The sequence below is a fragment of the Mesorhizobium sp. M0664 genome (genome assembly GCF_040320565.1).
Classification (GTDB): domain Bacteria; phylum Pseudomonadota; class Alphaproteobacteria; order Rhizobiales; family Rhizobiaceae; genus Mesorhizobium.
In genome coordinates this window covers 111226-164474 of the sequence record NZ_JAMYPW010000004.1, presented here as the reverse complement: position 1 = coordinate 164474, position 53249 = coordinate 111226, and the positions used below count along the sequence as shown (strand labels likewise).

Annotated in this window: 67 protein-coding genes, 1 tRNA gene and 1 pseudogene (2 of these 69 only partly in view); 39 read left to right on the top strand and 30 right to left on the bottom strand. The window is 62.8% G+C overall.

The genetic code is table 11. The features are described 5' to 3' along the window. The 4 genes from NKI39_RS08565 to NKI39_RS08550 all read left to right on the top strand — a co-directional run. Positions 1-524, top strand: partial view of a head maturation protease, ClpP-related gene (locus NKI39_RS08565; protein ID WP_352831402.1) — the 3' portion only. It extends 325 nt beyond the left edge of the window; the window shows 524 of its 849 coding nt (coding positions 326-849); its start codon lies beyond the left edge, outside the window; the stop codon is at positions 522-524. Between the two features lie 13 nt (positions 525-537). Beyond that, entirely contained in the window at positions 538-1602 is a 1065-nt protein-coding gene (locus tag NKI39_RS08560) for a phage major capsid protein (protein ID WP_352532452.1), read from the top strand. A gap of 18 nt (positions 1603-1620) precedes the next feature. Next, on the top strand, positions 1621-1932 hold the full coding sequence (locus NKI39_RS08555) for a DUF2190 family protein (protein ID WP_352532454.1): 312 nt from the start codon (positions 1621-1623) through the stop codon (positions 1930-1932). A 68-nt stretch (positions 1933-2000) separates the two neighbouring features. Beyond that, positions 2001-2333, top strand: coding sequence for a hypothetical protein (locus NKI39_RS08550; protein WP_352831400.1), 333 nt, complete (start codon positions 2001-2003; stop codon positions 2331-2333). A 263-nt stretch (positions 2334-2596) separates the two neighbouring features. On the opposite strand, the gene NKI39_RS08545 is transcribed toward NKI39_RS08550, so the two are convergent. Continuing rightward, positions 2597-2731 carry a hypothetical protein gene (locus tag NKI39_RS08545; protein WP_352831399.1) on the bottom strand — a complete coding sequence of 45 codons (135 nt, stop codon included), beginning with the start codon at positions 2729-2731 and terminating at the stop codon, positions 2597-2599. Positions 2732-2767: 36 nt separating this feature from the next. On the opposite strand from NKI39_RS08545, the gene NKI39_RS08540 reads away from it, so the two are divergent. After that, on the top strand, positions 2768-3436 hold the full coding sequence (locus NKI39_RS08540; protein WP_352831397.1) for a tyrosine-type recombinase/integrase: 669 nt from the start codon (positions 2768-2770) through the stop codon (positions 3434-3436). A 7-nt stretch (positions 3437-3443) separates the two neighbouring features. On the opposite strand, the gene NKI39_RS08535 is transcribed toward NKI39_RS08540, so the two are convergent. The 3 genes from NKI39_RS08535 to NKI39_RS08525 form a co-directional block, all read right to left on the bottom strand. After that, positions 3444-3518 (bottom strand) — tRNA-Glu (locus NKI39_RS08535). A gap of 90 nt (positions 3519-3608) precedes the next feature. Continuing rightward, on the bottom strand, positions 3609-4016 hold the full coding sequence (locus NKI39_RS08530) for a VOC family protein (protein ID WP_352817759.1): 408 nt from the start codon (positions 4014-4016) through the stop codon (positions 3609-3611). Beyond that, on the bottom strand, positions 4013-4396 hold the full coding sequence (locus NKI39_RS08525) for a fimbrial protein (RefSeq protein ID WP_352540246.1): 384 nt from the start codon (positions 4394-4396) through the stop codon (positions 4013-4015). The genes NKI39_RS08530 and NKI39_RS08525 overlap by 4 nt, the downstream gene beginning before the upstream one ends. Positions 4397-4422: 26 nt before the next feature. On the opposite strand from NKI39_RS08525, the gene NKI39_RS08520 reads away from it, so the two are divergent. The 3 genes from NKI39_RS08520 to NKI39_RS08510 all read left to right on the top strand — a co-directional run bounded on the left by NKI39_RS08520 (position 4423) and on the right by NKI39_RS08510 (position 7509). Next, positions 4423-5463 carry an RluA family pseudouridine synthase gene (locus tag NKI39_RS08520; protein ID WP_352540247.1) on the top strand — a complete coding sequence of 347 codons (1041 nt, stop codon included), beginning with the start codon at positions 4423-4425 and terminating at the stop codon, positions 5461-5463. A 187-nt stretch (positions 5464-5650) separates the two neighbouring features. Continuing rightward, the gene (gene rpoH, locus NKI39_RS08515; RefSeq protein ID WP_023678514.1) at positions 5651-6562 is read left to right on the top strand and encodes an RNA polymerase sigma factor RpoH; all 912 of its coding nucleotides are present in this window, start codon (positions 5651-5653) and stop codon (positions 6560-6562) included. A gap of 413 nt (positions 6563-6975) precedes the next feature. Further along, positions 6976-7509: a hypothetical protein gene (locus NKI39_RS08510; protein WP_352831394.1), complete on the top strand. Its 534-nt coding sequence runs from the start codon at positions 6976-6978 to the stop codon at positions 7507-7509. A 182-nt stretch (positions 7510-7691) separates the two neighbouring features. Here the strand turns inward: NKI39_RS08510 and NKI39_RS08505 are convergent, their stop codons facing one another. From NKI39_RS08505 to NKI39_RS08490, 4 genes are all read right to left on the bottom strand, one after another. After that, the gene (locus tag NKI39_RS08505) at positions 7692-8564 is read right to left on the bottom strand and encodes an MBL fold metallo-hydrolase (RefSeq protein ID WP_352831393.1); all 873 of its coding nucleotides are present in this window, start codon (positions 8562-8564) and stop codon (positions 7692-7694) included. A 150-nt stretch (positions 8565-8714) separates the two neighbouring features. Then, positions 8715-9374, bottom strand: coding sequence for a peroxiredoxin (locus NKI39_RS08500; protein WP_023678511.1), 660 nt, complete (start codon positions 9372-9374; stop codon positions 8715-8717). Positions 9375-9549: 175 nt separating this feature from the next. Next, positions 9550-9915 carry a cell division protein ZapA gene (locus NKI39_RS08495; protein WP_254816554.1) on the bottom strand — a complete coding sequence of 122 codons (366 nt, stop codon included), beginning with the start codon at positions 9913-9915 and terminating at the stop codon, positions 9550-9552. A gap of 4 nt (positions 9916-9919) precedes the next feature. Then, positions 9920-10192, bottom strand: a complete 273-nt coding sequence (locus NKI39_RS08490; RefSeq protein ID WP_006200774.1) for a DUF4164 domain-containing protein — start codon at positions 10190-10192, stop codon at positions 9920-9922. A gap of 260 nt (positions 10193-10452) precedes the next feature. Between NKI39_RS08490 and tkt the strand changes: the two genes are divergently transcribed. The 3 genes from tkt to NKI39_RS08475 all read left to right on the top strand — a co-directional run bounded on the left by tkt (position 10453) and on the right by NKI39_RS08475 (position 15722). After that, positions 10453-12444, top strand: a complete 1992-nt coding sequence (gene tkt / locus NKI39_RS08485) for a transketolase (protein WP_352613495.1) — start codon at positions 10453-10455, stop codon at positions 12442-12444. 158 nt (positions 12445-12602) lie between these two features. Further along, positions 12603-13613: a type I glyceraldehyde-3-phosphate dehydrogenase gene (gap, locus tag NKI39_RS08480; protein ID WP_352831391.1), complete on the top strand. Its 1011-nt coding sequence runs from the start codon at positions 12603-12605 to the stop codon at positions 13611-13613. 219 nt (positions 13614-13832) lie between these two features. Then, positions 13833-15722 carry a potassium/proton antiporter gene (locus tag NKI39_RS08475; protein ID WP_352831389.1) on the top strand — a complete coding sequence of 630 codons (1890 nt, stop codon included), beginning with the start codon at positions 13833-13835 and terminating at the stop codon, positions 15720-15722. A gap of 169 nt (positions 15723-15891) precedes the next feature. Here NKI39_RS08475 and NKI39_RS08470 read toward each other — a convergent pair whose 3' ends face one another. Continuing rightward, the gene (locus NKI39_RS08470; protein ID WP_352457948.1) at positions 15892-16809 is read right to left on the bottom strand and encodes a polyprenyl synthetase family protein; all 918 of its coding nucleotides are present in this window, start codon (positions 16807-16809) and stop codon (positions 15892-15894) included. Between the two features lie 79 nt (positions 16810-16888). Between NKI39_RS08470 and NKI39_RS08465 the strand changes: the two genes are divergently transcribed. The 3 genes from NKI39_RS08465 (at position 16889) to NKI39_RS08455 (ending at position 18572) form a co-directional block, all read left to right on the top strand. Then, complete coding sequence (locus NKI39_RS08465; protein WP_352817821.1) at positions 16889-17647, top strand: biosynthetic peptidoglycan transglycosylase; 759 nt, start codon at positions 16889-16891, stop codon at positions 17645-17647. Between the two features lie 140 nt (positions 17648-17787). Continuing rightward, complete coding sequence (gene rpmF / locus NKI39_RS08460) at positions 17788-17970, top strand: 50S ribosomal protein L32 (protein ID WP_006203806.1); 183 nt, start codon at positions 17788-17790, stop codon at positions 17968-17970. Between the two features lie 200 nt (positions 17971-18170). Further along, positions 18171-18572: a hypothetical protein gene (locus NKI39_RS08455; protein ID WP_352500775.1), complete on the top strand. Its 402-nt coding sequence runs from the start codon at positions 18171-18173 to the stop codon at positions 18570-18572. A gap of 10 nt (positions 18573-18582) precedes the next feature. On the opposite strand, the pseudogene NKI39_RS08450 reads toward NKI39_RS08455, so the two are convergent. The 3 genes and pseudogenes from NKI39_RS08450 to NKI39_RS08440 form a co-directional block, all read right to left on the bottom strand. Then, a pseudogene (locus NKI39_RS08450) lies at positions 18583-18996 on the bottom strand (GlcG/HbpS family heme-binding protein). Between the two features lie 97 nt (positions 18997-19093). After that, positions 19094-19324 (bottom strand): hypothetical protein, encoded by a 231-nt coding sequence (locus tag NKI39_RS08445; protein WP_023678501.1) that lies wholly within the window; start codon positions 19322-19324, stop codon positions 19094-19096. 75 nt (positions 19325-19399) lie between these two features. Then, the gene (locus NKI39_RS08440; protein WP_352451127.1) at positions 19400-19924 is read right to left on the bottom strand and encodes a winged helix-turn-helix transcriptional regulator; all 525 of its coding nucleotides are present in this window, start codon (positions 19922-19924) and stop codon (positions 19400-19402) included. Positions 19925-20021: 97 nt separating this feature from the next. Here NKI39_RS08440 and NKI39_RS08435 point away from each other — a divergent pair, with 97 nt between their 5' ends. Next, positions 20022-20873: an alpha/beta fold hydrolase gene (locus NKI39_RS08435; RefSeq protein WP_352613489.1), complete on the top strand. Its 852-nt coding sequence runs from the start codon at positions 20022-20024 to the stop codon at positions 20871-20873. 61 nt (positions 20874-20934) lie between these two features. Then, positions 20935-21591 (top strand): glutathione S-transferase family protein, encoded by a 657-nt coding sequence (locus NKI39_RS08430; RefSeq protein WP_352613487.1) that lies wholly within the window; start codon positions 20935-20937, stop codon positions 21589-21591. 127 nt (positions 21592-21718) lie between these two features. Here NKI39_RS08430 and NKI39_RS08425 read toward each other — a convergent pair whose 3' ends face one another. The 3 genes from NKI39_RS08425 to NKI39_RS08415 all read right to left on the bottom strand — a co-directional run bounded on the left by NKI39_RS08425 (position 21719) and on the right by NKI39_RS08415 (position 23576). Continuing rightward, positions 21719-22006: an ArsR/SmtB family transcription factor gene (locus NKI39_RS08425; RefSeq protein WP_023678497.1), complete on the bottom strand. Its 288-nt coding sequence runs from the start codon at positions 22004-22006 to the stop codon at positions 21719-21721. Between the two features lie 31 nt (positions 22007-22037). Further along, positions 22038-23285 (bottom strand): MFS transporter, encoded by a 1248-nt coding sequence (locus tag NKI39_RS08420; protein WP_352683429.1) that lies wholly within the window; start codon positions 23283-23285, stop codon positions 22038-22040. Between the two features lie 96 nt (positions 23286-23381). Further along, the gene (locus tag NKI39_RS08415; protein ID WP_023678495.1) at positions 23382-23576 is read right to left on the bottom strand and encodes a DUF1192 domain-containing protein; all 195 of its coding nucleotides are present in this window, start codon (positions 23574-23576) and stop codon (positions 23382-23384) included. 124 nt (positions 23577-23700) lie between these two features. Between NKI39_RS08415 and NKI39_RS08410 the strand changes: the two genes are divergently transcribed. The 3 genes from NKI39_RS08410 to NKI39_RS08400 all read left to right on the top strand — a co-directional run bounded on the left by NKI39_RS08410 (position 23701) and on the right by NKI39_RS08400 (position 26034). Beyond that, positions 23701-24711, top strand: coding sequence for an NAD(P)H-quinone oxidoreductase (locus NKI39_RS08410; protein ID WP_352454845.1), 1011 nt, complete (start codon positions 23701-23703; stop codon positions 24709-24711). Between the two features lie 132 nt (positions 24712-24843). Beyond that, positions 24844-24984, top strand: a complete 141-nt coding sequence (locus NKI39_RS08405; protein ID WP_023678493.1) for a DUF1127 domain-containing protein — start codon at positions 24844-24846, stop codon at positions 24982-24984. 354 nt (positions 24985-25338) lie between these two features. Further along, positions 25339-26034, top strand: coding sequence for a DUF1013 domain-containing protein (locus NKI39_RS08400; protein ID WP_023678492.1), 696 nt, complete (start codon positions 25339-25341; stop codon positions 26032-26034). Between the two features lie 59 nt (positions 26035-26093). Here the strand turns inward: NKI39_RS08400 and NKI39_RS08395 are convergent, their stop codons facing one another. The 3 genes from NKI39_RS08395 to NKI39_RS08385 form a co-directional block, all read right to left on the bottom strand. Next, positions 26094-26813: a helix-turn-helix transcriptional regulator gene (locus NKI39_RS08395; RefSeq protein ID WP_023678491.1), complete on the bottom strand. Its 720-nt coding sequence runs from the start codon at positions 26811-26813 to the stop codon at positions 26094-26096. Between the two features lie 18 nt (positions 26814-26831). Further along, the gene (locus tag NKI39_RS08390) at positions 26832-27239 is read right to left on the bottom strand and encodes a hypothetical protein (protein ID WP_352831387.1); all 408 of its coding nucleotides are present in this window, start codon (positions 27237-27239) and stop codon (positions 26832-26834) included. A 141-nt stretch (positions 27240-27380) separates the two neighbouring features. Next, on the bottom strand, positions 27381-27548 hold the full coding sequence (locus tag NKI39_RS08385) for a hypothetical protein (RefSeq protein ID WP_023678489.1): 168 nt from the start codon (positions 27546-27548) through the stop codon (positions 27381-27383). A 202-nt stretch (positions 27549-27750) separates the two neighbouring features. Between NKI39_RS08385 and NKI39_RS08380 the strand changes: the two genes are divergently transcribed. Next, on the top strand, positions 27751-27912 hold the full coding sequence (locus NKI39_RS08380; protein WP_352540257.1) for a hypothetical protein: 162 nt from the start codon (positions 27751-27753) through the stop codon (positions 27910-27912). A gap of 117 nt (positions 27913-28029) precedes the next feature. Here NKI39_RS08380 and NKI39_RS08375 read toward each other — a convergent pair whose 3' ends face one another. From NKI39_RS08375 to NKI39_RS08345, 7 genes are all read right to left on the bottom strand, one after another. Further along, on the bottom strand, positions 28030-28761 hold the full coding sequence (locus tag NKI39_RS08375; protein WP_352767667.1) for an SGNH/GDSL hydrolase family protein: 732 nt from the start codon (positions 28759-28761) through the stop codon (positions 28030-28032). A gap of 82 nt (positions 28762-28843) precedes the next feature. Beyond that, positions 28844-29584 (bottom strand): DUF899 domain-containing protein, encoded by a 741-nt coding sequence (locus NKI39_RS08370; protein ID WP_352831385.1) that lies wholly within the window; start codon positions 29582-29584, stop codon positions 28844-28846. 150 nt (positions 29585-29734) lie between these two features. Beyond that, positions 29735-30760 carry a class I fructose-bisphosphate aldolase gene (locus tag NKI39_RS08365; RefSeq protein ID WP_352831383.1) on the bottom strand — a complete coding sequence of 342 codons (1026 nt, stop codon included), beginning with the start codon at positions 30758-30760 and terminating at the stop codon, positions 29735-29737. A 140-nt stretch (positions 30761-30900) separates the two neighbouring features. Then, positions 30901-32097 carry a phosphoglycerate kinase gene (locus tag NKI39_RS08360; RefSeq protein ID WP_352540261.1) on the bottom strand — a complete coding sequence of 399 codons (1197 nt, stop codon included), beginning with the start codon at positions 32095-32097 and terminating at the stop codon, positions 30901-30903. 162 nt (positions 32098-32259) lie between these two features. Then, positions 32260-33114: a transglycosylase SLT domain-containing protein gene (locus tag NKI39_RS08355; RefSeq protein ID WP_352831381.1), complete on the bottom strand. Its 855-nt coding sequence runs from the start codon at positions 33112-33114 to the stop codon at positions 32260-32262. A 4-nt stretch (positions 33115-33118) separates the two neighbouring features. Next, entirely contained in the window at positions 33119-34372 is a 1254-nt protein-coding gene (gene ispG, locus NKI39_RS08350; RefSeq protein WP_352831380.1) for a flavodoxin-dependent (E)-4-hydroxy-3-methylbut-2-enyl-diphosphate synthase, read from the bottom strand. Between the two features lie 200 nt (positions 34373-34572). Then, positions 34573-34752: a YdcH family protein gene (locus NKI39_RS08345; protein WP_023678481.1), complete on the bottom strand. Its 180-nt coding sequence runs from the start codon at positions 34750-34752 to the stop codon at positions 34573-34575. Between the two features lie 240 nt (positions 34753-34992). Here NKI39_RS08345 and NKI39_RS08340 point away from each other — a divergent pair, with 240 nt between their 5' ends. Beyond that, positions 34993-35196, top strand: a complete 204-nt coding sequence (locus NKI39_RS08340) for a YdcH family protein (RefSeq protein WP_023678480.1) — start codon at positions 34993-34995, stop codon at positions 35194-35196. A 51-nt stretch (positions 35197-35247) separates the two neighbouring features. On the opposite strand, the gene NKI39_RS08335 is transcribed toward NKI39_RS08340, so the two are convergent. Then, positions 35248-36051, bottom strand: coding sequence for an IclR family transcriptional regulator (locus tag NKI39_RS08335; RefSeq protein WP_352831378.1), 804 nt, complete (start codon positions 36049-36051; stop codon positions 35248-35250). Positions 36052-36179: 128 nt separating this feature from the next. Here NKI39_RS08335 and NKI39_RS08330 point away from each other — a divergent pair, with 128 nt between their 5' ends. The 12 genes from NKI39_RS08330 (at position 36180) to NKI39_RS08275 (ending at position 45552) form a co-directional block, all read left to right on the top strand. Next, a complete protein-coding gene (locus tag NKI39_RS08330) occupies positions 36180-37061 on the top strand; it encodes a transporter substrate-binding protein (RefSeq protein WP_031212143.1) in 882 nt (293 codons plus the stop codon). Between the two features lie 66 nt (positions 37062-37127). Continuing rightward, positions 37128-37793, top strand: coding sequence for an amino acid ABC transporter permease (locus tag NKI39_RS08325; protein ID WP_023678477.1), 666 nt, complete (start codon positions 37128-37130; stop codon positions 37791-37793). A 1-nt stretch (position 37794) separates the two neighbouring features. Further along, positions 37795-38445, top strand: coding sequence for an amino acid ABC transporter permease (locus NKI39_RS08320; protein ID WP_352831376.1), 651 nt, complete (start codon positions 37795-37797; stop codon positions 38443-38445). A 4-nt stretch (positions 38446-38449) separates the two neighbouring features. Continuing rightward, positions 38450-39244: an amino acid ABC transporter ATP-binding protein gene (locus NKI39_RS08315; RefSeq protein WP_352831375.1), complete on the top strand. Its 795-nt coding sequence runs from the start codon at positions 38450-38452 to the stop codon at positions 39242-39244. Between the two features lie 34 nt (positions 39245-39278). After that, positions 39279-39740: a RidA family protein gene (locus NKI39_RS08310; RefSeq protein ID WP_352817731.1), complete on the top strand. Its 462-nt coding sequence runs from the start codon at positions 39279-39281 to the stop codon at positions 39738-39740. 23 nt (positions 39741-39763) lie between these two features. Then, complete coding sequence (locus tag NKI39_RS08305; protein WP_352831373.1) at positions 39764-40969, top strand: aminotransferase class V-fold PLP-dependent enzyme; 1206 nt, start codon at positions 39764-39766, stop codon at positions 40967-40969. Positions 40970-41137: 168 nt separating this feature from the next. Next, positions 41138-42082 carry a metallophosphoesterase family protein gene (locus NKI39_RS08300; RefSeq protein ID WP_352452518.1) on the top strand — a complete coding sequence of 315 codons (945 nt, stop codon included), beginning with the start codon at positions 41138-41140 and terminating at the stop codon, positions 42080-42082. Positions 42083-42093: 11 nt separating this feature from the next. Continuing rightward, the gene (locus NKI39_RS08295) at positions 42094-42441 is read left to right on the top strand and encodes a cupredoxin domain-containing protein (protein ID WP_352540268.1); all 348 of its coding nucleotides are present in this window, start codon (positions 42094-42096) and stop codon (positions 42439-42441) included. A gap of 25 nt (positions 42442-42466) precedes the next feature. Next, the gene (locus NKI39_RS08290) at positions 42467-43027 is read left to right on the top strand and encodes a sigma-70 family RNA polymerase sigma factor (RefSeq protein ID WP_352817726.1); all 561 of its coding nucleotides are present in this window, start codon (positions 42467-42469) and stop codon (positions 43025-43027) included. After that, positions 43024-43857 carry an anti-sigma factor family protein gene (locus NKI39_RS08285; RefSeq protein ID WP_352831371.1) on the top strand — a complete coding sequence of 278 codons (834 nt, stop codon included), beginning with the start codon at positions 43024-43026 and terminating at the stop codon, positions 43855-43857. Before NKI39_RS08290 ends, NKI39_RS08285 begins: the two co-directional genes overlap by 4 nt. A 124-nt stretch (positions 43858-43981) precedes the next feature. Next, positions 43982-44479 carry a 5-(carboxyamino)imidazole ribonucleotide mutase gene (gene purE, locus NKI39_RS08280; protein WP_023678468.1) on the top strand — a complete coding sequence of 166 codons (498 nt, stop codon included), beginning with the start codon at positions 43982-43984 and terminating at the stop codon, positions 44477-44479. After that, complete coding sequence (locus NKI39_RS08275; RefSeq protein WP_352831369.1) at positions 44476-45552, top strand: 5-(carboxyamino)imidazole ribonucleotide synthase; 1077 nt, start codon at positions 44476-44478, stop codon at positions 45550-45552. The genes purE and NKI39_RS08275 overlap by 4 nt, the downstream gene beginning before the upstream one ends. A gap of 92 nt (positions 45553-45644) precedes the next feature. Here the strand turns inward: NKI39_RS08275 and NKI39_RS08270 are convergent, their stop codons facing one another. Beyond that, positions 45645-46067: a lysozyme inhibitor LprI family protein gene (locus tag NKI39_RS08270; RefSeq protein WP_352817722.1), complete on the bottom strand. Its 423-nt coding sequence runs from the start codon at positions 46065-46067 to the stop codon at positions 45645-45647. A gap of 225 nt (positions 46068-46292) precedes the next feature. Here NKI39_RS08270 and ykgO point away from each other — a divergent pair, with 225 nt between their 5' ends. After that, positions 46293-46418, top strand: a complete 126-nt coding sequence (gene ykgO / locus NKI39_RS08265) for a type B 50S ribosomal protein L36 (protein ID WP_006327841.1) — start codon at positions 46293-46295, stop codon at positions 46416-46418. A gap of 94 nt (positions 46419-46512) precedes the next feature. Continuing rightward, positions 46513-47112 carry a tetratricopeptide repeat protein gene (locus NKI39_RS08260; RefSeq protein WP_352489294.1) on the top strand — a complete coding sequence of 200 codons (600 nt, stop codon included), beginning with the start codon at positions 46513-46515 and terminating at the stop codon, positions 47110-47112. A gap of 79 nt (positions 47113-47191) precedes the next feature. On the opposite strand, the gene NKI39_RS08255 is transcribed toward NKI39_RS08260, so the two are convergent. From NKI39_RS08255 to NKI39_RS08245, 3 genes are all read right to left on the bottom strand, one after another. After that, entirely contained in the window at positions 47192-48274 is a 1083-nt protein-coding gene (locus NKI39_RS08255; RefSeq protein WP_352471169.1) for an NAD(P)H-dependent flavin oxidoreductase, read from the bottom strand. Positions 48275-48487: 213 nt separating this feature from the next. Further along, positions 48488-49918 (bottom strand): pyruvate kinase, encoded by a 1431-nt coding sequence (gene pyk, locus NKI39_RS08250; RefSeq protein WP_352454861.1) that lies wholly within the window; start codon positions 49916-49918, stop codon positions 48488-48490. Beyond that, positions 49915-50361 carry a DUF1036 domain-containing protein gene (locus tag NKI39_RS08245; protein ID WP_352489443.1) on the bottom strand — a complete coding sequence of 149 codons (447 nt, stop codon included), beginning with the start codon at positions 50359-50361 and terminating at the stop codon, positions 49915-49917. Before NKI39_RS08245 ends, pyk begins: the two co-directional genes overlap by 4 nt. Before the next feature lie 286 nt (positions 50362-50647). Here NKI39_RS08245 and NKI39_RS08240 point away from each other — a divergent pair, with 286 nt between their 5' ends. The 4 genes from NKI39_RS08240 to NKI39_RS08225 form a co-directional block, all read left to right on the top strand. Then, positions 50648-51445, top strand: coding sequence for an N-formylglutamate amidohydrolase (locus NKI39_RS08240; RefSeq protein ID WP_352831367.1), 798 nt, complete (start codon positions 50648-50650; stop codon positions 51443-51445). Between the two features lie 26 nt (positions 51446-51471). Then, positions 51472-51780, top strand: a complete 309-nt coding sequence (locus NKI39_RS08235; RefSeq protein WP_292663476.1) for a DUF1244 domain-containing protein — start codon at positions 51472-51474, stop codon at positions 51778-51780. A 10-nt stretch (positions 51781-51790) separates the two neighbouring features. Continuing rightward, positions 51791-52252: a cupin domain-containing protein gene (locus NKI39_RS08230; RefSeq protein WP_352831365.1), complete on the top strand. Its 462-nt coding sequence runs from the start codon at positions 51791-51793 to the stop codon at positions 52250-52252. A 146-nt stretch (positions 52253-52398) separates the two neighbouring features. Continuing rightward, on the top strand, positions 52399-53249 hold the 5' portion of the coding sequence (locus NKI39_RS08225) for an MFS transporter (RefSeq protein ID WP_352831363.1). Its footprint extends 331 nt past the window's final position; only the first 851 of its 1182 coding nucleotides appear in the window; its start codon is at positions 52399-52401; the stop codon falls past the right edge of the window.

Below are 53249 nucleotides of genomic sequence, written 5' to 3'. Positions count from 1 at the left end.
TTCTGACGGCGGGCGATGTGCGAGAGCACGCCAAGTCCATCGAGATCCTCGGGCAGGTGGGTGACGCATACGCTTCTTGGTATGCCAGGAAGTCCGGAAAGCCCGCCGCCGACATGCTCGCGGTTATGGATGCGGAGACGTGGCTCAATGGCGAACAAGCCGTCGAGCAAGGATTTGCCAACAAGGTCGAGGCCGCATCAGCCAGGGCTTTTGCTTCCTTCGATTTCACCCGATACCGGAACGCACCGCCAGAATTGAAGGCGCTTGCGCAGGCGAACGGTTGGACAAGGGCGGCGGAAACAGCCTCGGCCTCGGCCGAGAAGGACCGCGCCGACAGGCTGCAGGCCGAGCTCGATGCGCTGAAGGCCACCGGCCAGACCGAGAAGGACCGGCAGGCGCAGGCGGCCGCCTACGAAGCTAGCCGCCTGGCTGCCGCACGTCTGCCGATGTCCGGACTGGCGCAGCCTGGCAATCGCGGCAGCCGCAGCGGGCCCACGACCTGGAATGACTTCCTCCCAAAGTAAGGACCTAAAACCGATGAGCGCAGCTCCCAAGCCCAATCCCGCCGATCTCTTTGACCCGATGGCGATCGCCATGTTGAACCGGCACTCGCCGGGTATCGTCCGCGCTGCCTTTGGCGACGCCGTATCGCGTGCACATCCTGGCATGGGTCTCCGCGATGCGGCGGCTGCGGTTGCCTCGAAGACCGGAGGGCGCACCGAAATCCGCGCCATGATGACGACGGATGATTTTCTGAAAATCCTGTCTGACACGGTCTCTGTCTCTGCGCTGGCCGCGCAGATCATCAACTACCCCGAGATCCTGCGCATCTCTCACGAGACGACCTATGAAGATTTTCGCGAGAAGGAGAGCGTCCAAGGCGGTCTCTTCCCCGAACTGCTCCCGCCTGGTGAGGGCGGAGAGGTGCAGTACGGGACGATCGGCGAACGCAAGGAAAAGACCTTTGCCGTCATTCGCTCGCGGATGATCGAGATCACGACCGAAGCGCTGGTCAACGACAACCTCGGCTTGCTGGTGCAGCCGGCGCTTCGCATCGGCGAAACCGTGCTCGATGGCAAGGCGCGGGTGATCGTCAATCGGATCGAATCGAACCCGGTGCTGTCGGATGGCGTCGCGGTGTTCCACGCCAGTCACGGCAACCTGGCTGGCGCCGGTGCGGCGCTCGACGTGACGACGCTTTCGGCGGGAAGGCTCGCCATGCGTCGACAAAAGGACATCGACGGGCTGCGCGATATCGGCGTCAACCCGTCCTTCTTGGTCATTCCGCCCGAGCTCGAGACTGCCGCCGAGCAGCTGCTCGCTGCGATCACGGCCACCTCGGTCGACGAGGTCAACCCGTTCTCGGGCAAGCTGACGCCGGTCGTAGAACATCGGCTCGCCGACCCGAAGGCCTGGTACCTATTCGCCCGGCCGGAGCGTCAGATGAGCCTCGAGCATGGCACCGTCAATGGCATGGACGATCCGGAAGTGCGTACGGAGGCGCCAATCAACAGGCACGCCGTCATCACGCGCGTTTCCACCGCCTTCGGCGCCGGCTGGATCGACTATCGCGGCGCCTACAAAAACGCCGGTCCGGCGTAAAATCAGGAGAGACCGACAATGAGAAACCTTGTCCAGGATGGCCATACGGTGCCGTTGACGGCGCCCGTCGACCGCGCGCCGGGAGATATCGTTTGTGTAGGCAGCATCGTCGGCATCGCCGTCGGCGCCGCCGCCAGCGGCCAAGTTGTGCAAACGCGCCTTCAAGGCGTGTTCAAGGACCTGCCGCTGAAGAGCGGTGATGTCTTCGCCGCCGGCACGCTCGCCTATTATGTGGTCGCCGACGACGAGCTGACGACGACTGCCGGCACAAACAAGAAGTTCGGCGTCTCGCTTGGCGGCGGTCAGTTCCGGCTCAACGGATCGTTCTAAGGAATCTGCCGGGACCTTCAGGGGCGCGCGGTTCGTCCTTTCACGCCAATTCCGCCCGGCAAATAGTCATGATCCGGGATTGGTTGAAATCGCATGAGAAGGCCTGTCGCGCTCGGATGTACAGCGCGGCAGCCGAAGCGGATGCAGTTGGGGGGATGGTTCGCTCCGGCTGCATCCGCGATTTCCTCACAGGGTCGGAAAATAGCACTATGGCCAACCGAGCTGCATTGATCACCCAGGCCGACGCGACGCGCCTTTTCAAGGCGGCCAAGCTCGCCGGCTATGATCGGGCCAAGTTTGTTTCCTACCCCGATGGCCGCGTGGAGGTGCAGGTTGAAACCACGCGCCGGGGCGTTCAGGCTGGCGATGACGCCAGCGAATGGGACGATGTCCTTTCATGAAACGCCGCGCGGCTAACCCATTCCCCGGCGTCTCGCCGGCCCCCGATCGCCACGGCAAAATGCGTTGGCGTTTCCGCAAAAAGGGCGTGCCGCAAACCTACCTTCCTGGCGAATACGGGTCGATCGAATTCCGCAAGGCCTACGAAGCCGCGCTTCAGGGATCTCGCGCAGCCGCCTCGCCCTCACGACACCAATACGGCACCTTCGACTGGCTGATCGAGCACTACAAGCGCTCGCCCAAGTGGAAGAAACTCCGGCCGATCTCACAGTACAATCTCGGCAAAGACTTCGACCGCTTCAGCCTGGTGTATGGAAAGCGGCGTGTCGCAACATTGCGGACTGAGCATGTCGAGGCGATCATTGGCAAGAAGGCCGACACCCCATCCGCCGCGAATCATTTGCTGAAGCTGCTTCGCAGGCTATGCCGTTTCGCGATGCGCAAGAAGCTGATTGCTGTCGACCCGACGCTTGATGTCGAACGCTATGCCGAAAACCCGGATGGCTTTCACACCTGGACAGAAGATGAGATCAGCCAGTTCGAGGCGCACCATGGCATCGCTTCCAAGGCGGCTCTCGCGCTGCGGCTGATCCTCAATTCCGGGGCCGCTCGGCAAGATGTCGTCAAGCTGGGGCGCCAGAGCGTCCGCCACGGGCGAATCGCCTATCGCCGCGGTAAGACCGGCGGCGACGTGGACTTGCCCATCCTCGAGGAGCTCGAGGAGGTTCTAGCGCTGGTTCCTGGCGATCGGATGTTGTTCCTGACACACACCGGCGACAGGCCCTACAAGCCGACCACATTCGGCAACTGGTTTCACGATCAGTGCATTGCCGCCGGCCTTCCTCACTGCTCTTCTCACGGCCTCCGCAAGGCCGGTGCGACGCGCCTTGGCAATGCCGGCGCGAGCGAATTGGAGATCATGGCTTTCCTCGGCCATCGCACGCCTGATGAGGCGCGGACCTACGTCAAGAAATTCAATCGGAAGCGCCTCAGCGATACCGGCATGGAGAAGGTGTCCAGGGCAAAAAGAGAACAGGATTTGTCCAACCCCGTAGAAAAGTTGGACATTCACCGCCGCAAGGCTCTGAAAGAAAAGGGAAATTAGATGAAGGTGGTACGCCCAAGGGGAATCGAACCCCTGTTCCCGCCGTGAGAGGGCGGTGTCCTGACCGCTAGACGATGGGCGCGTTCAAGAACCGGCGATATAGGCTGACGGCTGGCAAAAAGCAACTAGGCTTAAGGCTGCCGATCGCGCCGGTGAAGTATCCGCTGCAAGCCTAGCGTTTTGGCTCGATCAGGTCCCAGAGATTTCCATAGAGATCTGCGAAAACCGCCACAGTGCCATAGGTCTCGTGCCGGGGCGCCTCACGGAACTCAACGCCCTTTTCGAGCATCAGCGCATAGTCGCGGGCAAAATCGTCGGTTTCGAGGAACAGAAAGACCCGGCCGCCGGTCTGGTTGCCGATGGCGTGCCTTTGCGCATCGCCGGATGCCTCGGCGAGAAGCAGCCGCGCACCCTGTCCGTTGCACGGCGTGATCGTGACCCAGCGTTTGCCGCCGCCGAGATCGACATCTTCGGCGAGCACAAAACCCAGCCGGTCGACATACCACGAGATCGCCTCGTCATAATTTGCGACGACAAGCGCGACCGTGGCAATGCTGCGGTATTCGGCAAAACCGGTCATTTGTTCCTGATCGAAAAATGGCCAACGATGCGGCGCTCGGTGATGTCATAGACGAAGATGGCGCGGCTGCCGTCGGGCAGCTCTGCGTCGATCGACAGGTGATTGCCGGACAGCGATTGGCTGATCACCCTGGCGCCGACCGGCAGCACGATGTCGCCGTTGACCGTCTCGCCGATCGGCACCTGGATGTCGCTGCTTAGCGGAGGGGCGGCAGGCGGCGCGTTGCGCGCTTTGTAGACAAGTGCCGCGATCACCACCATAAGGGCGAGGAACAGCAGGCCGAGATTGATGGCGACGAAGCGGACGAGCTTCCTCCGCACCTTTTCGACCTCGGGGTCGAGCGGCTTTTCCTCGTCTTCGTCGGCAAGCGGCCGGGCCATGGCAGCAGATTCCGGAACTGTTTTCGATGAGCGCTCATAACGAAGTGGTCAGACAATTAATAGGGGCCGGACCGATCGTCCTGGAGGCGGGCGCTGATGCGGCCGGCCAGCGGCTCGACCAATGGCTGGCGGCCAGGCTCGGCCCCGACATGTCGCGCAGCCGGGTACAGATGCTGATAAAGCAGGGCGCCGTCAGGATCGGCGGCAAGCCAGCCAGCGAAACGAAGCGCAAGATGGCGCAAGGTGACAGCGTGTCGGTTGATATGCCGGAGCCGGAACCGGCGGCGCCGCAAGGCGAAGATATTGCGCTGGACGTCCTCTACGAGGACAGCGAGCTGATCGTCATCAACAAGCCGGCCGGGCTGGTCGTTCATCCCGGCGCCGGCAACTGGACCGGCACGCTGGTCAACGCGCTGATCCATCATTGCGGCGACAGCCTGTCTGGCATCGGCGGGGTGAGACGGCCGGGCATCGTCCATCGCCTCGACAAGGAGACCAGCGGCGTCATGGTCGTCGCCAAGACCGATCGCGCCCACAAGGCGTTGTCGGAGGCCTTTGCCGACCACGGCCTGACCGGCGATCTCGAGCGGGCCTATCTGGCGTTGGTCTGGGGCATACCGGCAAGGCCGACCGGGACCGTCGACGCGCCGCTCGGCCGCGCCGCCGACCGGGTACGCCGCGCCGTGGTGCCGCAAGGCCGCGACGATGCCCGCCACGCCGTCACGCATTTCACCGTCGTTGAGCGCTTTGGCGAGCAGCAGCAGGAATTCGCCATGGCGAGCCTGGTCGAATGCCGGCTGGAAACCGGTCGCACTCACCAGATACGCGTCCACATGGCCCATATCGGCCATCCGGTGATTGGCGACCCCGAATACGGTCAGGCTTTCCGCACCAAGGCCAATCGGTTGCCCGAGCCGCTAAGAAGCAAGGTAAAGGCGTTTCCGCGACAAGCTTTGCACGCCCGCCTCCTTGCATTTCGCCATCCCGATACCCATCTAACGATGAGGTTCGAAGCACCGATACCGTGGGACATGGAGGAACTCGTCGACGGCTTCCGCAAGCTCTGAACCAGCCACCTGAAAACCTGACCGGCGTTGTTCACTTCAACGTGACACACTGTTTCGTGTTGAACAAATGCCTGTCTTTCTGGTTTTGTTCCTATATATGTCGGTTGGCGCGAATGTGCCTTTGGCATTCGCGCCACATGCCCGCCGCGTTTCGGGGGCATCACTCCAATAGAGAGGGGGCGCTATCATGGCCCAGTCATTACCCAGTATCGTTTCCGGCGAAGGCGGTCTCAGCCGCTACCTGGAAGAAATCCGCCGCTTTCCGATGCTTCAGCCGCAGGAAGAGTACATGCTCGCCAAGCGCTACGCCGAGCATGAGGACACGACGGCTGCGCACAAGCTCGTCACCAGCCACCTTCGGCTCGTCGCCAAGATCGCCATGGGCTATCGCGGTTACGGCCTGCCGATCGGCGAGGTGATCTCGGAAGGCAATGTCGGCCTGATGCAGGCCGTCAAGAAATTCGAACCGGAGCGCGGCTTCCGTCTCGCCACCTATGCGATGTGGTGGATCAAGGCCTCGATCCAGGAATACATCCTGCGCTCGTGGAGCCTGGTCAAGATGGGCACCACCGCCAACCAGAAGCGCCTGTTCTTCAACCTGCGCAAGGTGAAGGGCAAGATCCAGGCGCTCGATGAAGGCGATTTGAAGCCGGACCAGATCACCGAGATTGCCACCCGGCTGAACGTCTCGGAAGCGGAAGTCGTGTCGATGAACCGCCGCCTGTCGGGCGACGCCTCGCTCAATGCGCCCATCCGGGCCAGTGAAGGCGAGTCCGGCGAATGGCAGGACTGGCTGGTCGACGACCACGAAAGCCAGGAAGAGATGCTGATCGAGCAGGACGAGCTGGAAAACCGGCGCGGCATGCTGTCGGGCGCTCTTGCCGTGCTCAACGACCGCGAACGCCGCATCTTCGAGGCGCGCCGCCTCGCCGATGAGCCGTTGACGCTTGAAGAGCTGTCGGCCGAGTTCGATATCAGCCGCGAGCGCGTGCGCCAGATCGAGGTGCGCGCCTTCGAGAAGGTGCAGGACGCGGTCAAGGCCGCAGCCAAGCGCCAGACGCAGGCGCTGCGCACCATCGAGGCGCAGCCGGCGGCGTAAGGCCTTCCGGTAGAAACAAATAACGGCGGCGTCAGGTAACTGGCGCCGCCGTTTTTTTCTAAAGCGCGTCGCGTTCGGGCCGGCCTTGTGCGGCGCGCTTTAGATTCTTGTTTTTATGCATGTCGTTATCGCAAAACCGCTGCACACTTTTGCGCGACATGCATTAGCGGGTTGCCGGTTCCGCGGCGCCTTCGCGGATGTCCGATCCGTCGCCCTAACTGCTCAGTAGCCTTGCCAGGCGTCCCCAGACGATCTCATTGATAGCGGCATTGTCGCAATTTTCCCCAAGCCCTGAAAACCGCAAGGCTGCAAGCTGTGGCGGCAATGTTGCGGCGCCGACCGCGGCATTCCACAACCCGGCGCTTGCGGCAGGCGGGCGCGACAACGGTCCGTCGGGCAGTTGAGTTCGTCTATTGGAAACGAAAGGCAGTGTGATGATGACGATTTCTCCGTTTCTGGCCGCCCTCGGATCCGACGGTCCGCCAGCCGATCGAGCGAAAGACATGGCCCTGTATGGATGGCTAATTGGAAGCTGGGAGATGGACTCGGTCCACTACCTCGACGACGGCACAATCCAGAAATGGGATGGCGAATGCCATTTTGGCTGGGTGCTCGAAGGCCGCGCGATTCAGGACGTTTGGATCAGGCCCAAGCGCCCTGCTCCGTCCGCGATGTATGGCACAACCTTGCGCATCTTCGACCCTGGGATCGATGGCTGGCATATCATATGGAACGACCCGCTCAACCGGGATCACTCGCGCCAGATCGGGCGGGCCGAGGGTAAGGACATTGTCCAGCTCGGCAATGACTCGCGCGGTCTGCAAACTCGATGGCGTTTCACCGAGATCACTGCCACCAGCTTCCATTGGATCGGCGAGGAAAGATCTTCCGAGAGCGATCCTTGGCAAATCATGTATGAACATTTAGCCCGCCGAACAAAACCCTGACGCTCGACTGGCTGGCGTCTGCGCTGCTCCTCATCCGGCTGCCGCCACCGTCGTCCCGCATAGACCTATCGGATTCAAACATCGCAAAAATCGAATCAGGATCAATAGCTTGGATGACCATCGCAGAACGATGAGGGCGGCGCCGAGTCTGAATGGCATTGTAGTGCCAGCGACCCATCCTCTCACAGGCAATCGAGCGGAAACTTCAGATAGCGCTGCCCGTTGGATTCCGGTTCCGGCAGGCGTCCGCCATTCATATTGACCTGCAGCGCGTGCAGGATCAGCCGCGGCATCGGCAACGTCCTGTCGCGGGCTTGGCGGAGCGCGACGAAGTCGGCTTCCGTCTTGCAGCCGGCAACATGGATGTTGCCGGCTTTCTGCTCCGCGACCGTGCTTTCCCACCGCGCTTCGCGACCGCCCGGCTGGTAGTCGTGACCGACGAACAGACGTGTCTCGTCCGGCAGCGCCAGGATGTCCTCGATCGAACGCCAGAGCCGCTCGGCACTGCCGCCCGGAAAGTCTGTCCTTGCGGTGCCGCTGTCCGGCATGAACAGCGTGTCGTGGATGAAGGCGGCGTCGCCAATGACGTAAGTGATCGAGGCCAGTGTGTGGCCCGGCGAGAACAGCACTCTTGCCGCAATGCCGCCGACCGAAAAAGTTGCGCCGTTGGCGAACAGCCTGTCCCATTGCGAACCGTCGGCGGGGAATTCCGGCCAGTTGTAGATCACCTTCCACAATTTCTGGACGTTGATGACCTTCTCGCCGATTGCCGTCGGCGCTCCGGTTCTCCCCCTCAGATAATGGGCGGCGGAGAAATGATCCGCATGCGGATGCGTGTCGAGGATCCACTCGACCTCCAGCCCGCTTTCCCTGACGAAGTCGAGCAGGGCGTCGGCGTTTTTCGTTGCCGTTGCACCGGACCTTTCGTCGAAGTCGAGCACCGGATCGATGATAGCGCATTTGCGGGTCGCCATGTCGGCGACCACATACTGGACGGACCCGCTCGGCTTGTCATAGAAGCCGGTGACCTGCGACCTGGCCGATAATGCGTCCAATCCAGCCTCCTTCGCCCCTCACCACGGCAGGAAGGATTTTCTCTGCCACGGCAAATTAAAGGCATGGTTGTCCGTCAACCAGGCATCGTCAAGCACCCCATGCTCACACGGCCAGGAAAACCGAAAACTCTCTGTGCCGCCTCTGCCTGCTCAGGCGGAAGGCTGCTTGGTTTTCCTGAGATATGGCAGGATCGTCTCATAGGCGCCGAAGCGCTTGATGGCATCCTCATTCGAGACGGCAGCGGTGATGATGACGTCCTCGCCCTGCTTCCAGTTCGCCGGCGTCGCCACCTGGTGCTTGGCGGTCAGCTGCATGGAATCGATGGCGCGCAGGATTTCGTCGAAGTTGCGGCCCGTCGTCATCGGGTAGGTGAGAACCAGCTTGATCTTCTTGTCGGGCCCGATGACGTAAACCGAACGCACCGTGGCATTGTCGGCGGGCGTGCGGCCTTCCGAGCTCTCGCCGGCACCCGCCGGCAGCATCTCGTAAAGCTTGGCGACCTTGAGATCCTTGTCGCCGATCAGCGGGTAGTTCACCGAATGACCGGTCGCGGTCTTGATGTCGTTCTGCCACTTTTCATGGCTTTGGACGGGATCGACCGAGATGCCGATGATCTTGACGTTGCGCTTCCTGAACTCGCCTTCGAGCCCGGCCATTGTGCCGAGTTCGGTCGTGCAAACCGGCGTAAAGTTCTTCGGATGGCTGAACAATACCGCCCAGCCGTCGCCGATCCATTCATGGAAGCTGATCGGTCCTTGCGTGGTCTCAGCGGTGAAGTCCGGTGCGATATCGTTGATGCGAAGGCTCATGACGTGTCCCTTACCCTGTGCGTGCAGATCGCAGCCGGCGTTGCCCGGCGCTGCTTTTGCCTTTCTATCACTCCGGCGTCATCCTTCAAACGCCTGTTGCGCCGGCATCAAGGCCGGCGGCGAAATATTTTCATTGCTTCTCGGCAAATGCAGCAGGAATTTTCGCTGCGCTGGTTCAGGCCTTGTTCACTGCCAGCGTCGTCGCCAGGTCTTCCATGCGCTGGGCCAGTGCGCCGAGCGCCCCGGTCAGCACGGAATCGTTCTTGTCGGCCTTGGTCAGTGCGTCGTCGCGCGTCTTGCGCAGCGTCAGCACTTCGCTTTCCATGCCCTTGACCCGCTTCTGCAGTTCCGAAAGCTCGTCCATGACCATGATGCCGGCCATCACGGTCAGCCGCTGGTCGCCGATCTCGCCAAAAGAATCCTTCAGATGCGAGACATAGCGGTCGAAGCGCTCGGCAAGATCGATCAGATGCTCTTCCTGGCCCTCGTCGCAGGCCATCCGATACTGCTTGCCGTCGATGGAAACCGTGACTTGTGCCATTGGCCTACCTGTCCAGTACCGCGCGGATGGTTTCCATAGCTGTCACCAGCCTTCGCGACACTTCCTTGTTGGCATCTTCCAGCCGTTCGGCGCGGGCCTCGGAATTGTCGAGCTCCTGCGCCAGCCGCGAGCGGTCGGCGTTCATCCGCTGCACTTCGGCCTCGGCTTCCGAATAGTCCCGCTCATGCTCAAGCTTGGCCGCGACGGCGTTTTCCAGCCCTTCGATGGCCTTACCCAGCCTGGCAATGACTTCCTTGAGGGTCGTTTCCCCGGTCATGGCTTTCGTCCTGCGCCCTGCCCATCACCGAATCATCCACGTTCAGAACGCGTTATCCCTGAAACATTACGCGTCGTGTGAACCGCACGTCAATAAAGCTGTCGCGACTGTCCCCTGCTAACGCTAATGTAAGTCGCGCACGGCCATCACAAGACCGGCAAAAGCACACCGATTTGTTGACTAAAAGGCCGCGCCTGCTATGTGTCGCGCACCCTTTTCAAGGGCTTTCCCAAGGCCCAAACCCCCATTTTGGAGGAAGCATGACCTCGCGCGAACAACATGACCGGATGGCCAATGCGATCCGTTTTCTCGCCATGGACGCCGTCGAGAAGGCAAATTCCGGCCACCCCGGACTGCCCATGGGCTGCGCCGACATCGCCACGGTGCTGTTCACCCGCTTTCTCAAATACGATCCGAAAAACCCGCATTGGCCGGACCGCGACCGCTTTATCCTGTCGGCCGGCCACGGATCGATGCTGCTTTACTCGCTGCTCTATCTGACCGGCTACGAAGACATCACCATCGACCAGATCAAGCAGTTCCGCCAATTGGGGTCGAGGACGGCGGGCCACCCGGAATACGGCCATGCCGCGGGCATTGAGACGACGACCGGCCCACTCGGCCAGGGCCTTGCCAATTCGGTCGGCTTCGCGCTCGGCGAGCGCATCATGAATGCCGCTTTCGGCAAAGATCTCGTCGACCACTACACCTATGTGCTGGCCGGCGACGGCTGCCTGATGGAAGGCGTATCCCAGGAAGCCATCGCGCTTGCCGGGCATCTGAAACTGAACAAGCTGATCGTCTTCTGGGACAACAACAACATCTCGATCGATGGCCCGGTGTCGCTCGCCGATAACACCGATCAGGTCGCCCGCTTCCAGGCGTCCGGCTGGAATGCCAGCCATATCGACGGCCAGGACCCGGAAGCGATCGCCTATGCCATCGAAGCGGCCCGCCACTCCGACAAGCCGACGATGATCGCCTGCAAGACGACCATCGGCTTCGGCGCGCCGACCAAGGCCGGCACCAACAAGGCGCATGGCTCGCCGCTCGGCGCCGAGGAAATCGCTGGCGCCAGAAAATTCTTCGGCTGGGATTATCCGCCCTTCGAGGTTCCGGCCGATATCCTCGACGCATGGCGTACCGCCGGGCGGACAGGCGTCAAGGCGCGCACTGACTGGGAAAGCCGCCTTGCCAAGGCTGATGCCAAATTGCGCAGCGAGTTCGAACGCCGCATCAGTGGCACGCTGCCGGCCAACTTCGACGCCGTCATTGGCGATTACAAGAAGAAGCTCGCCGCCGACAAGCCGAAGGTCGCCACCCGTAAGTCATCGGAAATGGCGCTGGAGGTCATCAACGGCGCCGTGCCCGAAACCATCGGCGGCTCGGCCGATTTGACCGGCTCCAACAACACCAAGACCAGCCAGACCAAGAACATCACCGCCGACGATTACGGCCAGCGCTACGTTCATTACGGCGTTCGCGAGCACGGCATGGCGGCCGCGCTCAACGGGCTGACATTGCATGGCGGCATTATCGCCTATGGCGGCACTTTCATGTGCTTTTCCGACTATGCCCGTCCGGCGATGCGGCTTGCTTCGCTGATGGGCATCCGCTCGATCTTCGTCATGACCCATGATTCCATCGGCCTTGGCGAAGACGGCCCGACCCATCAGCCGGTCGAGCATCTGGCAGCACTTCGCGCCATTCCGAACCACAATGTCTTCCGCCCCGCCGATGCGGTGGAAACCGCGGAATGCTGGCAGTTGGCCATTGAGTCGGAAAAGACGCCTTCGACATTGGCGCTGACCCGGCAGAACCTGCCGACGGTACGCAACGACTTCGTTGCGGAAAACCTCTCCAGCCGCGGCGCCTATGAACTTGCCGCCGCCAGTGGCGAGGCGGCGGTGACGATCTTCGCGTCGGGCTCCGAGGTCGAGATCGCGCTGGCCGCCCGCGAGGCCTTGGAAAAGCACGGCCACGCGACCCGCGTCGTCTCGGTGCCGTGTTTCGAATTGTTCGACAAGCAGAGCGCCGACTATCGCAGCAGGACGATCGGCAATGCGCCGCTCAAGATTGCCATCGAAGCCGGCATCCGTCAGGGCTGGGATCACTTCATCGGCACCGACGGCATCTTTGTCGGCATGACCGGCTTCGGCGCCTCCGGCACCATCGAACAGCTCTACCCGCATTTCGGCATCACAGCCGAGGCAACGGTGAAGGCGGCGGAAGCCCGTCTGCATGGCAAATGAAAGTGAGCCCCGCCCGGCAAAGGCTGGCATAGCGGTTTTGCCGGGCGGTGGAACACTAATCGATTTAAATCCACGCCTCGGCGGCTGGATTCTTTGCCCGTCCGCCGTTATGAAGCTGCGGACTTGATCTTCGGCCTCCAACTCCCAGGGAGAGAACAATGACCGTCAGAGTTGCCATCAACGGATTCGGCCGCATCGGCCGCAACATCCTGCGCGCCATCCATGAATCCGGCCGCAAGGACATCGACGTCGTCGCCGTCAACGACCTCGGTCCTGTCGAGACCAACGCGCATCTCTTGCGCTACGACAGCGTGCATGGCCGCTTCCCGCATGAAGTGACGGTCTCCGGCGACCAGATCACCGTCGGCAAGGAAAAATTCAAGGTCACCGCGATCAAGGATCCGACGCAGCTGCCGTGGAAGGAACTCGGCATCGACATCGCGCTCGAATGCACCGGCATCTTCACCGCGCGCGACAAGGCCGCCGCGCACCTGACTGCCGGCGCCAAGCGCGTCGTCGTCTCGGCGCCGGCCGAGGGCGCCGACCTCACTGTCGTCTATGGCATCAACCACGACAAGCTGACCAAGGACCACATCGTCATCTCCAACGCGTCCTGCACCACCAACTGCCTGGCGCCGCTGGCGGCCGTGCTGCACGACGCCGTCGGCATCGAAAAGGGCATGATGACTACGATCCACTCCTACACCGGCGACCAGCCGACGCTGGACACCATGCACAAGGATCTCTACCGCGCCCGTGCCGCGGCCCTGTCGCAGATCCCGACCTCGACCGGTGCGGCCAAGGCGATCGGGCTGGTGCTGCCCGACCTCAAGGGCAAGCTCGACGGCATCTCGATCCGCGTGCCGACCCCCAACGTGTCGGTCGTCGACTTCAAATTCATCGCCAAGCGTTCGACCACCGTGCAGGAAATCAACGAGGCGGTGATCGCCGCTTCCAACGGCAAGCTGAAGGGCATTCTCGGCGTCACTCACCATCCGAATGTCTCGATCGACTTCAACCACGATCCGCGTTCCTCGGTCATGGCGCTCGACCAAACCAAGGTCATGGATGGCAACTTCGTTTCGGTCCTGTCCTGGTACGACAATGAATGGGGCTTCTCCAACCGCATGGGCGACACAGCGGTCGCCTTCGGCAAGACCATCGCCTGATCTTCCCCATCGCGACCTGAAACGCCCGGCTTCGTCCGGGCGTTTTTGTTGGAGCAGGACCGCCCCACGCTTTGGTCGGCGCGATTGCGCTCCGGGCGTCAAAACCTGCGAAAATCAGCGGCATAGACCAAAAAGCCACCCTCCCGCCTTGCACTGGTCACGTCTTCGCCTCACTCTCCCGCAATTCGAGAGGGACACGAATGTGAGGGGCAAATTCGGATGGAGCATGCGATCTATCTCGTAACGCTGGTCGGCACCGCGCTCGTCGTTGCCGCCGCGTTTTCGAGCCTGATCGCCTTCCGCTTCGGCGCCCCTCTCCTGCTGCTGTTTTTGTGCATCGGCCTCGCCACCGGAACCGACGGCCTCGGCATCGAGTTCGACAATGCGCGGCTGGCTTATTTTGCCGGCTCATTGGCGCTGGCCGTCATCCTGTTCGATTCCGGTTTCGGCACGCCGCTCAACGCCTTGCGGCAGGCGGCAGCACCGGCGCTGTCGCTGGCAACCTTCGGCGTGTTGCTGACCACCGGCCTGTTCGGTGCCGCCGCCCACTATTTTCTCGATCTCACCTGGCTGGAATCCTTCCTGCTGGGTGCTGCCGTCGCCTCGACCGACGCGGCAGCGGTCTTCTTCCTGCTGCGCGCCGGCGAGATCAATCTGCGCGAGCGTGTGCGCTCCACGCTCGAAGTGGAGTCCGGCACCAATGATCCGATCGCCATCTTCCTGACCATCACCCTGGTCGAGATCATCGCGGCTCACGCCAACCCTGAAGCCAAGATGCTGGTTACCGACCTTTTCCTCGGCTTCCTCATCAGTATGGGGCTTGGCGCCGTTGTCGGCGTGCTCGGCGGCCTCGCCATCGTGCGCCTCGTCGACCGGCTCAATCTCGATCACGGCCTGCTGCCGATCTTCGTGCTGACCTTGTCGCTGATGGTGTTCGCCGCCGCCGGCGCCATTGGCGGCTCCGGCTTCCTGGCGGTCTATCTCGCCGGCCTGGTTGCCGGCAATTCCGACATCCGCGCCGTCACCATCCTCAAGCGCTTTCAGGACGGCATGTCGTGGCTGGCGCAGATCATCATGTTCCTGATCCTCGGCCTGTTCGCCACGCCGTCACAATTTCCGGCGCTCCTGGTGCCGGCGGTGCTGCTCGGCCTGTTCCTGATCTTCGTCGCGCGGCCGATCGCCGTCTGGCTCTGCCTGATCCCGTTTCGCCTGCCGCGCCCCGAGATCGCCTTCATCTCCTGGGTCGGCCTGCGCGGCGCCGTGTCGATCCTGCTCGCCATCACCCCGATGCTCGGCGGCCTGGAGAACGGCCGCTTCATCTTCAACATCGCCTTCATCGTCGTGCTGGTCTCGCTGGTCGTGCAGGGATGGACCGTCGGCCCGCTGGCGCGCCGCCTCGGCCTGATCGTGCCGGCCCGCCTCGGGCCGCTGGACAAGGTCGAACTCGAACTGCCGGGTTCCGCCCATCACGAGCTGCTTGCCTACCGCGTGGCGCCCGGCAGCCCGGTGGCGCGCGGCGAGCGCATTCCGCGCTGGGCGCGGCCCTCGCTGGTGCTGCGCGACGGACGCTCGATGCGCTTCCAGGACATGGGCAGGCTGACCGCCGGCGACCATGTCTACATCTTCGTGCCGGACCGCTATCCGCGCCTGCTCGACAAGCTGTTCGCTAGCCGTGCCGTGGTCGATCCCGAGGACGCTGATTTCTTCGGCGCCTTCGCCGTCGATCCGTCACGCCCCGCCGAGGAACTGGAGACCGCCTACGCGCCGGGCCTGACCGAAGCGGAACGCAAGCTCAGCATTGGCGACCTGGTCACTACCCGGCTCGGCGGCCACGCCGAATACGCCGACCGCGTGCTGCTCGGTCCGATCGAGCTGATCGTCCGCGACGTCGACGACAAGGGCAGGATCACCGGCCTTGGCCTGTCCTTTGAGCCGACCGCGCCGGTGGCGCGCGTTCCGGTGTTTCTCAGCGCCGGCGAAATCCGCGACCGCATCGCCGCCTTCATCCGCAACCGGCGCAAGCCGGCCGAGGCGCGGGCGGTCGAGGCGGCGGCCGAGATGGAACCGGTTCCGCAGCCCGTGGTGGAAAAGACAACTGGCGAAGGCTGACCGCTGTCCACCCGAGCCGCGGAACCCTGCCGCGAGGCTGAAGAATGGCTCGGCAACTGGTGTGGCGGGTCCATGTGGTCCGACATCGCCGGAAATGATCCCGATCGGCCGGTTGCGAGGACGTTCGGCCGATCAGTCGCCAATTCTCCGGCGCGCCATAGGGGCGCGCTTAATTGTTGCGGGCCGCTACGAACTGCGCCGCTTGTTTCAGAAGCGCAGCTTGCTCGCCAAAAGGTTCGAGCAACGCATGAGCCTGGTCAACGAGGCCATGGAGCTGGCCCCGCGCCCAGTCCGGTCCGTGCAGCGCGACCAGCGTCGCCTTGCCGGCCGCGGCATCCTTGCCGGTCGCCTTGCCCATCTGATGCGCGTCGGCGGTCAGGTCGAGCAGATCGTCGGCAAGCTGAAAGGCAAGCCCGATCGCCGAGCCGAACTCGGCCAGCCTTTCGCGGTCGCCCGACGGCGCGCCGGCAAGGATAGCGCCCGCTTCGCAGGCAAAGCGGATCAGCGCACCGGTTTTCATCGCCTGAAGCCGGATGATGCCGGCCTCGTCCGGCCGGCTTTGTTCGGCTTCGAGATCGAGCATCTGGCCGCCGACCATGCTTCCCGCCCCGGCGGCGCGGGCCAGTGCCAGCACCAGCGTTGCCCTGCGCTCGGCCGGCAGCATTGTCGCCTCGTCGGCAAGGATGTCGAAGGCAAGTGTCAGCAAGGCGTCGCCCGCAAGAATGGCGGTCGCCTCATCGAAAGCCCTGTGCACGGTCGGCTGGCCGCGGCGCAAATCGTCGTCGTCCATGGCCGGCAGATCGTCATGGATGAGCGAATAGCAGTGCACGCATTCGAGCGCCGCCGCGACGCGCAGCGCCGCCTCGCCGTCGGCTGAAAACAGTGCAGCACTTTCCATGACCAGGAAGGGACGCAGTCGTTTGCCGCCGTTCAGCACGCCATGTCGCATTGCCGCCATCAGGCGTTCGGGCCGCGCGACCTCGCCCGAAAGCGTCCGTCCGTCGAGCAACCGCCTCAGCAGCGCCTCGAGCGGAACTGCCCGGGCAATAAGTGCAGCTTCGAACGCCATTTGGTCGTCTTTCGTCATGGTCGGGAGCGGTAGCCGACACTCAGACATTGCGCAAGAAGCCAAGCGCCATTATGCCGGGGGCAGGGAGTAGCGCGGACTGGGTGGCTTGGCGGAACCGATCGTCGATCACGAAACCGAAGGGTTGGACATGGCGAGACCGAGACGCGGCAGCCGCATCGGTCTTCAACGCTGGGTCCGGCGCGGCATTGCCGTCGCCGTCGTGCTGGCGTTGGTGCCGGTGGTGCTGACCTTCCTGTATCTGCCGTCATTCGTGCATCCGGTGTCGACATTGATGCTGAAGGACCTGGCGACGTTTTCCGGCTACGATCGGCGCTGGGTTTCCATCGACGATGTCGCGCCGGTGCTGGCATATTCGATAATCATGTCGGAGGACGGGCAGTTCTGTTTCCATCGCGGCGTCGATCTGGGCGAGTTGCGCGGCGTCGTCGACGATGCGCTCGCCGGCGAGATGACACGTGGCGCCTCGACCATCACCATGCAGACGGTAAAGAATCTTTATCTATGGTCGCGGCCGTTGGGCTCGGTCCGTAAGGTCGTCGAACTGCCGCTGGCCGTCTATTTCGATGCGGTGCTGTCGAAACGGCGGATCATGGAGATCTACCTCAACATCGCCGAATGGGGACCGGGCATCTACGGCATCGAGGCCGCCGCCCAGCATCATTTCGGCGTCTCGGCTAAACAGCTGTCGCGCCGGCAGGCAGCGCTGCTTGCCGTCACCTTGCCGAATCCGATCGTGCGCAATCCGGCGAAGCCCGGGCCGGGACTGAGGCGGCTTGCCGCGTTGATCGAACGGCGCGCCGGCCGCGCCGGCGCCTATGTCGGTTGCCTGCGATAGTGTCAAAAAAAAACTACGGCGACGCTGGCCAAAACGCCGTCGGGCGTGTATAGGCACCCGACTTTCTCAGATTCCGGCCCCTGATGTGGCCCTTTCACGAGGGCCGCCGGGGCGTTTTGACCATGTAGTGGAGCATATCCATGGCCGTTCCGAAACGAAAAACCTCTCCGTCGAAGCGCGGCATGCGCCGTTCTGCCGACGCACTGAAGGCCCCGACCTATGTCGAGGACAAGAACTCCGGCGAGATGCGCCGTCCGCACCATATCGACCTGAAGACCGGCATGTATCGCGGTCGCCAGGTTCTGGAGCCGAAGGAAAGCTGATAGAGCTTTCGACGGTTTATTGGGTTGCGAAGCGACCGGCCATTGGCCGGTCTTTTTGCGTTTGCGACAACTGATCGTATCAGCCGGGCCTGACATTGTTGTTTCACGCCGTCTTTGTCCGTGTTTATCGGCCGCACGAAAATTCTTGACGGCGAACGCCGGGCGCACTCTACAAAGATCAGTCCAACCGGAGCCGCCACATGTTCGGTGCCATCCCGCTGCTGATCGTGCCTTTCATCCTCTACAATCTTGGGCTTCTGGGAATATTCGGCAGCGGCGACGATCCGTGGGCCACCGAAATGTTTTCGGTCCGGATGATGTCGGGTGGCGTGTTCTCGATGACCCTCGGCGACCTCATCGTGCTGATCGCACTGATCTTCTTGTTCGTCGAAGTGGTGAAGTCGACGCGCACGACAAGTGCCTCGATCATGGACCATCTTTTGTCGACCTTCGTCTTTGTGGCCTATCTGGTCGAGTTCCTGCTGGTGAAGGGCGCCGCCCATTCCGTCTTCTTCACACTGATGGTCATAGCGCTGATCGACGTGCTGGCCGGCTTTTCGGTGTCGATGCGGTCGGCCACCCGCGACATCAATATGAATTAAGGATCCCGGCTCAGCCCGGGTCAGCGGTGAAGCCAGCCGCCTCGAGCCGGCGATGGCTGCCGTTTCATCATTGTCGAACGTGTCGCCGGAAATACCGATGGCGCCGATGATCGTGCCGGCGTTGTCGCGGATCAGCACGCCGCGCGCGCGCCCGACACGTCGGAGATGTCGGCGATCAGATGCGGGCGCTCCTTGGCGAAAGCTTCCACCCGGCGCGGGCCCATGCCGATAGCGAGCGCGCCATAGGCCTTGCCGGCCGACATTTGCGGACGCAGGAACGAGGCGCCGTCCTGACGCTGGAACGCGACCAGATGGGCGCCGGCGTCGAGCACCGAGACGCCAAGCGCCTGAGCTTGAGCTAGGCACCCTTGGCAAAGGCGGCGGCGTTGATTTCAAGGGCTTTGTCGAGCGTCAGTGCGGTCATGGCCGTCTCCTGAACGCGCCAGTTATCAGCCGTCAGAACAGACTCCGAGTGAACTGTTTCGCGTGCGGAAGGAAGCATGGATTCTGGGAGCGCCGGCCTATTTCTTCTTGGCGCGAGGCTTCTTCACCGGGGCCGGAGGCGCATTGGCCAGGTCTTCCGCTTCCTTGGCGAGGCGCAGCGCCCGCAGCTTGTTGGTCTTGGCTTGGCGAGCGTCGCTCTCGGCGACATATTCCGCCATCGCCTTCTGGCGAACCGTGGCTGCCTCTTCCTGTTTCTTGAAACGCAAATCGGCCCGCGCACGGGCAGTGTCCTTAGAGTTCTCGACCAAGAGCGTTATCCAATCCGTAAATTATCTTCAGTCCCTTGATAGCAGAGCCAGCCCGCAATTGGGAAAATAAGTTGGTCATGGCGCCGGATCGCAGCCAACTCGCTCCGCCTTGCGGGCGACTACCGCATCGTATCCGGCCTGCAAAGTCGCGCGGACGGTGGGTCCAGATGGGGCGGGAGACGCACCCAGATGCTCGTGGCGCAACTCGTTCATGAACTTATCCCACATCGGCGGGCCGCCTTTTTCCAGAAGCTCGGCACGGATAGAGAGCTCTTCGCTGACCGGCAGCCAGACGCGGCCCCAGGCGCCGAGATGCGCCAGGATCGGCACCAGCGTAATCGCCATTTCGGTCAGGCTGTAGATCGCCTTTTGCTTGTGGGAGGGATCGTCCGCCTTGGTCAGCATGCCGAGCTCCATCAGCCGCTTCAGCCGGTCGGCGAGGATGTTGGAGGCGATGCCCTCCATCGAGCCGTTGAGCAGTTCGCGAAAGTGGCGTCTGCCGCCGAAGATGATGTCGCGAAGGATGATCAGGCTCCACCGGTCACCGAACACTTCGAGCGACAGGTTGATGGGGCATCCGGACCGACGATCGATGTTCATGCGAATCTCCAAAAACCGGTTGCATTATCGTATCGGTTTTAATATCGTGCAACTGATTGCAAAATGCAATCGGATTGGAAGCCCAAGGAGGAAAGCCATGAAAAACGCCGAACACCCCGAAATCGCATCCCAGACGTTCGGCGATCCGGCCCATCCGGCGGTGTTGTTGATCATGGGCGCGATGGCTTCCATGCTTTGGTGGCCCGAAGCGTTTTGCCGGAAGCTGGCCGGCGAGGGTCGCTTCGTGATCCGCTATGACAATCGCGATACCGGCCGTTCGACCAAATACGCGCCGGGCGAGCCGCCTTATACATTCGACGACATGGTGGACGATGCCGTCCGCGTCCTTGACGACCAGGGAATCCGAAAGGCGCACGTGGTCGGCATGTCGATGGGCGGCATGATCGCGCAGCTCGTTGCGTTGAAATACCCGTCGCGTGTCACTTCGCTGACGGTGATCAGCAGCTCGCCCTTGGGCATAGATACGTCGCATTTGCCCGGAACCACCGAGGCCTATAGGAAACATTCGGCCGAAGGCGCGAAGGTCGACTGGTCTGACCGTGGCCAAGCGGTCGATTTCATGGTCAAAAACGCGCGTGCGCTCGCCGGCACCGCGCATCCGTTCGATGAGGCGCGGACGAGAGCGTTCGTGGAACAGGACTACGACCGGTCCGGCGGCTTTCTCAGCGCGACCAATCACTTCATGCTCAAGGGCGGCGAAGATCGGAGCGGCGAGGACTGGACGGGGCGGCTGCACGAGATGAAGATTCCGCTCCTCGTTGTCCACGGCACCGACGATCCGATCTTTCCAGCCGAGCATGGCGCCGCTCTTGCCGACGCGGTCGCCGGTGCAAGACTGGTCCGGATCGAGGGCGGCGGCCACGAGCTGCATCCCGACGATTGGGCCGCGATCATCGATGCGATCGTCGCCCACAGCCGGGCCACGTAGCAGCGGGCCGAACCTTGACACCGGATGCCCGCGAGACGAAGCACCAAAGATAGGAGCAAAAATGTCCCTGACGATGCATCTTCATCCGCTGGCCTCCTTCTGCTGGAAACCGCTGATCGCGCTCTATGAGAACGGCACGCCATTCACATCGGTCGTTGTCGATCTCGGCAATGAACAGTCGCGCGCGGCGTTTCTGAAATTGTGGCCGCTCGGCAAGATGCCGGTGCTGCGCGATGAAGCGCTGGACCGGACCGTGCCGGAATCGACGATCGTCATCGAATATCTCAACGCGTATTATCCTGGGCCGGTCGAACTGATCCCCGCCGATCTCGATCTCGCTCGCCAGACCCGGCTTGCCGACCGCTTCTATGACTTCTATGTCCAGGAACCGATGCAGAAGATCGTTGGTGACCGGCTGCGGCCGGAGGGCAAGACCGATCCGTTCGGCGTCGAGCAGGCCCGCGCCCAGCTGCGCAGCTCCTACGCCATCATTGAACAGGACATGCAGTCGACGACATGGGCGGTGGGTGCGAGCTTCACCATGGCCGACTGCGCTGCCGCCCCCGCGCTGTTCTACGCCAACAAGGTCGAGCCGTTCGGAGACGAATATCCTGCGGTCAGGCGCTATCACGACCGGTTGCTGCAACGCCCCTCGGTTGCCCGTGTGATCGAGGAAGCGCAGCCGTATTTCAAGCTCTTCCCCTACAACAATGGCTAGAGTGGTTCATCATCCTCGCAAACGCACTACTCAGGGGCAATCGGACCTGGACACCATCTCTCCCTTGACCAACACGGATACTCTAGGCCCGATGCTGCATAGTTGCTCGACGCGCTGACGATGCCTCTCAGCTTCCGGGTGAACCGAGCTGCTCCGCATCCCAGAACTGGTCAAGCCAGATGTTGAGCTTCAGGAAGCCGGCATTGCTGACCGTATAGACGCGCCTGGTGCCTTCCGGCTTGGCGTTGACCAACCCCGCATCAAGCAGCACCTTCAGGTGCTGCGAAACGGCCGGGCGGGACACCGGCAAGCCGGATGCCAATTCGTTGACGGTCTTCGGTCCGCGCCGGAGCTCTTCCAAGAGATGGCGCCGGTTGGGATCGGCAATCGCCATGAAGGCGTCGGAAAGCATCATGCCTTATTTGTGGGGCAAAGCGCCTCGAATCTCAACTGTCGGCTTCAGCTTTTCTGCGCGGGTCGAGCCGCAACGCTTCCGGCGTCACCGAGCGATCGGCGGGCTGGGTCTTGAAGGCATCGCGGCCTTCGATCGGCACCGGCGCGCGACGGCTGATGCGCAGCAGCGTATAGCCAGCCAGGCTGAGATGCGCGAGCGCAGTGGCCAGGAACAGCCCCTCAGGGCGCATCCAGCCCATCAGGCCGGCGGCCACCAGCGGACCGATCATCGTGCCGAAGCCATAAAGCAGCAGCAGGCCGCCCGACACTTTGACGAAGTCCTCCGATCGCGCATGGTCATTGGCATGCGCCACCGCGATCGAATAGAGCGTGTAGGCGAAGGCGCCGTAGGCGGCGGTGCAGACGATGACGAAGACGCCGGAGCGCGGTTCGAACAGGAAGATGGCGATGGCAAACAGCGCAGCGCCGCAGGCCGCGCCCGCCAGCACGAAACGACGGTCCGTCGTGTCGGAGAGCCGCCCGGCCGGAAGCTGCATGGCAGCGCCGGCGATGACCACGAGGCTCATCATCAGCGCGATCTCGGCTGTCGAGATGCCGATGCGCGCTCCATAGACGGCACCAAGTGTACCCCAGGCGCCGTTGGCGATGCCGATCAGCACGCAAGCGATCGCCGACACCGGCGAATTGACGTAGAGCCCCTTGACGTCAAGCGACACGTCCTGCAGCGGCTTGGGGTGAGACGCCGTCGAGACCGCTGTCGGGATCAGCGACAGGCAGAACAGAATGCCGGTGATCATGAACAGCGACGCCGATCTCACATCGCCGCCCGCAACGATCATCTGACCGCCCATGATCGAGGCATAGGTGACCATCATGTAGAGGCCGAAGACGGTGCCGCGGTTTTCGTTGGTGGCCTTCTCGTTGAGCCAGCTTTCGATGACCATGAAGGCGCCGGCCATGGTGAAGCCGGTGAAGGCGCGCAGCAGGATCCAGGTATATTCGTCGATGATCAGGCCGGTGAGCAGTGCGACGATCGCTCCCGATGCGGCAAAGGCGCCGAAAGCCCTGACATGACCGGCGCGGCGCACGATGCGTGGCGCAAAGAAGCAGCCGGTGACGAAGCCGCCGGCCCAAGCCGTGCCCATCAGGCCGAGCGATGCCGTCGAGAAGCCCTCCACCTGGCCGCGCAGCGGCAACAGCAGACCGTGCAGTCCAGATGCCGCCAACAGGAACGCGGTGCCGCGCAGCAGCGAGAGGATCGGTCTGTAGCTTGCGAACATTTTTCAATCCGGCTGGGGTTTTGGGCACAAGTCTGGAGACAGCGGCATTCGGGCTTTTCGGCGGCGTGCCCGAGCTTTTGGAATTACCCGCAGTAACTACCCGCGGCGAAACAGCGCCTCTGCCGCCGACTTGGTCGAGCCCTTGGTCTTGAGCTCGGCTTCCAGCCGGGCGATCTCGTCGCGCAGGATGCCGATCCGTTCGGACAATTCATCGACGGAAAGCAGCGACAGATCCTGCCCGATCTCGTGCGGGCGCGCTTTCTTCTTGGGTTCGTCGTCGAAGATCGCCATCGTCGCTCCTCCGTGATTGCCCATTTGCCTGATTTGCCAATGAGCATACATAGGGCAAGGGTATGGATGCAAATGGCGGGCAAGAGCTGGCACGAGAAACCGGCGGAGCACGACGGGAAAATTCATGGCGAACGCACAGAAAATTCCGGCGAAGATGATGGCGATCGCCATATCGGAACCGGGCGGGCCGCGGGTGCTGAAACCGGAAACCCGCGACGTACCGGTTCCCGGTCCCGGCGAGATCCTGATCCGGGTGCGGGCCGCCGGCGTCAACCGGCCGGACGTGCAACAGCGCAAGGGCGCCTATCCGCCACCGCCGGGAGCGTCGGATCTGCCGGGGCTGGAAGCAGCAGGCGAAGTCGCTGCCCTTGGTGACGAGATATCGCGCTGGCGCGTCGGCGACCGGGTCTGTGCGCTGACGGCGGGCGGCGGCTATGCCGAATATGTCAGAGTGCACGCCGGCAGCGTGCTGCCGCTGCCCGCCGGCTTTACCTACACCGAAGCGGCGGCGCTGCCGGAAAACTACTTCACTGTTTGGCACAATGTCTTCGAGCGCGGCGGCCTGAAGAGCGGCGAGACACTGCTCGTGCATGGCGGCTCGTCGGGTATCGGCACCACGGCGATCCAGCTTGCTGCTGCTTTCGGCGCCTATGTCGTCACCACCGCCGGCAGCAAGGAGAAATGCGACGCCTGCCTCAAGCTCGGCGCCGACCGGGCGATCAACTACCGCGAGGAGGACTTCGTCGCCGCAGTCAAGGAGGCAACCGGCGGCAAGGGTGCCAATGTCATCCTCGACATGGTCGGCGGCGACTATGTGGCGCGAAACTATGAGGCTGCAGCCATGGAAGGCCGCATCGTCCAGATCGCGACGCAGGGCGGGGCAGTGGCGAGCGCCGATTTCTTCAAGATCATGGCCAAGCGGCTCGTGCACACAGGATCGCTGCTCAGGCCACGCACCGTGGAGTTCAAGGCGGCAGTTGCGGCTGCGCTCGAGGCGCAGGTTTGGCCGCTGCTCGGCACGCGCAAGGTTGCGCCGGTGATGGATACGATCTTCCCGCTCAAGGAAGCGTGGCGGGCGCATGAGCGGATGGAGGAGGGTGAGCACATCGGCAAGATTGTGCTCGATGTCGCCTGACGGCCCGCAAACAGGCTGAACGAAAGCTTAATGGTGCAATGCAACAAACGCATTGCGGCCATGCAAAAGCGTCTGTTCAATTTTTCATCGCCGATGCCTATTTACGCGGCATCAAAACGATGGAGGACTATCATGAACCCGATCCGCGCTTTCCGTAACTGGCGCATGTACAACGAAACTGTGCGCGAACTGAACCGGCTGAATGCTCGTCAGCTCAACGACCTCGGCATCAACCGCGGCGACATCGAGAGAATCGCCCGCAAAGGGCTTTGATCTCGAGCACGATCCCGCTCGAAGACCGGGCGCCGCTTTTCGGCAACGCCGAGCCGCGGTTCGGGATCAAGCTTTAGAAGCCAGAGCCGCAGCAGACGGATTTCCGTCGCCGGTTCCGAGCCCGCCCGACCTTGGTCTGGCGGGCTTTGTCTTTTTGAAGGTTTCGACTGCATGGCGTCATCTGCCGACCCTTCGCGGTCTGCTGGTCGCGCTACCGTGCCGTCCTTGACGCGCGCCTGCCAAAAACATTGCGAAACGGCGAGCGAGCGGTTATATAGACCGCGATTTTCCCATTTTGGTGGCTCTAAACCACCGCCCGCGCGGGAACGCGGGCGAACGAGAAGGATTTTTGTAATGGCCAATACGCTGCTGATGCCAAAGGCGACCGCCGTCTGGCTGGTTGACAACACAGCGCTTTCCTTCGAGCAGATCGCGCAGTTCTGCGGACTGCATCCGCTTGAGGTCAAGGCGATCGCCGACGGCGAGTCGGCGCAAGGCATCAAGGGCATGGACCCGATCATGACCGGCCAGCTCACTCGCGACGAGATCGCGCGCGCCGAGAAGGACGCCAACCACCGGCTGAAGCTCTCCGATCCCAAGGTGCGGGTGCCGGAATCCAAACGCAAGGGTCCGCGCTACACACCGCTGTCGAAGCGCCAGGACCGGCCCAACGCCATCCTCTGGCTGGTGCGCAACCATCCCGAGCTCAAGGATGCGCAGATTGCCCGCCTTGTCGGCACAACGAAGTCGACGATCGACCAGATCCGCGACAGAAAGCACTGGAACTCCGCCAATCTCCAGCCGATGGATCCGGTGACGCTCGGCCTGACGTCGCAGATCGACCTCGATATGGAAATCAACCGCGCCTCGCGCGGCCGCGAGCAGGCGCAGCCGGTCGGCGATACGCTGCTGCCGGCCGCCTTGACCGAACGGCTGGTGCCGGCGCCCGAAAAGCCGAAGGACGAGGACCGCGAACTTGACGCCAACGCCGTCTTCGCCAAGCTTTCGGCGCTGAAGTCGAAGGACAAGGACGCCGACGAAGAGGAATAGGTCTGGCATCCAAAACTAAAAGCCCGCTTTCAAGCGGGCTTTTTTTGTGATCTTCCGTGTCAGCTTCGCGCCGCCCGGTCCGGCGCCATGCCGTAATCCTCGCTGCGCTCCACCGCGCGATAGAAATCAGCGAGCTGCTTGCCGCGCTCCGGCTTGAAGGTGCGGCCGGCGATGACCACCGAGGCGATGCGGTCGATGCGGAAGGCGCGGAAATCGCCGCGCATCTCACACCAGGCGACCAAGGTCCACACCTTGCCCCAGAACCACAGGCCGAGCGGGCGGATGTCGCGCGCGGTGCTGCGGCCGGCCTCATCCGAATAGTCGATGGTCAGCACCTGACGTTTCTCGATGGACCGCTCGATCAGGTCGATGGCTTCGCGGGCGGCATCGCTTACCACCCACATCGGCGTGTGGATCTCGGTACGGGCGATGCGGTCCTTTTCGGCGTCGGGCAACACGGCGCCTATCTTGACCAGCGCCTCGTCGGCGGCTCGCGCCATGGCCGCGCCGCCAAAGGCGCGCACCATGCGGGCGCCGGCGACCAGCGCGACGATCTCGTCACGCGTGAACATCAGCGGCGGAAGATCGAAACCCTCCCTCATCATGTAGCCGACACCGGCCTCGCCGTCGATCGGCACGCCGGTCGACTGCAGGTCTGCGATGTCGCGATAGATCGTCCGCTCGGAAACCTCGAGCCACGTGCCCAGCTTCTGGGCGGTGACCAGACGACCACCACGCAGATGCTGCACGATCTGGAAGAGCCTGTCGGCGCGGCGCATCGTATGGTCCCTCGGCGTCTATCGTTCCAGCCCTTCGCGCTTGCGCTGCGCGGCGACGAAGGCCGCGCCGAAGGACAGTTTACTCGTTGTCGGCGGGTTTGCGCCGACCACCCGCCAGAACGGCGCAACGTCGCCCAGCGCCATACCACCCTCAAGATCCTCGTTGGCGGCCTCGGCGACGGTGCGCAGATGATAGCCGATGGTGACCGGACATGTCATCTCGGCACCGTGCTCGATGGCGAGAGCGGTGCGCAAAGCGCGGACATTCATGTCCATGCCTTCGGGGATGGAGCGGATGAATGCATGGACCTGGCGAGCTGTAGGAACCAGCATCGGCTGGCCTTCGATGACGTCGCCGATGGTGCGTGGCGACGGTGTTATGCCGTTGATGCCAGGCGTGTTCAGCCTGTCGTTCCAGCTTTTCATCGATCGTCCTCTCGGCCATCCGGCTCCGGCGGCCATCGCACTATGGCACGAGCCTCCTGACACCATACTGTCAGGAGGCTTCAGCATGCCCATTTCAGCTCGTCGCCAGGTCGCATCCAAACGCCACGCAGAAAGCTTGCCTCAATTGCCGCCATTGCGGCGGTCGCCATACATGTCCGGCCAACCAATATCCTTGCGGATGTCCGCAGGCAGGGTGTTCATGAATCGCTGGGTGCGGATCTCATTGCGGATCGTCCGGATCTTGCCGACATAGTGCTGCACGCTACGCAGAATGGTAATACCGTTCATGGCTGGTCTCCTCTCTTTCGATGCAGGCACTATCGCACACCCCTGCTGACAGCAGTCTGTCAGGAGGGTGCGGCTCTCATGACCGGCGTTCCGATTTATCCATCGAAGTGACAAGGCAGTGCTGAAAAGAGGCTTGCCGCAGTGGAAGCCGGCGATCCCGGAGCCGCTTTGACAGCCAGCCGCGATGCTGATCAAAGGCTGCATGTCGAAACTTCTCGCGCTCGTCATCATCTTCATGATGGTCATCCAGCTCATCAAGCCGCTCGGCTGGCCCGGGCTGAAGCGGCGCAGCGATTTCTGGAAGCTGGCGCTGCTGGCGATGGCGGCGATTTCGATTACGGCGGTGCTCGGGCACTGGACGTAATGCATGTCGCGCAAAAGTGTGCAGCGGTTTTGCGACAACGACATGCATAAAAACAAGAACCTGAAGCGCGTCGGATGAGGCCAATCGAATGCGACGCGCTTTAGTGCGGGCGGCCCGCTACGCGACGCCCGGTTCGTTGGCGAGCACCAGGCTGACCAGATGTTCCGCCCAGGCTCGGTAGCCGGCTTCCGAAGCGTGAAATCCATCCGATGCGAAGCCGGCATCGGCATCCGTGATCGGCAGCCGGGGCGCCGGTATGGCGCCGCGTTCGAGGCAAAGGCGCTCGCCCATCCGGTTCACCTCGACGGCGCGGATTTCGAGGATCTTGCCGAGCAATGGCGGCATTGCCGGAGCCCGGGTGAACTCCAGCACCGGCGACCACACCACGCGCGCTTCCGGCCATTTGGCGCGCAGCGCGTAGAGCAGGCCGCCAAACTCGCGCTTGAAGCGCGGTACCGAATGAAAATTCTTGGTGTCGTTGGTACCGACGGCCAGCACGATATGCGTCCACGGATCGGCCGATAGATTGGGCAGCACATGATCGCGGATCTGGCCAGAGGTTGCCGAGTTGAAGCCGGCCGCCCGCCAGCGCACGGTGCGGCCGGTGCGTTGCGCAATCAGAACTGCCAGTTGCGCGGCCAATCCGTTTTCGGAATTGCCGATGCCGACCGAGGCGGCGGAGGAATCGCCAAGCACCAGAACCGAGATTGCTGGCGCCAGGCCAGATATCTCGTGCATGACCGGACCTTGTGCCGGCAGCATGCGGGCGGTGCGGCGACGCACGCCAAGTCCTTGCCAGACATAAACCGGAAAGGCGAGCCAGGTGAGAAGGGTCGGAAAGCGCCGCATGGCAAGTCCCTTTTAGGGCATAGCGAACAGCACTTAGCGCATGTCGGGCCGAAGGCGAAAGACCTTGGGTGACCGCCCGTCGTCAATGGCAGCAGCTGTCCTGCATCTCGGGCGTATCCGCATATTCGTCGTGCAGCCGCACCCAGTCCACCAGGCTATGGTGGGGACCGGTTTCGTTGCGACCCTTCGGCGTCAGGTCGAGATAGTGATAGGCGCCGATCAGCGGATCGCCGCCTCTGGAGCGCGAGATAAAAGTCAGGAAGATGTCGCCTTTCTCGTCGCGATAGAACACGCTGGTGCCGGGAAGATCCTTCGATTGCCGCGCGCGCCGCTCGAAATTGTAGGTCGTGTCGCCGGCCGCGATCTGCTTGTCGGTGAATGACACCTGCATGTCGAAGTTGAAGTCCGAAGCGTACGACGACACCCAGTCGAATTTCCAGCCCATGCGCTGCTTGTAGGGCAGAAGCTCGGCCAGCGGCGCCCGCGCAACCACCACGAGCGAGACGTCGTGGTGCCTGAGATGCTGGTTGGCACCGTCGATGTGGTCGGCAAGGAACGAGCAGCCCTCGCAACGATAGTCGGCACCGGGGCCGAACATGAAATGGTAGATGATCAGCTGGCTGTTGCCGCCAAACAGGTCAGGCAGTTTCTTTGGCCCCTGCTCGGTCTCGAAGACGTAGTCCTTGCGGATCTTCAGCCACGGCAGTTCGCGGCGTTCGGCGGCGACGCGGTCGCGAAAGCGCGTCAATTCCTTTTCGCGCGCCAGATGCGCCTTGTGCGCCTGAAACCATTTTTCCTGCGATACGGTCTTGTTGTTTGGCATAGGTCTGCTCCTCTTTTCACGGAGGACGATCGGCAGCGAGGAATGCCGACACAGAGCTGCATTTTTAGTTGCAGGAAATCGCAGACCTTGCTGCTTTCAAACAAACCCGGGCACATGGCCCGGGTCGGAGGGAACGCAACCTGAATTCCGTCAGGCGGCTTGCTCCAGCGTCGGCTGCCATTGTCCAAGCGCTGCCAGATGGTTCATGTGGGCGCGATGGGCGAAGGCGGCCTGTGCGGCGGCGACGTTCGCCGGCTTGCCGCTCCAGGCCTTCTGCGGAGCGGCCTGCAAGGCGCGGCCGTAGGAGAAGGTCAGCTTCCACGGATGCGGGCCGATAGCGTTGATGGCATTGAGGTTGGCGGTCGCCTGCTCGTCCGTTTGTCCGCCTGACAGGAAGGCGATGCCTCCGATCGCGGCCGGCACCGTCTCGCGGAACAGTTTTATGGTCTTTTCGGCGACTTCCTCGGGGCTGCTGACCTTGCCCGATTTCTTGCCGGCAAGGACCATGTTCGGTTTCAGGATGGTGCCTTCGAGCACGACGCGGGCCGCATAGAGCTCGGTGTACAACTTTGTCAGTGTCGCCTTGCTGATCTCGTAGCAGGTGTCGATGTCGTGGGCGCCGTCCATCAGCACCTCCGGCTCGACGATCGGCACGATGCCGGCCTCCTGGCAAAGCGCGGCGTAACGGGCGAGCGCATGGGCGTTCGAGCCGATCGACGTGGCGGAAGGCACGCCCTTGGCAACATCGATGTCGATCACCGCGCGCCATTTGGCAAAGCGGGCGCCGAGCTTGTAATAGTCGGCAAGGCGTTCGCGCAGGCCGTCGAGGCCCTCGGTGATGGTGTCGCCGGGAAAGCCGGCCAGCGGCTTGGCGCCGGCGTCGACCTTGATGCCGGGGATAGCGCCTGATGCCTTGATGATGTCGACCAGCGGTGTGCCGTCGGCGGCCTTCTGGTGAATGGTCTCGTCGTAGAGGATGACGCCGGAAATGTACTTGGTCATTGCATCGCTGGCGCGGAACATCATCTCGCGATAGTCGCGGCGACTGTCGGCGGTCGACTCGACACCGATGACGTCGAAGCGCTTCTTGATGGTGCCGGAGCTCTCGTCGGCAGCCAGCAGGCCTTTGCCATTGGCCACCATCGCGGCAGCAATGTCCTCGAGACGTTCGCTCATCGTGCTTCTCCTGAAAGAATTGATCCGTGCCCAGCAGACCACCAGAGCAACGCAGGTTCAAGTCGAACAATTTCACCGGGTAGGCGCGAATCGATTGAAAGTCGCGGGCGCCCTCTTTCGCGCTGTTATTGCTGCCGCGCTCAGCGCTTCAAGATGTCGACGCCGGGCAAGGGCTTGCCTTCCATCCACTCCAGGAAAGCGCCGCCAGCCGTCGAGACATAGGTGAAGTCGTCGGCTACGCCGGCATGGTTGAGCGCCGCCACCGTATCGCCGCCGCCGGCGACCGAGATCAGTCTGCCGGCCCTGGTGCGCGCTGCCGCGTGCCTGGCCGTCGCCACCGTTGCGTGGTCGAATGGCTCGATCTCGAAGGCGCCGAGCGGCCCGTTCCAGACCAGCGTCGCGGCGCGGTCGATCCATTCGGCAATGGTTTTCACGGTCTTTGCGCCGACGTCGAGGATCATGCCGTCGGCCGGCACGTCTGCTATGGCGACGGTCTCGCTGGCGGCGCCGGCCTTGAACTCCCTGGCGACAACGCCGTCGGCGGGCAGGATGATGGCGCAGCCGGCCTCGGCCGCCTCGATCATGATCTGCTTGGCGGTGGTCGCGAGATCACGCTCGCACAAGGATTTCCCGACGTCGGTGCCGCGTGCCGCGAGAAACGTGTTGGCCATGCCGCCGCCGATGACCAGCGCGTCGACCTTCTTCACCAGGTTCATCAACAGGTCGATCTTGGTCGAGACCTTGGCCCCGCCGACGATGGCGACAACCGGACGGACGGGATTGCCAAGACCCTTTTCCAACGCGTCGAGCTCGGCCTGCATGGTGCGGCCGGCGAAGGAAGGCTGCACATGCGCCAACCCTTCCGTCGACGAGTGGGCGCGGTGCGCAGCAGAGAAGGCGTCGTTGACGAAAATGTCGCCGTTGGCGGCGAGCTTTTCGGTGAAGGCCGGATCGTTCTGCTCCTCGCCCTTATGGAAGCGGGTGTTCTCGAGCAGCAGCACGTCGCCATTATTCATGGCAGCAATGGCATTTCCCGCCTTGTCGCCGATGCAGTCGGCGGCAAAGCCAACCGGGCGGCCGAGCACTTCCGCCGTCGCCTTGGCGATCGGCTCGAGCGAGAATTCCGCCGCCGGTCCATCCTTCGGCCGGCCGAAATGGGCAAGCAGGATGACCTTGGCGCCCTTGCCGGAGAGCTCGGCAATGGTCGGCGCAATGCGCTCGATGCGGGTGGCGTCGGTGACCTTGCCCTCGGCGACGGGAACGTTGAGGTCGACACGCACCAGCACACGCTTGCCGCTGATATTGCCGATGTCGTCCAGTGTCTTGAAGCCGGCCATGCTGATCCCTTTCGCGAAAAATCGCGGGGACCTTACCCCGCATCGACGACGATGCAAGACCTGCCTAACGGTTCACCGAAAATATGATTCACGTATCGAGGACGAAGTGCCCACGGGGAGCGAGATGGGCAGCAATGGCGCAAAACGCACCGACATATGGCTTTACCGGTTGCGCACCACGATGCAGGCGCCGCCGACGCTTTGCAGCTTGTCGCAGATCGTGTCGGCCTTGGCTCTGCTATCGGCGCCGATCCGCACGGCATAGATGCCGCGCCTGCCGATCGGTGTGCGGACCCGGCTGACCACCGGATCGTGGCCGGCAAGCAGTGCCGGGAACCGGCTTTTCACTCTCAGCCACTGGTTGAGCGCCGCGGCGCGGCGAAAATTGCCGGCCACCTGCACGCCCCACGGCTTGATGTTGATCGACGACATCGGCACGGTTCTGGACATGATCACCGGCAGCTCGCGGCAAGCGGCAGCGAAACTCGCCTTCTTGTCGAGCGGCCGGATGACGCCGGCGTAGGCGGTATTGGTGAAGTTGTCGGCCGGCTCGCCCATGACGTCCAGAACGTAGCTTTCGGTCTCCATCGGCAAGAAGCCGCCGGAATTCAGCCAGCGCGTCACCCGGCTCTCGCCGGCATTGTAGGCGGCGGCGGCGAGGCCGAGATTGCCGAAACCGGATTTCATTTCGGCGAGGTATTTTGCCGAGGCCGGGATCGCCTGTTCGATGTCGAAGGAATTGGCGAGCCCGCGCATCCTGGCGGTGCCCGGCATGAATTGGGCGATACCCTCGGCGCCGACGGGGCTGACCGCATTGGGATCGAAACGGCTTTCCTTCCAGATCAGCCGGGCAAAGAAATCCCGGGGCAGGCCATTCTGGTCGGCATGCGTCTCGATAAGATCGCAAACTCGATCAATCAGCTTCTGCTTGGCGGGCCGCGGCGGATCGGCCTGGACGGCTGTCGCCCAGCCCAGCCCGCAAATGACAACCAGCGTCGCCCCAAGCAAACGCCGCATCGAACTACTCCGCCGCGGCTTTGCCGTGTTGCCCAAACCGCCGTTCGATGTAGTCGGAAACCATTTTTTCGAAATCCGCGGCGATCGACGGGCCGCGCAGGGTCGCCGCCTTCTTGCCGTCGACGAACACCGGGGCGGTCGGTGTCTCACCGGTGCCGGGCAGCGAAATGCCGATATCGGCATGTTTGGATTCGCCCGGACCGTTGACGATGCAACCCATCACCGCGACCTTGAGGTTCTCGACGCCGGGATATTGTTCGCGCCACACAGGCATGTTCTTGCGCAGGTCGGCCTGGATGTTCTGGGCAAGCTCCTGGAACACGGTCGAGGTTGTGCGGCCGCAGCCCGGGCAGGCGGCGACGATCGGCACGAACTGCCGGAAGCCCATGGTCTGCAACAGTTCCTGCGACACCTGCACCTCGCGCGTGCGGTCGCCGTTCGGCTCCGGCGTCAGCGAAATGCGGATGGTGTCGCCAATGCCTTGCTGGAGCAGGATGCCCATGGCAGCGGACGAGGCGACGATGCCTTTCGAGCCCATGCCGGCCTCTGTCAGGCCGAGGTGCAGCGCATGGTCGGATCGGGTGGCAAGCTCGGTGTAGACGGCGATCAGATCCTGCACGCCGCTGACCTTGGCCGACAGGATGATTTTCTCGCGCGCAAGGCCGATCTCTTCGGCCATTCCGGCCGACAGGATCGCCGATTGCACGATTGCCTCGCGCGTCACTTCCTGCGCCGTCAGCGGAAAGCCCTGGGCCTGGTTGTCGTCCATCAGCCGGGTCAGCAGCTCCTGGTCAAGCGAACCCCAATTGACGCCGATGCGCACCGGTTTGTCGTATTTGATCGCCATCTCGACGATCGCCGCGAACTGCCGGTCTTTCTTGTCCTTGAAGCCGACATTGCCGGGATTGATACGGTATTTGGCCAGTGCCTCGGCACAGGCCGGGTGGTCGGCCAGGAGCTTGTGGCCGATATAGTGGAAATCGCCGACCAGCGGCACGTCGATGCCGAGCCGTTCCAGCCGCTCGCGGATAGCCGGTAGGGCCGCAGCGCTTTCGTCGCGATCGACGGTTATGCGCACGATCTCGGAGCCGGCACGATGCAGCGCCGCCACTTGCGCGACCGTCTGGTCGACATCGGCCGTATCGGTGTTGGTCATTGACTGGACGACGACCGGCGCACCGCCGCCGACCATCACGCCGCCGACATCGACACCGACCGACCTGCGGCGTGGGAAGGGTGAAGAAAAATATCCGGTCATGCCGGCTGCCTTTAATCTTGAAGGTCCGGGCATGAGGTGGAGGAGCAAAGATGGCTTGTCAATGGCGACTGGCGCGCAGGCCCAGCAAATCGGAAATGACAAGACGGCAGCTTGCCGCAAATCCACGAACGTTTCCGGTAGCATAGCGATGCCACCGGAAAGATCGCGCGCCGGGCGGCGCTTCTAGTCCTGGAAGGGCTTCAGTGCGTCGTCGGTTTCGCCTTCAGTTTTTCAATCTCGTCCTTGAGCGCCAGCTTGCGCCGCTTGAGATTCACGATTTCGAGGTCGTCTACCGATGGATGGGTCATCGCATCATCGATTTCGCGTTCGATGTCGCCGTGTTTCCGCTGCAGCTCATCAAGATGGGATGCAAGAGACATGATTGGTTCTCCCTTTCATGGTTTCCTCGGATTGCAGCCGTCATGGCACGTCCACCGCAGGCTCGCTTCTATGACGGCATAATGACAGTGTGCCACCATCGCGCACCGATGTCGAATGCTGCGTGGTAGCATTCCACGCCAATATGAAATGTGATATGGGCTGCGCGCCGGTGCAAGAAGGCCCGGTCCCGCCCAATCAGGCCCATAGTTTGGGCGCCGCAGACGTGCAGACGGTAAAAAATGTCCGATCAGGAACAGGCAGATATCCGCCTCGAATATTCCCGGCTGAAGCAGGAACACGCCGATTTCGACGCGGCCATCAATGCGATGATCGCCATGAATTGCGACCCGCTGCAAATCCAGCGCATGAAGAAAAAGAAGCTTTTCCTGAAGGACAGGCTGATGGCGCTGGAAGACAAGATCATTCCAGATATTATTGCTTGAACGAACGCCATTGCTTGAACGAACGCCGGCGCCGGCTTGCTGGAAAAGCGGTTATGCCGCGATCGAAAGCCGTGCGGCGCGCTCGCGCAACAACGCTATCAGGTCGTCGGTCTTTTCGGTCGAGGTATCGATCGGAACCACCAGGCACATCGTCGCCTCGACCCTGCCCGGCGCTGAGAAGACCGGCGCGGCCAGGCATTTGGTGTAGGCATCGACAAGGCCGGAGGTGACGCAGTAGCCGGCCGACTTGGCGACGGCGATGTCGTCTATGAAATCGTCGAGTTGCAATCTGCGGCCGTCGGGCAGCACGAGATCGTCCTCGGAGACCATATCCTCGATCGCTGCCCTGTCGAAGCCGGCGAGGAGCAGTCGCCCGGAAGCTGTCCAGGGGAGCGGTATTTGCAGACCGGTCGCCGAGCTGATCCGGAATGGCCTCGTCCCCGGGCTTGAATGGACGATGGTGTAGCGGCCGCTTTGCAGCATGCACAACTCCGAGGTCTCGCCGGTCTCGCGTGACAGATGGTCGACTTCTTGGCGCCCTCGCCTGAGCAGGTCGTTGCCCCGCACATAGTCCATTCCGTAGAGATAGAGCTTCTTTCCGAAATAAACCCGATTGCCGTCTCCGGCCATTTCCAGCAGACCTGCGTCGACCAGCGAGCGCACAAGCGTATAAGTCGTCGAACGCGGCGCGTTTACCCCCTTGGCAAGATCGCCGATGCCGATCGCGCGCTGGGTCGCGTGAAGAAACTCCAAAATCTGGAGGACCCGGTTGAGGCCCTTCTCCCGAGAAGCCGAGTTCTTGTCTTCGTCCAGACCGGCGTCCGGTCGAGCGGCCAAGGCATTACCTTCTTGCATTATCGATCCCTGATGTTAATCTGTCTTGTACAGAGTACAGGCGTCTCTTGTAAGGGACAATGACGTCAGTTGCAACCGATGCCTGTACTGCTGCTCCAAAGGGGAACACAACACGAAAGGAGGTCGCCGTGAACGACACATCCAAAAGGCGTGAATTTCTGAAACTGGGAATGGCCGGGCTTGCAACGGCCGGAGTGATGAGCGCCGCTACCGCGGTCGACGTTCAGAAAGCGGCGGCCCAGGCAGCGCCGGACAGCCTGCTGCGCACCGTCCTCGAGCGCGGCAAGGTGATCGTCGGCACCGGCAGCACCAATGCGCCCTGGCATTTCGAGAACGACGCCGGCGAACTGGTGGGCATGGACATCACCATGGGTCGCATTCTCGCCAAGGGGCTTTTCGACGATCCGACCAAAGTGGAATTCGTCATGCAGGATCCGGCTCAGCGCATTCCGAACGTGACCACCAACAAGGTCGACATCACCATCCAGTTCATGACCATGACCGCCCAGCGCTCGCAGCTGATCCACTTCTCCCGACCCTACTACGTCGAAGGCATCGCCTTGCTGACCCTTCCGAACGCCGAAAACAAGACCTTCGACAAGCTGCTTGCCGGCGGTTCGGCGACGCGGATTTCCATCCTGCAAAATGTCGATGCCGAGGCTAACGTGCATATCGTCCTGCCGGAGTCGCAGGTGATGCAGATAGACACGCAGGCCAACGTGCTGCAGGCCCTGGAATCGAAGCGCGTCGACGCCGCCGCGGTCGATCTGTCAACGGTGCGCTGGCTCGCCTCGCGCAATCCGGACAAATACTTCGATGCCGGCAAGAGCTGGTTCTCAATGCTTTATGGTGCCGCGCTTCGGCAGGGCGACCTCGACTGGCTGACCTTCGTCAACCAGACCTTCACCATCGCCATGTTCGGTCATGAAACGGCACTCTACGACGCTGCGTTCAAGGATTATTTCGGACAGGAGCCGCCGGCGCGCCATCCCGGTTTCCCAGTCATTTGATGCAAGCGGGCGGAAGGACAACGTCCTTCCGCCTTCTCTCATCACAGCCCTCCATGACGAGGACGCATGGGTTATACTCTCAACTTCAACCTTATCTGGCGGCATTTCGACAAGCTCTGGGGCGGACTGCTGCTAAGCCTCGAACTGGCCGTCATCTCGATCGCGATCGGCATCGTCATCGGGCTCGTTCTGGCGGTCTGGTACGTGTCGGCCGGACGTGCGGTGCGGACCATCATCGCGGGGTATGTCGAGTTCATCCGCAACGTGCCGCTGATCCTGCTCGTCTATCTGGTCTTCTACGGCTTGCCGACGGTGGTCGACATTGCCTACAGCGCGCAAACCTCATTCATTGCCACGCTGTCGCTCTACAGCGGCGCCTACCTGGTCGAGGTGTTTCGCTCGGGGCTCGAGGCGGTGCCGCGCGGTCAGCTCGACGCCGGCAAGGCAATCGGCCTGACACCATGGCAAAGGCTGCTCGATGTGCGCCTGCCGACGATGCTGCGCATAACCCTGCCGGCGCTTTCCAACACATTCATATCGCTCTTCAAGGATACGTCCGTGGCGTCGGTCATCTCGGTACCCGAACTCACCTATGGCGCCCAGTGGATCAACTTCAACACGTTCCGCATTGTCGAAGTCTATCTGGTGGTGACGGCAATGTACCTGTTGACCGGCTACACGCTGCTTTTCGCGCTGCGGCTCGTCGAGCGCCGGTTCAAGGCGGCGCGCTGACATGCTGAGCCAGATCATCTACGCCTTGCCGTTCCTCGCCGAAGGCTTTGCCGTAACCTTGTGGGTGTCGCTGCTGGTCGTGGTGTTATCGCTCATCGCCGGCGTGCTGATGGGTGTCGGCCTTGTCTATGGTCCTTCTCCGCTGCGCTGGGCAGTGCGCATCTTCAGCGACACCATCCGCGGCATTCCGATCCTGGTGCTGATCTTCTTCGTCTATTACGGCCTGCCCGCGGTGGGGCTGCATCTGGAATCCTTTTGGGCGGCCGTGTTCGCCCTCACCCTCTTCAAGACCGCACAAGTGGTCGAGTATCTCAGGGGCGCTGTCGGCTCGATTCCCAAGGGTCAGTCCGAGGCGGCGCTGGCGATCGGACTGACCTTTCGCCAGCGGCTGGCCTACGTCATTTTTCCGCAGGCGTTCAGGCGTTTCCTGCCACCCTGGATCAATGGCGTCACCGACGCGGTAAAGGGTAGCGCGCTGGTCTCGCTGCTCGGCATCACCGACCTCATGCAGGCTATCAACCAGGTCATCGGCCGCACCTATGAGGCGATGCCGCTCTACATTCTCGGTGCGCTCGTCTACTTCGCCGTCAACTACGCCCTCTCCTTGGCCAGCCGGCGCCTGGAGCGGCGTTTCTCCTTCATCCGGGAATAGCACGATGTCCAATGCCTCGCAGCAGAATCCGGCACTTCTCGATGTCACCGAGGTTTCCAAAGCCTTTGGATCCGTCGAGGTCCTGCGCTCCGTCAGCCTGCAAGTGACACGCGGCGAGGTCGTGACTATCATCGGCCCCTCCGGCAGCGGCAAGACCACGCTACTGCGCTGCGTCAACTTCCTGGAGAGCTACGACAGCGGCTCGATCCGTATCGACGGCAAAGAAGTCGGCTATCGCGAGACGGGAACACGCCAGCGACGCAGCGAGCGCGACCTGGCGGCGATGCGAGCCGAGACCGGAATGGTGTTCCAGAGCTTCAATCTGTTTCCGCATTTGACTGCGGCCGGCAACATCATGCTTGGCCTGCGCAAGGTGCGCGGCAAGAGCAATGCCGAGGCCCGCACCATTGCCGAGCACTGGCTCAGCCGCGTAGGCCTCGCCCACAAAGCCGACAGTCTGCCGGCCGAGCTTTCCGGCGGCCAGCAGCAGCGCGTCGGCATCGCCCGCGCCGTGGCGATGGAGCCGAAGATATTGCTTCTCGACGAGATAACCTCGGCGCTCGACCCCGAACTGGTTGGCGAGGTGCTCGAGGTCGTGCGCAGCCTCGCCGAAGACGGCATGACGATGCTGATGGTCACACATGAAATGGCTTTTGCGCGCGACGCATCGAGCCGCATCGTTTTCATGGCGGATGGCGGCGTCAGTGCCGTCGGACCACCCGCCGAGATTCTGGCGGCGGGGTTCGACAATGAACGCCTTCGCAGTTTTCTGGCGCGGTTTCGCGCCTCGCATTTTTGACATCGGACGGCGAAAGCTGTCGCAAGGAGCTTTTATGACGCCTTACACCCGGCTCGCGGAATTGGGCCTGACACTGCCCGAGCCGCCGAAGCCCATCGCCAACTTCGTCACCTATGCCGAGAGCGGACGGCTGATCTTCCTCTCCGGCCAGGGGCCGTTGCGCGCCGATGGCGCGCTCTGCACCGGCAAGGTCGGCGAGGATGTCAGCGTTGAAGAGGCCTACGGGCATGCGCGTCTGACCGGCCTGAACCTGCTCGCCGTCATGCATGCGGCGGCCGGCGACCTCGGCCGCATCGTGCGCGTCGTCAAGCTGCTTGGCTTTGTCAATGCGACGCCGACATTCAGCGAGCACCCCAAGGTGGTGAACGGCTGTTCCGATCTTTTCGCGGCCGTCTTTGATACGCTTGGCGGACATGCCCGTTCCGCGATCGGTGTCGGCTCGCTGCCGGGCAACATCACAGTTGAAATCGAGGCGGTCGTCGAGATCGCCGCCTGAAATCTTAAACAGGATCTACAGAGATGACGACCTATGCCGCTGACCGTTCCAACACGACAATCCGCGAACGACTTGGCCTTCGCCCAATCATCAATGTCTCCGGCACGATGACGGCACTCGGTGCTTCGATCATCGTGCCAGAAGCGATTGCCGCAATGTCGGAAATGGCCTCGCAATGGGTCGAGATGGACGATCTGCAGCGCGCCGCAAGTAGGGTGATTGCACGCCTTACCGGCGGCGAGGCCGGCTTCATCACCGCATGCTGCGCCAGCGGCATAACAATGGCAATTGCCGGCGCGATGACCGGGACCAGCCTTCTTGCGATCGAGCGGCTGCCGGACGACACCGAGGGCCTCAAATCGGAGGTCATCGTTCAGCTTGGTCACATCGTCAATTACGGCGCGCCGATCGACCAGTCGATCCGGCTTGCCGGAGCCAAGGCAGTGCCTGCCGGCACGGTCAGCGTCACCCAGGATTATCATGTTGCCGAGGCGATCCGGGACCGGACGGCGGCAGCCCTCTACGTCGTTGCGCACCACACCGTGCAATACGGCATGCTCTCGCTTGAGGAGTTCTGCGAGATTTGCCACGCCAAGGGCGTGCCGGTGATCGTCGACGCCGCCTCGGAATACGATTTGCATGGCTTTCTGGCGCGCGGCGCCGACATTGTTGTCTACAGCGGGCACAAATTTCTCTCAGGGCCGACAAGCGGCATCGTTGCCGGCCGCAAGGATCTGGTACGGGCCGCCTATCTCCAGAACCGCGGCGTTGCGCGCGCCATGAAGGTCGGCAAGGAGAGCATTGCCGGCACCATGGCGGCCCTGGAAGCCTGGGAGCGGCGCGACCATGCCGGCATTCGCCAGCGGGAAGAAGCCGCACTGCATCTGTGGCAAACCGCATTGCAGGACCTGCCTGGCATCGAGGCACGTATCATTCCAGATCCGACCGGAAATCCTCTCGACCGCCTGCAGGTGTTTGTTGCGCCGGAAAGCCGCTTCACCGCCGCCGGCCTCGCCTCGGCGCTTGCGGCGGGTTCGCCGCCCGTGATCGTGCGCAACCACGAGGTCGAGCGCGGTCACTTCTTCCTTGATCCGTGCAATCTCCATCCCGGCGAGGCGGAGATCGTTGCCGAACGCCTGCGGGCGGTATTGATTGCTGCCGATCGGCCCACCGATGCGATGAAACCCGCTCGCAAGCAGTCCGCCGGAGCGCTGCGCTGGCCGGACTAGACATCGCCAGAGCGTGGTCGAGCCAGTGCCTTCCAGCACCGGCTTCGCATCGGGCCAGTGCGCCATCACGGCAGTGTGAATGAACTTTTAGTCTTCGGGCGGAATAAACCACCCCGCCCATTGGTCTCCCAAACAGACGCCATTTCCGGCGTGCAGGAGACCGGTATGATCCACCACCACGACAATGAAGCTGACGGCATCAGCCGCCGTCATGCACTGGAATGCATGATCTGGGCCGGCACGGGAGTGCTGTGGACAATTTCGGCCGGCGTGCCGGTCTCGCTCAGCCTGCTCGGTGCGTCGCAAGCCGCCGAGGCCTTGGCCACCGGCTTCACTTTCCTCCAGATCTCCGACAGCCACATCGGCTTCGACAAGGCTGCCAACCCGCACGCCATCGACACGCTGAAGGAGGCCATCGGCAAGATCCAGGCGTTGCCGCAAAAGCCCGCTTTCATGATCCACACCGGCGACATCACCCATTTGTCGAAAGCCGCGCAGTTCGACAACGCTGCCCAGATCATCGGCGGCGCAGGCTTCGACGTGCATTATGTGCCCGGTGAGCACGACCTGATCGATGACGGCAATGGCCAGGCCTATCTCGACCGCTACGGCAAGGGCACCAAGGGCGCTGGCTGGTATTCGTTCGACCAGAACGGCGTCCATTTCATCGGGCTGGTCAACGTCGTCAACCTGAAGGCTGGCGGGCTGGGCAATCTCGGCGCCGACCAGTTGGCATGGTTGGCCGATGATCTGAAGGCGGTCACCGCCTCGACGCCAATCGTCGTCTTTGCCCATATCCCGCTATGGGCTGTTTATCCCGAATGGGGCTGGGGCACCGACGACGCGGCGCAGGCCTTGGCGCTGCTCAAGCGCTTCGGCTCTGTCACCGTACTCAACGGCCATATCCACCAGATCATGCAGAAGGTCGAAGGCAACGTTACCTTTCATACCGCGCGCTCGACCGCTTTCCCGCAACCGGCGCCGGGCACCGCAGCCTCACCCGGGCCGATGACGGTACCTGCCGGCCAGTTGCGCAGCCTGCTCGGCACAAGCAGCGTGACAGTCAAGCAAGGCGGGCAGGACCTCGCCATCATCGACAGCACGCTGGCCTGAGGGGAAATGCGATGATCCGCTTCCCATCCCGCGTCTTGGTCGTATCCCCTGTCACGTTCGGTTTGGCGGCGATCCTGATAATGGTTGCCATGCCACTGAACGCAGCAGGCCAGCCAATGGTCAAGATCGAGAACTTTGCCTTCACGCCGGCGGTGCTGACGGTAAAGCAGGGCACTACCGTGACCTTCGAGAATGACGACGACATCCCGCATCTGGTGGTCGCCAACGATGCCTCGTTTCGCTCCAAGGCGCTTGACACCGGTGACACATATGCCTTCACCTTCACCAAAGTGGGCGACTATGCCTATTTCTGCGGGCTTCACCCGCACATGCAGGGCAGGATCACCGTCGCTCCGTGAGGATTTTCGGAAGGTTCTGCCCGGGATGCCGGGCGATGCGACGGTGTTGAACCAAGAGGCCGCGACCGAGCGCTTTCGCGAGGTGGTTCTGCCCCATCTCGCGGATGCGCTTGCGCTTGCCCGCTGGCTGACCGGCAACGCCGCCGACGCGGAGGATGTGGTGCAGGAGGCCTGTTTGAAGGCGCATGCGGGCATCGCCGGCTATGCCGGCGGCAATGCGCGCGCCTGGCTGCTGGCGATCGTGCGCAACGCCTCTTACTCCTGGCTGGCGCGCAACCGGCCGCGCAGTATCGTCGCCGTCGGCGACCTGAGCGACCTCGATGACATGACGGCTGCATATGGCGCCGGCCTGCCGGATACGGATAGTCCTGAGGCAAGCCTGATCGCCAAGGCCGACACGGCCGCACTCGAGGCGGCGATCGCCGCGCTGCCGCACCAATTTCGCGAGACTGTGGTGCTGCGCGACATCAACGGCCTCAGCTATCGCGAGATCGCGACGCTGCTTGGCGTGCCGCTAGGCACGGTGATGTCGCGACTGGCGAGGGCGCGCGGTCTGCTGATATCCCAACTTGGGAGGGCGCCATGAGCGCGCACAACGATGGACTGCCCGATGACCCGGCGGGCGTGGAGCTGATGATCCATGCCTTGGTCGATGGCGAGCTCGACGCAGCAGCAGCATTGGCTGTCGAGCGACGCATCGCGGCCGATCCGGCGCTCGCCGCCGAGCATGCCCGCATCGCTGCGCTGCAGACGGTCGTCAGCGGGCTGCCGAGGCTCGATGTCCGTGAGGATTTCAAGGCTCGCATCGCTGCAATCGGGACAGCCGGTACGGAGAAAGTGCTGCCGGCGCCGGCGCCCGTCGCTCGAGTGCCGCCGGCACACAGAGCGGTGCACCGATTTGGCGCGTTCGACTGGCGCGCGCTGGCGGCGTCGATCATCGTTACCGCCGTGCTGGCCAGCGGTGCGACGCAATGGATGATGCTGAGCAGGGCGCCCGACAGCTTTGCCGCCGCGGTCGCCAGCGGCCATCGCCGCAGCCTGCTGGCAGCCAGCCCCGTGGACGTCGTCTCGTCGGACCGGCACACGGTCAAACCCTGGCTGGATGGCAGGGTCGGCCTGTCGCCGCCGGCACCTGACCTTGCCAGTGACGGCTTCGCGTTGCTCGGCGGCCGGGTCGAGGTGATCGCCGACCAGCCAGTGCCGGCACTGGTCTACAGGCACCGCGAGCACCTGATCACTCTCGTCGCCGCGCCCGAGGAAACCGGCTCGACAGCCGGACCGGTCGATCTTTCTGCTGGTGGCTTCTCGCTGGTCCACTGGAGCGACAGCGCCTTTTCCTACTGGGCGATTTCCGATACCGAACGGCCTGAACTTGACGACTTCGTCAACCGCTTCCGAGCAGCGGCCGCCCGATGACAGACCGACCCTGTCCATGTGCGTAGCCACGGAGACGGCACAAGCGGCTTTGCCGTTTCCGGCCATCCTTGCGGCTCCCCTCGATTTCAGCTAATGCGCGCTTTTGCCGCCGGAGAGCAGAAGCTTGGACGATCACCGCGCCGACGTCGCCATCATCATGGGCAGCCAGTCCGACTGGGCGACGATGCGCCACGCCGCCGAAACGCTGGAGGCGCTTGGAATTCCGCACAAGCGGCTGATCGTCTCGGCCCACCGCACGCCCGACCGGCTCTATGACTTCGCCAAGGGCGCCAAGGCGGCCGGCTACAAGGTGATCATCGCCGGTGCCGGCGGTGCGGCGCATCTGCCCGGCATGACGGCGGCGATGACGCCGCTGCCGGTGTTCGGCGTGCCGGTGGAATCAAAGACGCTGTCGGGCCAGGACTCGCTGCTATCAATCGTGCAGATGCCGGCCGGCATTCCGGTCGGCACTTTGGCCATCGGCAAGGCCGGCGCCGCCAACGCTGCCCTTCTGGCCGCCGCGGTGCTGGCGCTGAGCGACGAAAAGCTCGCCGCCCGGCTGGATAGCTGGCGCGCCGCGCAGACCGCCAAGGTGGCCGCCGAGCCCACGGACGCGCCGTGAGCCTGCCGGCGGGATCGAGCATCGGCATCATCGGCGGCGGCCAGCTTGGCCGCATGCTGGCGATGGCCGCGGCCCGCCTCGGCTACCGCATCGTCGTGCTGGAGCCGCAGCCGGATTGCCCGGCGGCACAGGTCGCCAACCGGCAGATCGTCGCCGCCTATGACGACGCGGCCGCGCTTAGCGAGCTGGCTGCGGCCAGTGCCGTCGTTACTTATGAATTCGAGAACGTACCGGTCGCGGCCGCCGCGGCACTTGCCTCTACGGTGCCGGTCTATCCGCCGGCACGCGCACTGGAAGTGGCGCAGGACCGGCTGGCGGAAAAGAAATTCCTCAACGGCACCGGCATACCGACCGCGGATTTCAGCCCCGTCGACAATGACGAGGAACTGACGGCTGCGCTGAAACAGTTCAACGGCAGCGGCATATTGAAGACGCGCCGCATGGGCTATGACGGCAAGGGCCAGCGTGTCTTCCGCAACATGGAAACAGGCGGCTTTGCCGGCACTTGCGAGGCGATGGGCAACGTGCCGTTGATCCTGGAATCCTTCGTCACCTTCGAGCGCGAGATTTCGGTGATCGCCGCGCGCGGCAGCGACGGCTCGCTCGCCGCCTACGATCCAGCGTGGAATGTCCATCGCAACGGTATTCTTCACAGCTCGACGCTGCCGGCCGGAGTAAAATCCGAGACGGCGGCTGCGGCTCAAACGGCGGCGGCAGAGATCCTTGCAGCGCTCGACTATGTCGGCGTCATCGGCGTCGAATTCTTTGTCCTTGCCGACGGTTCGCTGTTGGCCAACGAGATAGCGCCGCGCGTCCACAATTCCGGCCACTGGACGGAGGCCGCCTGCACCATCTCGCAATTCGAGCAGCACATCCGCGCCGTCGCCGGCCTGCCGCTGGGAAATCCCGCCCGGCAGTTCGACTGCGTGATGGAAAACCTGATCGGCGACGATGTCAGGCGCGTTCCTGAGCTACTCGCCGAGCCCGATCTGATGCTGCACCTCTATGGCAAGGCCGAGGCGCGGCCCGGCCGCAAGATGGGCCATTTTACGCGCGTGAGCCGCCGCAGCTAGAGCATGATCCCGAACCGAAGGTCCGCGCTAGCGAAAAGTGGAATCCGGATTTCGGAAAAGATCATGCTCAAACACAAAGTTAGAACCTACGCTTACTGGATTTCGCCGCTCTCGTCCTCGTCGGGGCTGGCGCAGCTAACATCGCCTTCCGCGCAGGTCGAATCGGCGGTGAGCTGCTTGGTGCGATCGTCGGTCAGCCGCGTCAGGCATTCCGATATCAGCATCGGATAGATCGAGCCGCCTTCGCTGTCCGCGGCCGAATAGCTGCATTCCGCGTCGCGAAAAGCGATCCAGGCGCGCTGCGCCGTCTGCAACAGCTTCCTGGCTTTTGCGTCAGTTCCGCCGATGATTTCCTGGTAGGCCTTGTTGAGCTTGGCGTCGGCGGATTTGTAGTCCGCGTCGGCGCAGATGTTCATCATCTGCTGGCTGTCGTCGTTGCGGTCGCATTCCTGCGCATAGGCAACAGAACCTGCCGCGAGGACGACAAGACAGGCGGACACAAGAATTCGGCGCATGACGATCTCCAATTCGCAACCGCATCATTCCAGCCGTCTCAAGCCTGCGCAACGCCAGTGACGGATATTTGATGATACGAAACGGTCCGTATCGTTTAGGCAACGCGCTTGCGGTTGACACGGGCAACGCTCCTCGTCTATGAGCCACGCACAGTTCAAAGGCGCGTCTGTGGGCGCGCCTTAATAATTCGGCCCGTGACCGGGCCCAGACCGACGGGCAAGACCATGAAAATCAAGAATTCGCTCAAGGCGTTGAAGGCGCGTCACCGCGACAACCAGCTGGTTCGTCGCAAGGGCCGCGTCTACATCATCAACAAGACCGCGCCGCGCTACAAGGCGCGCCAGGGTTGAGTTTTCGACGGAGGCTGCGCGCCTCCGTTCGCATGATACGACTCTCACGCTAAATTCAGTTTGACGATCCGGCGTCGGGGGCTAGATTCCCGCGATGCGGATTCTTTTTGCATTTTTCACGGCCTTCCTCGTTTCCGGCGCTGTCTCGCTGCCGGCGTGGGCTGAAGATCCGACCACAACTCCGCCGGCAGCACCTCCGGTCGTCAAGACGAAACAGGCGCGGCTCGATCAGCTGTTTGCCGATCTCAAGCGCGAACGCAATGAAAAGGCGGCCGAGCGCATCGCCGGACGGATCGGCAGCGAGTGGTCCCAGTCGGGCAGCGCCTCTATCGACCTGATGATGCAATGGTCGCAGAAGGCGATCGAAAACCAGAAATTCGATGTTGCACTCGATTTCCTCGATCAGGTTGTGACTTTGCAGCCGACCTATGCGGAAGGCTGGAACCGGCGCGCCACTGTTCATTTCATGATGAAGAACTACGGGAAGTCGATGGCGGACATCGACCGCACCCTGCAGCTCGAACCACGCCATTTCGGCGCGCTTTCGGGCCTGGCTCAGATCATGGCCGAAACCGGCCACAAGCAGTCGGCACTTGAGGCCTGGCAGCGCGTGCTCGGCATCTACCCAATGATGCGCAGCGCCCAGGACCAGGTCGCCGCACTTTCCGAGGAGCTTGCCGGCGAAGGCATTTGAGACCAGTAAGGGAGTAGGGGGAATAGGGTAGTATGTGAGAGGTGCAGATTGCACTGTGGAACACATGCGCCCTACTCCCCTACTCCCCTACTCCCCTATAGGCCCGATCTATGCCGTTTGCTTCTGTGACGAGTTTCTCCACAAGGGCGGCGGCCGGCATCTCCCGCAGCTTCGCAACGCCCTGCCCGGCCCAAGTGGGCAAGAAGTCAGCCCGCTTGCTTTCATCCTTTGCCATCGAAAGCGGCATGACCAGACTCGCCTGCAGCGGAAACGCCAACGCTGCATCTTCCTCACCAGCCATTTCCATCACAAACCGGTTGCGCACCACGCGCGCTGGGCGGCCAGTGAAGCAGCGAGTCACCGACGTGCTCTCGTCGTTGGCCGAGCGCAATGCTACGCGATAGACTGGCTGCACATTGGCTTCAGGACAGGCCAGGAAAGCCGTGCCGATCTGCACACCAGATGCACCAAGTGCAAAGCTGGCAGCAATGCCGCGACCGTCGAAGATACCGCCGGCGGCAATTACAGGCACCCGCACGGCATCAACAATCTGCGGTACGAGTGCCATAGTGCCGGCTGTGCCGATAGCAGGGTCGCCAGTGAATGTGCCGCGATGCCCACCCGCCTCGTATCCCTGGGCGATAATGGCGTCCACCCCTCCTGCCTCAAGCTGGCGCGCTTCCGAGACGGTGGTGGCCGAACACAAGACAGTACAGCCGGCCGCCTTCAACTGCTGCACAATTGCGGTGTCGGGTAGACCGAAGTGGAAGCTGACCACCTTGGGGCGCAGCTCGAGCACAATTTCGAGACGCTCACGATCGAAGGTGGGGAAGGGCTCGCCCGGCTCGGGCACCGGTCCGAGGCCGACCTCCTCATAGGAGCCGCGAAGGCGGTCTCGCATACTTTGGGCTGCCGCATCATCGTGTATCGGCGCCGGGTGCGCAAAGAAGTTGACGTTGATCGGACGATTGGTGGCGTGCTGTGTCGCCGTGAGCTGCTCGCGGATAGCCGCCGCAGGCAGAATGCCGCATCCGAGCGAGCCAAGCGCCCCGGCATTGCTGACTGTCGCCGCCAGTTCCGGCGTGGTGATGCCGCTCATCGGCGCCTGGATTATCGGGTGCTCAATGCCGAGGAGTTCCAGAAGATCAGTGCGCATCCACATTGGATCACCCTCCTCTTTCTCCCAGGAGAGATTACCTTAACTGACTTCCAGCTCAAGATCGGATAGGGCCTTCGAACCGCTTCACGGCCGGCCACAGGCTGATGCAAGCTGGCGGAGTTCGGCGTTGATCGCAGCCCAACTGCCGTCAATGCACCGGGCCGCCGCGTTTACGACGCGCCATGCAGCCGGCCTATCCGGCAGCCGCGGCCGACATTAGCGGCCGACTTCCGATCCGACATAGGCGATGCGCAGCATGTTGGTCGAGCCCGGCGTCCTCAACGGCACGCCGGCCGTGATGATGACGCGGTCGCCCGGCTTGCCGAAACCTTCATCGAAGGCGATGCGGCAGGCGCGGTCGACCATGTCGTCGAGGTCGCTGGCGTCGGGGGAAACGACACAATGCGTGCCCCACAACAGCGACAGCCGCCGCGCCGTGTTGAGGATCGGCGACAGCGCCACGATCGGCACTTGCGGCCGCTCGCGCGCGGCGCGCAAGCCGGTCGTGCCGGACGCGGTATAGGTGATGATCGCCGACAGCTTCAACGTCTCGGCTATTTCGCGGGCGGCGAGCGAGATCGCGTCGGCTCCGGTCGCTTCCGGTTCCGAGCGTTGCGCGTTGATAATGCCGGCATAGGTCGGGTCGGTTTCGACCTTGGTGGCGATCCGGTTCATCATCGCCACCGCCTCGACCGGATAGGCGCCGGCGGCGGACTCCGCCGAAAGCATGATCGCGTCGGCGCCTTCAAACACGGCGATCGACACGTCCGACACCTCGGCCCGCGTCGGCACCGGCGCGGTGATCATCGATTCCAGCATCTGCGTGGCGACCACCACCGGCTTGCCGGCACGGCGCGCGGCGCGGGTGATCTGCTTCTGAATGCCAGGCACGGCTTCGAGAGGCATCTCGACGCCGAGATCGCCGCGGGCGACCATCAGCGCATCCGAAAGCTCGATGATCTCGGCCAGCCGGGCGACGGCCTGCGGCTTTTCGATCTTGGCCATGATCAGCGCCCGGCCGCGTGCGATCTTGCGCGCTTCGGCCAGGTCCTCGGGCCGCTGCACGAAGGACAGCGCCACCCAGTCGACGCCGGTCGCCAGAACCGCGTCGAGATCCCGGCGGTCCTTTTCCGTCAGCGCGCCGACCGGCAGGTCGGTGTCGGGCAGGCTGACGCCCTTCTTGTCGGAAATGGTGGTGCCGGCGACGACGGTGCAGACGATCGCCTTGCCGTTGCTGCTGACCGCCTTGAGCTCGAGCTTGCCGTCGTCGATCAGCAGGCGATGACCAGCCTCGACCGAACGCAGGATTTCGGGATGCGGCAGGTAGACCCTCGTCGAATTGCCGGGCTCGGGATTGTCGTCGAGCGTGAAGGTCTGACCGACGGTCAGCACCTCTTTGCCGTTGGCGAACTTGCCGACGCGCAGCTTTGGCCCTTGCAGGTCGGCGAGAACGCCGATCGGCCGGCCGACCGCCTCCTCGACGGCACGAATGCGGCCGACAAGCGTCCGCATCAATTCATGGTCGGTGTGGCTCATATTAATGCGGAACACGTCGGCGCCGGCTTCGAACAGCTTCTTCAGCATCTCCTCGGACGAGGAGGCCGGACCGATGGTGGCGAGGATCTTGACCTTGCGGCTGCGTCTCATTGACTGTTTGTTCCCGGGGCGGCTGGAGCGCCATCCGTTGCGGGCTCGTCAGTCAGCTGGACCATCCAGCTTGCCTGCTCGCCCGTGTCATATTCCTGGAATCCGGCGCGCTGAAAGCCCCGGGCGACGCAATCGGTAACGCCGGCGATCTTGAACTCTTTTTCGGCCACGCACATGTTGATCGGGCCATCCCAGCGTCCGCCGCGCTCGGCGTCTTCTGCATAAAGATAGTAAAACCTTGATGACAACGGTCCCTCGATCAGCGTCTTGCAGCTCGATCCTTCGATGTGCCACCAGCCTTCGGTGATCCAGCCGGCCTTGGCGCGATAGCCGATGCCGACACCGACCAGGTTCTGCGTGGCGTTGCAGACCCGGAAATCGGCCCGTGCCGGCGAGGCCGAAATCACCGCGAAAAGAGCCATGGCCGGTACCAGGAGCGGCATGGCCAAGGCGTGGCGCACACGCAGCCTGCCGGCGAAACCCATCCTGAAACCCCTCAAGAACCACATTTGCATCTCTCAACGCCCCTTTTCGGAAAAGTCCGTACGCATGTCAACGCGCCGATCTGTCCAATTCCAATCGATTTAGAAGGCTCTGGCGCGCTTGCGGTCGCCCCTGCTCAGTTTTTTGGCAGAAACCGTGGCCAAACAACGGCATTGCGCAAGCGTTCTCTTCGTGGAATGACGATACCACCCTCCCCGAAAGCCAGCGAACAGACCTTTCCCGCCAATGACCCGATCCACAGTTTTCGCGCCTTTCGATATCGTCGAAGGCGATCGCAAGCGCGGCATGGTGCTTCTGGCCGATCACGCCCGCCGCGACCTGCCGGAGGAGTATGGCAGTCTCGGCCTGCCGGCGGCGGAGTTCGACCGCCACATCGCCTACGACATCGGCGTCGAGACTGTAACCCGCGAACTCGCAAGTCTGCTCGGCGTTCCGGCCGTGCTTGCCAATTTTTCGCGACTGCTGATCGACCCCAATCGCGGCGAAGACGATCCAACGCTGATTCGTCAGCTCTATGACGGCACCATCATCCCGGGAAATTATCCCATTGCCCCGGAGGAGCGCGAAAGACGGCTGGACCGCTTTTACCGCCCCTATCATGATGCCGTCAGCGCCATGATCGCCTCTGTGGCGCGAGCATCCGCGCAGGCACCCTTCATCTTTTCGGTGCATTCCTTCACACCGACCATGCAGGGATTCGTGCGGCCGTGGCACGCCGGCATATTGTGGGACCTGGACGACCGCGTTGCGCGGCCGCTGATCGACATACTCGCCGAGGACAAGAGCCTCATCGTCGGCGACAACGAACCCTATGACGGCGCACTGCGCGGCGATACCATGTTCAGGCACGCCATCGTCAACGGCTTTGCCCATGCGCTGCTCGAGGTCCGCCAGGACCTGATCGCCGACCGCAAGGGTGCCCTCGCCTGGGCCGAACGGCTGGCGCCGGTCGTTGACGCGATAGATCGACGTGCCGATATACATGCGGTGAAAATATTCGGCTCTCGCACCGGGCCGGTATGATGAGGCCCAAGGGAGGCCAACATGACATGACCGAACTCAGCGACGAACAAAAGCGCGATTTCGAAGCCGCTGCCTTCCGCCGGCTGGTCGCGCATCTGCGCGAGCGTTCCGACGTACAGAACATCGACCTGATGAACCTCGCCGGCTTCTGCCGCAACTGCCTGTCCAACTGGTACCGCGATGCGGCGCAAGCCGAAGGTGTCGAACTCAGCAAGGAACAGTCGCGCGAGATCATCTACGGCATGCCCTATGCCGAGTGGCAGGCACTGAACCAGGTCGAAGCCTCCGACGCCAAGAAGGCCGAGTTCGAGGCAAGGCGCCCTAGGGATCACTAGGGAGGACGCCGTGCCTAAGATTGACGTTGCCGACGTGCCCGGACGCAAGGGCTCATCCTATCCACCGCCGTTCGATGCACCCTGTGCCGAACGCGTGCGCCAGCGGCTAGGCAACGCAGGCGGGCTCACCGACTTCGGCATCAATCTCATGCGCCTGCCGCCGGGCAACTGGTCGAGCCAGCGCCACTGGCATTCGCACGAAGACGAATTCGTCTACGTGCTTGAAGGCGAGCTGACGCTCGTCGAAGATGCCGGCGAGACGGTGCTGCGCGCCGGTGATTGCGCGGCCTTTCCGAAAGGATCAGGCAACGGCCATCACATGATCAATAAATCGGGCGGGATGGCGATCTATCTCGAAGTCGGTTCGCGCTGGCCCGACGACGTCGCCACCTGCTCCGACATCGACATGATGAGCACCAACGCTGACGGCCGGTTTGTGCACAAGGATGGCGCGTCTTATCTCGAGCCGTAGGGATTTCGGAGTGGACCGCCGAGATGGTTGGCCGACGCGAGAGGACGTAGCGTCTGGTCCAAGCACTTTCGGCGAAGAGCGCTTGACTGTGAATTGAATCGATCTAATTTGCCGCGCAACGCCATTTCCGGACCGGATTCTACCCAATGGACGCGCAGAAAATCACGCAGATCGCGATTCGTGGACGCTGGGCAGTGGCCGGCATCTTCCTTGCCAACGGCTTCTTGACCGGCAGTTGGGCGCCGCAGATCCCGGTGTTCCTGACGCGACTCGACATTTCGAGGTTCACGCTCGGCTTGCTGATTCTGTTGTTCGGTGCCGGCGCCGTCACTGCCATGACCTGGTGCGGCCATCTGATCTCGAAGCATGGCTCGCGCACGGTGCTGCGCTGGTTCGGACTTGCCGGCAGCTTCGGCCTTTTGGTTGTGGCTCTGGCCCCCAACGTGCCCCTTGCAGCCATCGCCATGTTCATCTTCGGCGGTTCGATCGGCGGCATGGACGTCGCCATGAATGCCAATGCAGTGGCAGTCGAACGGCGGCTGTCCCGTGCCATCATGTCGTCCTCGCACGGCTTCTGGAGCCTTGGCGGTTTCGCTGGCGGCGCTTTGGGCGGTTTCGCCATCCAGAACTACGGTCACCTCGCCCATGCGACAGTGGTGACGGCTCTTGCCTTTGCCGTAATCGCCGTTGCGATCCGCTACCTGATCGCCGAGGACAAGCACCCGGTCGCCGAGCACCACAAATTCGCGCCGCCGGCAAACCCGCTGGTCTATCTGGTCGGACTTATGGCGCTGCTGACGATGATCTCCGAAGGCGCGGTACTCGACTGGGCAGCGCTGTATCTCCGGCAGGAACTCGGCGCCGATCTTGCCGTCGCAGGCCTGGCCTATGCCGCCTTTTCCGGTGTCATGGCCGTCATGCGCTTCCTCGGCGATGGCGTCCGCAACCGTTTCGGTGCCGTTACGACGTTGCGCGCCTCGGCCCTTGCCGCTGCTGC

Coding starts and splice junctions, on each gene's coding strand:
- NKI39_RS08545 (WP_352831399.1), bottom strand. CDS start 2,731: ATGATTCGCGGCGGATGGGGTGTCGGCCTTCTTGCCAATGATCGCCTC.
- NKI39_RS08495 (WP_254816554.1), bottom strand. CDS start 9,915: ATGGCACAAGTCACGGTTTCCATCGACGGCAAGCAGTATCGGATGGCC.
- NKI39_RS08385 (WP_023678489.1), bottom strand. CDS start 27,548: ATGAACGGTATTACCATTCTGCGTAGCGTGCAGCACTATGTCGGCAAG.
- NKI39_RS08415 (WP_023678495.1), bottom strand. CDS start 23,576: ATGGCGATCTTCGACGACGAACCCAAGAAGAAAGCGCGCCCGCACGAG.
- NKI39_RS08405 (WP_023678493.1), top strand. CDS start 24,844: ATGAACCCGATCCGCGCTTTCCGTAACTGGCGCATGTACAACGAAACT.
- NKI39_RS08390 (WP_352831387.1), bottom strand. CDS start 27,239: ATGAAAAGCTGGAACGACAGGCTGAACACGCCTGGCATCAACGGCATA.
- NKI39_RS08270 (WP_352817722.1), bottom strand. CDS start 46,067: ATGCGCCGAATTCTTGTGTCCGCCTGTCTTGTCGTCCTCGCGGCAGGT.
- NKI39_RS08540 (WP_352831397.1), top strand. CDS start 2,768: ATGCGCAAGAAGCTGATTGCTGTCGACCCGACGCTTGATGTCGAACGC.
- NKI39_RS08555 (WP_352532454.1), top strand. CDS start 1,621: ATGAGAAACCTTGTCCAGGATGGCCATACGGTGCCGTTGACGGCGCCC.
- NKI39_RS08325 (WP_023678477.1), top strand. CDS start 37,128: ATGGGTTATACTCTCAACTTCAACCTTATCTGGCGGCATTTCGACAAG.
- NKI39_RS08345 (WP_023678481.1), bottom strand. CDS start 34,752: ATGTCTCTTGCATCCCATCTTGATGAGCTGCAGCGGAAACACGGCGAC.
- NKI39_RS08550 (WP_352831400.1), top strand. CDS start 2,001: ATGATCCGGGATTGGTTGAAATCGCATGAGAAGGCCTGTCGCGCTCGG.
- NKI39_RS08315 (WP_352831375.1), top strand. CDS start 38,450: ATGTCCAATGCCTCGCAGCAGAATCCGGCACTTCTCGATGTCACCGAG.
- NKI39_RS08520 (WP_352540247.1), top strand. CDS start 4,423: ATGAGCGCTCATAACGAAGTGGTCAGACAATTAATAGGGGCCGGACCG.
- ispG (WP_352831380.1), bottom strand. CDS start 34,372: ATGACCGGATATTTTTCTTCACCCTTCCCACGCCGCAGGTCGGTCGGT.
- NKI39_RS08400 (WP_023678492.1), top strand. CDS start 25,339: ATGGCCAATACGCTGCTGATGCCAAAGGCGACCGCCGTCTGGCTGGTT.
- NKI39_RS08370 (WP_352831385.1), bottom strand. CDS start 29,584: ATGCCAAACAACAAGACCGTATCGCAGGAAAAATGGTTTCAGGCGCAC.
- NKI39_RS08530 (WP_352817759.1), bottom strand. CDS start 4,016: ATGACCGGTTTTGCCGAATACCGCAGCATTGCCACGGTCGCGCTTGTC.
- NKI39_RS08355 (WP_352831381.1), bottom strand. CDS start 33,114: ATGCGGCGTTTGCTTGGGGCGACGCTGGTTGTCATTTGCGGGCTGGGC.
- NKI39_RS08395 (WP_023678491.1), bottom strand. CDS start 26,813: ATGCGCCGCGCCGACAGGCTCTTCCAGATCGTGCAGCATCTGCGTGGT.
- NKI39_RS08245 (WP_352489443.1), bottom strand. CDS start 50,361: ATGCCGCTCCTGGTACCGGCCATGGCTCTTTTCGCGGTGATTTCGGCC.
- NKI39_RS08475 (WP_352831389.1), top strand. CDS start 13,833: ATGGAGCATGCGATCTATCTCGTAACGCTGGTCGGCACCGCGCTCGTC.
- NKI39_RS08340 (WP_023678480.1), top strand. CDS start 34,993: ATGTCCGATCAGGAACAGGCAGATATCCGCCTCGAATATTCCCGGCTG.
- NKI39_RS08435 (WP_352613489.1), top strand. CDS start 20,022: ATGAAAAACGCCGAACACCCCGAAATCGCATCCCAGACGTTCGGCGAT.
- NKI39_RS08490 (WP_006200774.1), bottom strand. CDS start 10,192: ATGACCGGGGAAACGACCCTCAAGGAAGTCATTGCCAGGCTGGGTAAG.
- NKI39_RS08240 (WP_352831367.1), top strand. CDS start 50,648: ATGACCCGATCCACAGTTTTCGCGCCTTTCGATATCGTCGAAGGCGAT.
- tkt (WP_352613495.1), top strand. CDS start 10,453: ATGACCTCGCGCGAACAACATGACCGGATGGCCAATGCGATCCGTTTT.
- NKI39_RS08425 (WP_023678497.1), bottom strand. CDS start 22,006: ATGATGCTTTCCGACGCCTTCATGGCGATTGCCGATCCCAACCGGCGC.
- NKI39_RS08560 (WP_352532452.1), top strand. CDS start 538: ATGAGCGCAGCTCCCAAGCCCAATCCCGCCGATCTCTTTGACCCGATG.
- NKI39_RS08430 (WP_352613487.1), top strand. CDS start 20,935: ATGTCCCTGACGATGCATCTTCATCCGCTGGCCTCCTTCTGCTGGAAA.
- NKI39_RS08410 (WP_352454845.1), top strand. CDS start 23,701: ATGGCGAACGCACAGAAAATTCCGGCGAAGATGATGGCGATCGCCATA.
- NKI39_RS08525 (WP_352540246.1), bottom strand. CDS start 4,396: ATGGCCCGGCCGCTTGCCGACGAAGACGAGGAAAAGCCGCTCGACCCC.
- NKI39_RS08305 (WP_352831373.1), top strand. CDS start 39,764: ATGACGACCTATGCCGCTGACCGTTCCAACACGACAATCCGCGAACGA.
- NKI39_RS08420 (WP_352683429.1), bottom strand. CDS start 23,285: ATGTTCGCAAGCTACAGACCGATCCTCTCGCTGCTGCGCGGCACCGCG.
- NKI39_RS08500 (WP_023678511.1), bottom strand. CDS start 9,374: ATGAGCCTTCGCATCAACGATATCGCACCGGACTTCACCGCTGAGACC.
- NKI39_RS08335 (WP_352831378.1), bottom strand. CDS start 36,051: ATGCAAGAAGGTAATGCCTTGGCCGCTCGACCGGACGCCGGTCTGGAC.
- NKI39_RS08310 (WP_352817731.1), top strand. CDS start 39,279: ATGACGCCTTACACCCGGCTCGCGGAATTGGGCCTGACACTGCCCGAG.
- NKI39_RS08320 (WP_352831376.1), top strand. CDS start 37,795: ATGCTGAGCCAGATCATCTACGCCTTGCCGTTCCTCGCCGAAGGCTTT.
- NKI39_RS08440 (WP_352451127.1), bottom strand. CDS start 19,924: ATGAACATCGATCGTCGGTCCGGATGCCCCATCAACCTGTCGCTCGAA.
- NKI39_RS08235 (WP_292663476.1), top strand. CDS start 51,472: ATGACCGAACTCAGCGACGAACAAAAGCGCGATTTCGAAGCCGCTGCC.
- NKI39_RS08360 (WP_352540261.1), bottom strand. CDS start 32,097: ATGGCCGGCTTCAAGACACTGGACGACATCGGCAATATCAGCGGCAAG.
- ykgO (WP_006327841.1), top strand. CDS start 46,293: ATGAAAATCAAGAATTCGCTCAAGGCGTTGAAGGCGCGTCACCGCGAC.
- gap (WP_352831391.1), top strand. CDS start 12,603: ATGACCGTCAGAGTTGCCATCAACGGATTCGGCCGCATCGGCCGCAAC.
- NKI39_RS08375 (WP_352767667.1), bottom strand. CDS start 28,761: ATGCGGCGCTTTCCGACCCTTCTCACCTGGCTCGCCTTTCCGGTTTAT.
- NKI39_RS08285 (WP_352831371.1), top strand. CDS start 43,024: ATGAGCGCGCACAACGATGGACTGCCCGATGACCCGGCGGGCGTGGAG.
- NKI39_RS08290 (WP_352817726.1), top strand. CDS start 42,467: ATGCCGGGCGATGCGACGGTGTTGAACCAAGAGGCCGCGACCGAGCGC.
- NKI39_RS08365 (WP_352831383.1), bottom strand. CDS start 30,760: ATGAGCGAACGTCTCGAGGACATTGCTGCCGCGATGGTGGCCAATGGC.
- NKI39_RS08380 (WP_352540257.1), top strand. CDS start 27,751: ATGTCGAAACTTCTCGCGCTCGTCATCATCTTCATGATGGTCATCCAG.
- rpoH (WP_023678514.1), top strand. CDS start 5,651: ATGGCCCAGTCATTACCCAGTATCGTTTCCGGCGAAGGCGGTCTCAGC.
- NKI39_RS08455 (WP_352500775.1), top strand. CDS start 18,171: ATGTTCGGTGCCATCCCGCTGCTGATCGTGCCTTTCATCCTCTACAAT.
- rpmF (WP_006203806.1), top strand. CDS start 17,788: ATGGCCGTTCCGAAACGAAAAACCTCTCCGTCGAAGCGCGGCATGCGC.
- NKI39_RS08255 (WP_352471169.1), bottom strand. CDS start 48,274: ATGTGGATGCGCACTGATCTTCTGGAACTCCTCGGCATTGAGCACCCG.
- NKI39_RS08260 (WP_352489294.1), top strand. CDS start 46,513: ATGCGGATTCTTTTTGCATTTTTCACGGCCTTCCTCGTTTCCGGCGCT.
- pyk (WP_352454861.1), bottom strand. CDS start 49,918: ATGAGACGCAGCCGCAAGGTCAAGATCCTCGCCACCATCGGTCCGGCC.
- NKI39_RS08295 (WP_352540268.1), top strand. CDS start 42,094: ATGATCCGCTTCCCATCCCGCGTCTTGGTCGTATCCCCTGTCACGTTC.
- NKI39_RS08470 (WP_352457948.1), bottom strand. CDS start 16,809: ATGACGAAAGACGACCAAATGGCGTTCGAAGCTGCACTTATTGCCCGG.